The organism is Auritidibacter sp. NML120636, from assembly GCF_003185945.1.
GTDB classification, from domain to species: Bacteria; Actinomycetota; Actinomycetes; order Actinomycetales; family Micrococcaceae; genus Auritidibacter; species Auritidibacter ignavus.
In genome coordinates this window covers 1-56,199 of the sequence record NZ_QHLO01000008.1, presented here as the reverse complement: position 1 = coordinate 56,199, position 56,199 = coordinate 1, and the positions used below count along the sequence as shown (strand labels likewise).

Here is a 56,199-nt window from a genome sequence, read left to right as displayed (position 1 = left end):
CCACCGGCACCGGCCACCAGATCATTCACGACCTGGACCTGGATCTACACCGTGGCGAAATCCTCGCCCTGGTCGGAGAATCCGGCTCCGGTAAGACCACCGTGGGGCTTGCCTGTCTGAACCACTTCCGCACCGGGCTAGCCCAGACCGGTGGCGAGATCACCCTCTACCCACGCACTGGCGAAACTCCAATCAACGTCATTGAACTCACCGATGACCGCATTCGAGCCCTGCGTGGCGAACGCATCGCCTACATCCCCCAAGACCCGGCGTTGAGCCTTAACCCGGCCATGCGGGTGGGCGACCAAATCCGGGAAGTACTCGACATCCACGGCTACGGCTCCAGCTCCTCCGAGCGCGCCCAGCGAGTCGCCCAGGTCTTAGGCGATGTCGGTTTGCCCGATGATGATTCCTACCAGCGTCGCTGGCCACACCAGCTCTCCGGCGGCCAACAACAACGCATCGGTATTGCCATGGCCTTCTCTATGAACCCCGACGTGCTGGTGCTCGATGAGCCCACCACCGGGCTGGATGTCTCCACCCAAGCCCACGTGCTCGACACCATTCGGGAAATGACCGCCCGCCACGATGTGGCCTCGCTCTACATCACCCACGACCTGGCGGTGGTCGCCGAATTGGCCCACCGCGTGGCGGTCATGCTACGCGGTGACCTGGTGGAAATCGGCGATTGGCGCAAAATCCTGAACGAACCCGACCACCCCTACACCCAACGCCTCCTGCGGGCAGTACCCGATCTAGCCGGAAAGAAAAATCTCACCGAAACCAACCAGGCGCCCGCGATCACCGAGCCTTCCACCGCCGCCCAGGGACAGTCTCAACCGCAGGAGAAATCCGGGCCCAGCCAACACCTGCTGGCTGTGCGGGAGTTGCGGATGTCCTACGGGTCCCATGAGGTGCTCAAGGGAATCAACCTCACCATCGATCCCGGGGAATCGACCTTATTACTCGGCGAATCCGGTTCCGGTAAAACCACCCTGGCCCGATCGATCGCCGGGCTCAACCCGGACTACACCGGCACCATCCAGCTACGGGGCCAGGCACTGGAACACCGGGCCCGCAAGCGTAGCCTCGATGCCCGCCAAGACATCCAGTACATCTTCCAGTCGCCCTTCTCCTCCCTAAACCCGCGCCAATCCATCGGGAAATCCCTGACCGTACCGTTGCGGATGTCCCAGCGGCTACCTTCCTCCCAACACCGGGCTGTGGTGGAAGAAACCCTAGAAGCTGTCCAGCTGGATCCCAGCTTCTACGACCGCCGGCCCGGAGACCTCTCCGGAGGGGAACGCCAACGCGCAGCCACCGCCCGCGCCCTGGTCAACGCACCCTCGATGCTGGTCTGCGATGAAATCACCTCAGCCCTGGACGTCTCCGTGCAAGCCTCCATCCTGGCCCTGTTGAACCAATTGCGCCACCAGCGCGGGCTGGCCCTACTCTTCGTCACACACAACATCGCCCTGGCCCGACACATCGCCACGCAAGTGGCAGCGTTGAACCAGGGCGAAATTGTCGACCACGGGCCGGTCAATGACGTCCTTGACAACCCGTCACATTCCTACACCCGACATCTACTCGACGACCTACCCCAGCTGTAACACTCCAGCTGGGCTGAGCATTACAGGTGGCCACTCCTGGTAGCGACAAATGCGTTCCCACCACACGATATCCCCTTGATGGCGGGACTCTTCACTCGAGGCTCAAGATAAGACTGTGCTCGGCGTTGAGAGAGAATCTCAGGACTTCACGAGTAGGTCATGACACAGTGGCACTAGAGCAACTCGCCTATTCCGCCCACGATGGGAGTGCAATTACCCCTAGTGAAGGAGAGCTCGACGATGCAAGCAGTACGCTTTGTTTCGCTTGTAGTCATGATCATAGCCCTGGTGGTCGCGGTGTTTGTTGTCCTCAATAACGTGATGGATCCCAGTAGCCTTCCGGATCCCATAGCCCCGGCTGTTGAGGTCCTTCCGGAGCAGGGATCCGGTGCAGCTATTGTGCTAACAGTCGTGGTGGTAGGCGTAGGCATCCTGGCCTCGGTAGTCCATAAGAACGCGAAGAAAGCACTGGAAAAACAGGACTCGAAGAAAGACCTCTAAGACAAGTCCGGTTCACGGAGTAAAATTCCCTTGCCGGTCCCCCGAGACGTATGAGTTGGACTTTCCTGCGCACGGCGCCATCGGTGGATAGCGCACCATGCGCAGGGTCGGGGTGAATCGTCGCTCTGTTTTTGCTGTCATGGGACAGGCGCTTCTTGACGGGCCTAGGATTCCCATTCTCATGACACGTTCGGCAGGTTTTCCTCGAAAAACTGACGTTGTCGCTCTTGAAAGCCGGCAATATATCGGTTCTGAAACCCATTTGGTTCATTTCTTGAGAATAGACCAGAATCCAAGAGTCTTTGACCTGCGGACCAACAGCAATTTGCCAGATCCAGTACAGGTACCAGCTGGGCAACGGCCAAAGGAAGCAAGGCAGGAATAGAGAGAACGGGAGCCCACGCGTCGCCACAGGTGGGCGTAACATCACATTCCCACCGGTGACTCTCGGCGTGATACGGAACCGGATGGCGCCGGTCGAAAGCGCCAGGGAGGCTAACACGTGCAATTCAAGCCCGAACGTAATGCACAACGATCGCTTCTTCACACGCACAGTTCTCCGGAGGTACTGGCAGAGGGTGCCGGCACCCTCTCTAATCCGAGTCCTGAGGGAAACGAGATGGTGCCTGTGATCGTTGCTGGTCTCGGTGACTCTCCCTCTGAGCCCAGCCTAGTGCCAGTCCACACAGAAAAACAACGACCGGAGCGAACCACACAAGCCCACCTAGTGAACTGGCAATAGCTTCCACCCACCCTGGTAGCGGGTCTACGGACAGATGCACGAGAAGGGCCGGCACGCATAACAACACGGATACAGCCATCAGGACATAGAGCAAATTTCGAAGAGTAGACATGTTTCCAGTGTTCATCGTCTGACCCCCCCAGCTGTAGTGACACCACGTCACCGAGGATTTTGGTACCGAAGGCCAGGACGAACCTCAGGGTGGAGTACCGAGACTACGGCCCCGGGTCTGATTGTAGGAACGTCACGGTCGGTTGTCAGATGCCCCGCAAAGAGAGGAACTAACACGATGGGGACTAGGGGCTCATATCCAATCAAGATCGCGAGCGAATCGCGCTGCTTCGTGCCGGTTTGTTGCATGTGTTTTGGCTATGGCACTTGAAAGGTAGTTCCGTACGGTGCCTTGAGAGAGAAAAAGTTTAGCCGCGATTTCTGACGCTGAGAATCCTTCTCGGGTTACGCGTAAGACATCTTTCTCACGTTCTGTAAGTGGGCAGTCGTCGCTTACCGCCGATGCTGAGACGTCGGAGCCGATCCAGCGCTTTCCTTGATGAACGGCCTCAATGACGTCAGCGATATGAGAAGGGTCGGCAGATTTACTCTCGAACCCTTTAACTCCCAGCCGAAGAGCCTTGCGTAGCACTCCAGGTTTGGCGTGCCGGGTTAACATGAGCACTGGCTGACGTGGTAGCTGTTGCTGAATTGTCTCTAGCACCTCGAGGCCGTCGATCTCAGGCATCTCAAGATCAAGAACCAATACATCGGGCCGATAAGTCACAGTAGCCTCAACGGCTTCATGCCCGGTCTGGGCTTCTGCAACAACTTCTATTTCTCCTTCATAGGGCAAGATTTGTGCCATTGCGGCGCGCAGGAGGTTTTCGTCGTCTGCAAGCACAACACGAATCATGTTGCCATGCCTTTCTAACGTGTGGGGAATCGAAGTTCAGTGATGAACCGGTTTTCTTCACAGTGCGCCATGAGCGTACCGCCAAACGCTGAGACTCTTTTCTTAAGGGCGTCAAGCCCACTCAGCTCTGACGCTTCAGAAGTGACTCCGTCATTGCTGATTCCCACGATGTTGGAGTTGACCGTTATTTCCACCTGTCTAGCGTCGGAGTGTCGCAAAATGTTCGTTGTCGCCTCCCTGAGCACCAAGCTTGCTGGTTCTTCACGTTCGAGCGGGAGATCGGCATCAGCGTGGTGAACATTGACCGTAGCACCTGTAGCCTCAAGGAGGTTTTTCGCGTTCTCCAACTCGCCCTGCAGGGTTAGACGGCGTTCTCCATAGGCAAGTGACTTGGCTTGCGAGATCGTATCTGTCAGAAGACCACGGACCTCGTCCAATTCCTGCTTGGCAGCGTCAGGAGCGTCGTCCATCTGTCGCTGAGCAAGGGCCGTTTTCATCTTGACTACATGCAATGTGTGCCCCTGAATATCATGTAAATCAGCCGCGAAACGGAATTTCTGCCGATAAAGGGCCAATTGAGTCTGGGCTCGGTGGGCATTGTCGAGCTCCCGCACAACCCGCACTGTCCACCGAGACCCGAAGAAGACGGCCACCCAGAAGAGGCCAAAAACCACAGTAGTCGTCACATAAATAGGCGCCTGATCCGGCTCATGCACTGTCGAGAGGAGCGCCAGCCCTACCGCGACACCTAGGAGACCGGCAGTGGCCACGACTCGCATTCTCGGTAGCGTGGAGAGGTAGGCAGCGCCTGCAATCAACAATCCGCCCGTGGCTAAGGGGCTTACTGCCAACCAGCTGGCTACCCCGGCAGTAAGAACGCCGACTAGCAAAGACCACACCAAGAGGTTTCGACTGAGCTTCGCCCACCGTAGTGCGACGCAAAACGACAGTGTCGCGCTGGGCAAGAGAATCAGCACGTGCCAGAGGGGGTCAAGTGCGGTAAGCAGCCCCGCAGCCCAAAAAACAGCCAGTCCTAGCAACAGTCCCTGGGTCGTATTGGTCCGGACACGCTCTAGAGAATGTCGCTGCCACGTCCCAGAGATTCCAATGGATTCTTCTGTTTCGTTCCTGTTTCTTTTGTTGTCAGCCATGGATTCTCCTCCTGGCAGCACCTACTGCCCTCTCGGGCGGGAAGACTTTGAGCGAGTCGTAACTCACTCTATTTTATCCAGCGAGCCAGTGAAGTTGGGCTTGTTCTAGAAATACGGTTCAAAGATCCACATTTCTGGGGATATTTTCAGCCTTGCAACCGATTAGTGTTGGAAATGTCCGGACAACACCCGGGCACGTAAAGTAGGACATCCCTGAGAGGAGGTTAGATCATGCGAAATGACCTGACACATTTTGCGGACACACTGAATATCGGCGAAGTCGGGCACGCCGTTACTGCGATGCCGACTCTCGCAACTCCCGCGACCACAGCGACTACAGCAACTACCGCTATCTTCGGGTTTACCGATAGCAACCCAGTTACCGTGTCGGCCGAGGTCGCACCCTATGGTTCAGTCAACGAACTGATAAGGGCTCGTGAGAGTGCTCTTCAACCTAACGGCACACAACTCACTCTACAAGGTGGCGGAGGGCCACGCTAAAATGCTCGCGAAGCACCTTCGATTCCTCCTGCACCGATGACAGCCCCGTCGGTGTGACGCCGAGAGCTATGGGACGTGGGTTGTCGATGTCGGCGACGGCGAAGACATGAAAGACGTACGCGTTCCAGTACGCAAGGGCGTTCAAGGAGTACGGAAGCTTGTTACTCAACGACCCCGTCGCCGACATCGGCAGGCAAAGAGATAACTCGGGTATCACCCAGTCTCAGGACGCAACCCGTGCTTCAGGCCGTTGAAAGTCCTTCATCGCTTTTGGGCCACAGGCCGAACGCAGTGTCGAATTTTTCTGGCCACCGAGATGCAGGCCCCGGTAGATCCCGTAGCATACGGGGAGGTGGTGTTTTAGTAGCGCCGATACACCGATATGTTTCTGGGCCAGTTACTACTGGATATCTCTGGAGACAACCGAACGCCACCTCGCTCTTGTAGTTGCGAAGTACGGTTCGAGGCGATTGCGCGGCGCGGCCCTCGCCGTTACTACCCCAATCGCTCCAGCTCGGGCCAGTAAGTGGGGCGGTCGCGGACCCGCATGGTTTTTCTGAGCGGCAACACTCTTGCGAACCGAGGGCCGACGTTACACGAGGAGTTCTTCTGGCCCTGAACCTGACTCACATATCAACGTGATATGAAAGATCGCCCGATCGATACGCAAATACGCACACCTGCATGTCTTAGCAGAGTTTGCTACCACAGTCTCTCAAGTGCTGCTCGAGTTCAACGGGCGCGCCTTCGATAACAACAACCAGTTCATTAATCACGACGTGACCGGCTGGGTAACCGGTATGAAGATCTTCTTCAAGGGGTCGCGACCCTAGAAAGAAAAACCTCGTAGCCGTGACCGGGTCGACTAGTAACTACCACGTGCGCGATACACGTATTCAGGGCTCCACGACAACCCGCTGCGCTGGCGGTTCTCGATCTCCCTTACCGTTCGTGAAAAAACCGGCAAGGTTGATTCGCCCTCCTGAGCACAGTCGTCGCGTGGGCCACAGACTGACTCGGGCGTCCACATTGCATCACGATGACACGAAAACGCCGTCCTGCCGGCCCCTCGAAGCGAATGTGTTCACTCAGCTTCAGGAACGTGGGCTGAACAAACACACCACCAGCCCGAACCTCCCTGACCGCACCCTGAGTGGCCGGTCGCTCAATGACCGACTCACCACAATGCTCAAACCTTCAATAGTGGCCCACAGATCAGCCTGGATGCCACTCCGCCCATCCTCACTCGCGGCGTCAGGCTCCGACCGGTGAACCGACCAGGCCAGCTTGTCTTGCGATCAGTTTCACGTGATGCGTCGGTTAGATTCCGCCCGTAACTTGAGGCGAGAGGCTCCGGGGTGTGTGTCGCAAACGCGGCACACAACCTCTTTTTCGGAAAGCGTCCCTAACTCATGACAGTACGTCACTGGGGCCACTCCGCCAATTTTGCTGGGATGAAGACATGGTTACACGAAAGGTCATTGACGTCCAAGAGCTCACCGTGAGCTATGGAAAGTTCACGGCGGTTGAGGAGCTCTCGTTCGAAGTACAGCAAGGCGAACTCTACGCTCTTCTAGGCACAAACGGCGCAGGGAAGACATCGGCACTGGAGACCATCGAGGGGCACAGGCGTCCAAGTTCCGGTACGATTCGAGTCTTTGACCAAGATCCCCGTGATCGCAGATCGGTTCGACCCCGAATGGGGATTATGTTGCAGGAGAGCGGATTCGCTCCGTCTTTGAGGGTCGGGGAGACCGTTGAACTCTTTGGGGCCGTGAGCGGCCGGCAAGACGATAAAGACCGCGTCCTTCAACGAGTCGGGCTCTCCCATAAGGACACCGTCCAGGTTTCTCAACTCTCTGGGGGAGAAAAACGCCGCCTGGACTTCGCAACAGCAATTTACGGTGACCCCGAGCTTGTCTTCCTGGATGAGCCCACCACCGGCCTTGACATAGAAGCACGCGACGAACTCTGGCAGGTAGTTAGCGAGCTCCGTGACCAAGGCGCCACGCTAGTGCTGACCACCCACTATCTCGAGGAAGCCCAGGAGCATGCCGATCGAATTGGATTGATGCACCGAGGCCGACTCGAGCTTGAAGGCACATTCAACCAGCTGGCAGGATCGTTCCCCACAACGATCAGTTTCAGCACCCCCGAATATCGTGGCGAAGTTCCTGTCCCCGTAGATACCACGGATCGTGGCTGGAAACTACAAACTCAGGACCCTCAGCGCGATCTGTTCAAACTTCTGCAATGGTCAGAGGAGAAGGCCATAAGGATCAGCAACTTATCGGTCCAGCCAGCAAGCCTCGACGATACTTTCCGAACACTGAGCAACTGAGGAGACCAGATGTTACCTATCGCCAAAGCCGAGTTCATCCAGATGCTCAGGGACCCTTTGGTCCTGTTCATGGCAACAGTCATTCCTTTGGGCATTTCCGTGTTCCTTTATTGGAACCGCGACACGATAGGCGGAACCCCTGTGATCGCTTCTCTGGTCATGGCAGTGATCCCTTCTTTCGTGGTCTACGCCAGCACTACCACTACGTTGGCTTCAAGACGCCAGAATTTGTTCCTCAAACGCATGAGGTCGACCTCCCTCAGCGATCCCGCCATCCTTCTCGGCCTCTCGTTGGTACTCATTGTGCTCTCGGCGGCACAGACGCTGGTGATTCTGATGGTCTTAACACTGGTGGACAGCGGTCCAAGCAGTCCAGTGCATGTGGTCGCTGTCTTGTTGCTGACTCACGCCATGTTTTTCGGCCTTGCCCTCGCTACAGCTGGCATAACGAGTTCTCCCGACAGTGCCCAAATCACAGTACTACCGATTACCATGGGTGTGGTTGGAGTGGCCACGTGGGTCGCAGCTACCGGCACAGACGAGATGGCCGGCTTAAAGCTCTCTCTACCAGGAGGAGCGGCTGCCGAACTAATCGTCCAGGCATGGAGCGAGGGGGCCACCGGCGAAATGACGATGCTACTCATCCCAACCCTAGCGTGGGTGGGCCTCGCATTCCTTGCGGCACGGTTCCTCTTTCAATGGGAACCGAGGCGCTGAAGCGCGCTCTCGCTTGGCACACCAGGCACAATACACTCCCTCTAATAGATTCCAAAGCACACGCAACAGGCGCTATAACAGCATGTAGGAGCCAAGATACCGGAAGGAGACCTGTGTTTTCCTCGTCATGCAAGTCAAATCCAGGACAAGCACTAACACGAGGGTCGCGGATAGCAGCGATAGGGAGCTTGGTTGGATCGCTAGAAGAATTGAGCCGACCGGCCGACGTCAAGTCCGATTCCTTACTCGCCTGGCGACTACGGCGCACTTCACTACCGATGTTCCAAGGCCGCCTTGGCCGTCAGTTGGACAAATGCTTCGAACATCCTGGATACCAGTATCTGGTATTCCTTCGGTCGCTGGCAGCTATCGGCACGATCATTGCCCCGGAACGGACAAAAGTCCGCACCCTGTCGATAACCACCCTGACACTACTCCTGTGGGCAAAAAGTTACCGAGGCTGGTACGGGTCCGATGGATCCGACCAGATGTCCTTTATCGTATTCTCATCAGGCGCCCTTGCGGAGCTGATGCCCCGAAACGAATGCAACGCTACCCTTCTCAGTTCCTTTGTCGCGTTCCAGAGCCTACTTTCGTACTTTGCATCTGGGGTCGCCAAAGTCGTCTCTCCGTCGTGGCGAGATGGAAGCGCCCTCAAAGGGATTTTTAGAACACAAACCTACGGCGATGAAAGGTTTTACCGTTTCCTGACCGCGAAAGAGTGGAGGGCGGCCGCCATGAGCCGAACTGTCACAGCATTCGAAGTCCTGTTTCCAGCAGTAGTGCTGATGCCAAAAACCCTCCGCACCATAGGGCTCGGCATCGGAGCCGCGTTCCACATAGCCAACGCCCGGTTCATGGGGCTGAACAGGTTTTTCTGGGCCTTCTGCGGGACCTACCCGTCCATCATTTCCGTCGCGAAGGCCATTCGTTTTTCATGGAAGCACCGCCTCTTACAATAATCCCGTCCTGACGGGAACCGACTATGCCGCCCCTCTTCATTCAGAGCTACTCAGCTCAGGTTCTTGCCCACTCGGAAGTCTACGAGTCAACGGGAGATCTAAATTCTACGTCTTTTCCATTTTTACAATCGAGATAAAATACCGACTCTCAAAGCGCGAGCAGTCCCGCGATACTAGAGCGCCGCAGAACGGTTCCTCGACCGTCTCCGAACCAAAACCGTTGTGATCTTCTCGAACCACTCCTTCCGAGGTGTGTTAGATGCGCACTTCGTAGCCCATATGACACAATGTGTCAGTGGATTGGCGCTGGTTGATTCCTCTAACACCGAAGTGACTCATCCCTCGCCTCGGTAAGAGCAAGCGATTCGCACTCTGCGGAGACATTTACGACGAGCCAAGTGACGCGCTTCCTCTCTAAGAGGTTGAGCCATTAGGCAAGTAATGTGGCCAAAATATCTCGCGAATACGCAGTGGAATTCAGCAAAGAAGATAAAAAGTGCCTGCCGACCTGCGAACTTGGAACTCACATTGACCGGGCTTCTCAAGCGTAGCTGGGAGCTCAAAAAACAGCACTCTATTGATAACCCGCCCTATATGGCTTTTCGTGCCAGCGACAGTTGCATGGAACTTCAGGAAGTACTGCGTTCGATTCCTGAACGCAGCCCACACATCACCATCCATCAAGCCGCGCACCGTGCAAAGTTATGGCTTCGGCTATTCACTGAAAATCGTGAGGGCAATGGCCACGTACTTTTGGCCACATAATCACTCGAAGGAGGGCGCTTAAGTGAATACAACAAGCATCTGCCACCACTTCACCACGTACACACTTGCTGGAACGCTGGGCATCTGGGCCACGGCCACCGTGCTTTCGCAATTTGATATCGGTCGGAAAACGGCCACCAAAATCGACAAGACAGGTCTGATGGTCCCAGATTCGCGGTTCTTTGCTCCTAACCCAGCTTGTCACGAAATTAGGCTCGTGTACCGCAGTCAACTTCCGAACGGGGATGTCACAAATTGGCAGGAACTAACGTACAGTCAAAAGCGTAGGTTTACGCACCTAATTTGGGCGCCACATCGCCGCCTGGAGAAGGGCCTTTTTGACGCGACCGATGAATTGGTGAGAACCCACGAATCCACTCAAGACTTCCAGCGCGTCAAACTGAGCACAGCGTATTTGACATTGTTGAATACCGTTACTCACAAAGATGAACATCCTCAGGATAGTGTACGAACGCAATTTATGCTGATGCGCGCTACATCTTACGAACCACGCGTCGCTCCTGAGCCAGTTCTGGTTTCCGACTTTCATAATTTGGAGGCTGGTATGCCATGAAGCCACCCTACCCCGATGAGTCTATTGAAACGTATGAACTCGTCCACTCCGTCCAGAATGATGTTAACTTGATTTCCGACTTCGTTAGTTCGTTACCCCGCATGCCAGTGACGGTGCTGGAGTTCGCGGCGGGGACTGGGAGGTTAACCCTACCTCTTGCTGAGGCCGGCTTCTCGATAACAGCCTTGGACCTATCACCAACCATGCTCGAGATCCTTCAACGGAGGACCCGGGGGTACGACGTTTCTACAGCCTGTGGTGACTTTAGAAATGAGCTAGTCCACGGAATTTTCGACCTTTGCGTGATAGTGACAAATACTCTATTCATGGTTCCCGGATGGAAAGAACAACAACGAGTTCTCTCTCAAGCAGCTAATTGCACCGCGGACAACGGCTACTTGATTCTAGAGACATATGACCCGCGGATTTATCTCGATCAGCCGGAGACATTCAGCCTTTCGGTGCCTCTAACTGAGCAGCACCTGCTCACCGATACTGCCTTCGTCGATCACGTTGCCGAAAAAGTAACTCTGATCCGCACAGTCACGGGGCCCGAGAACCAATCGTTTTACACCGAGACGAGCCACTGGTTAGCACCTCGCGAGCTTGACATTCTCGCTTCCAGCGTTGGCTTCGAACTTCTCGAACGATATGAGGACCTAGCCAAGAATCCATACGTCACCCAGAGCAAGAACCTGGTATCGGTTTACCAAAAGACTTGCCAAGGAGAAGAACGATGATTACTCTCTCCACCATTTGTGGTACTGGCGAAGCCAGAAGCGTGAGCAACGTTGAGAGCTTGTTGAAAGACTTTAATATTGGCCATAACAGGGTCGTCGGTGTGGCCAAGCTTCCTGAGGGTCCGAATATACTTCTCATCGGAGAGCCTTCGCTTCAACAGGTGATACACGAGCTCAGATGGTACAGCGATGTTGACGCTCTCACCATCCTCCTGGCCACCCCCGACCCCCATGAGGTCATAGCGCTGGGCTCCGTCCGAGTAGTGGTAGTAGGAACCCCGTTAGACACCGCCGAGATTATCAGCGCGGCCGTCTCGGTATCATTACCCGGGGAATACGTCTCGCGGCACCAAGTCGCCCGGAAGTTGAGCCATCATATATTAGAGAACCCTCTCACGGCACGCGAGAAGGAAGTACTCCACCAGATCTCTTTGGGCAAACGAGACGACCAGATCGCGCAGACGCTTTCAGTAAGTACAGCCACGGTCCATACTCATGTGAAGAACCTTCGTAGTCGGCTACAAGCAAGAAGCCGTACTCATGCAGTCACCTTGGGACACAATCTTGGAATACTACCATTGGCCCTCCCCGGCCCCTCTTCCCTGTAAGCCCTAAAGCTTCCCAAAAAGCTCAACCGCCTTTAAACCAGATGATTCGTCTGTGGCGTCAAGGGTCCCAACGGTTGGACCGATACGCGGATACTTGCTGTCGCAGGGTAGGAGGTTCGCGTTGACGTGCATCAACAAGTCAGGTCCCGATAGCCACCTCTCGCAACCACACCTCTTGCGGGTTGACCGATTTGGCCTCGACGGGGGCGCTACGCTTTGAACACTGAACTTTGACGCTGACGGTGACGTGGAATGGTTCGGAATGACCACAGTTGCCGAACCACCAGCATCCATGACCAACCATTCCGCCACGTCTTGATCAAAACGCGCGACAAACTGGGCGATGACTTACGACGTTTTCCTCACCGATGACCCGGGCAAGGCTGTCATGCTGGTCACCCGACAGCCCTCGAGTCTCGAGAGCATTGCACAGGGAACCCAGTAGGCTCAAGCCTTAGCCGCAAGCATCGATACCACGTTTTCCACGGTTCTTCAGGGGAAATCAGGCATTCGGCTACGAAGCTTAGAGTCGTCGAGGACATAGTCATTGTCGAACTGGTACATCATCTCCCGCTGTTCGCGCGCAGCGTCGCTGAAGCTACCAGCGACCGTGAGAACAAGTTTTCCCCACAGTAGCTGGTTTGAACGTGCGACCTACCGCAGAGGATAGTTCTCTGGATAGGTCATTGGCGGAAAACGCGGTGATCGCTGGCATGTGAAGCGTCGGCATGGACCGGAGATCTGGCCTGAGGCATGTTTCAGCTACCCCCTGGGCAACACCGCGAGGCAACACGAACGAATGCCTGTTGTCCGGCTTGCCGAACCACATGAATGAGCACTTTCTTCCTCTGACGACCTTCTCGAGAGAGCTCCACGGCATAACCGTGGTCTCTGCACCCGGATCGAGAAAATCTGCCGCCCGGCACACGACCACGTCGTGACCGTCCAGACGCGCCTGATCAAGAATCTTCGTCCCTTCCAACCTGGCGGTTCCCTTCCCACTGCAGGGTCCCATCGGGTGCGACTCCGTTATCGGTAAGGTGGCGCGACCGTACACATAGAGATTGTCGAGGAAAGCCGGCGGAATCGGGCGGCTTTCGGTCGATGACACCATGGAACGGACCAAACCTGGACACTCCTCGCTTGAGCTCGGCGGTTTCATACGATGAGATCTAACAATGGGAAAGCTCGCCAGTGGAGAGGGCATCGCTTCGTAGGCGCGAGATGGCAACGACTCGAATACCACGTTGGGAAGTGCACGCGCGACGAGACTTCCAATCTGCCCACTTGCACCGATCACGGCAACTCGTCGCTCTCTGGTCACTGATTCTTCTCCTTTGATTCCTCGGTGGCGACGCCGAGGCAGTAGTGCCTCGAACCCACAGTGGCCGGAAAGCCTTTGCATTGCACGGAGCCAGAGGATCGAGACACCGTTTTCGTGCGTGTTGTTCGTGCCGACTCGTTACGCGATCATGTTTAATATTCTTCTTAGTGCAATGAGCTCATCGCTCATAGTGCACCCGATCCTTTGGTTCGATAGGGCCTGTATTCACAATGTAACCTACCCCGTATCTAGTCATCTAGTCGTCGAGACTCATCTGAAAACCGCCCAGGGCGTGAACCAATTGCGCCACCAGCGCGGGCTGGCCCTACTCTTCGTCACACACAACATCGCCCTGGCCCGACACATCGCCATGCAAGTGGCAGTGTTGAACCAGGGCGAAATTGTCGACCACGGGCCGGTCAATGACGTCCTTGACAACCCGTCACATTCCTACACCCGACATCTACTCGACGACCTACCCCAGCTGTAACACTCCAGCTGGGCTGAGCACCGAGAGCTCGGTGGTCTTAGAACCGAGCAGCGGTCTGGATCGGCGGGTTGTACTGCTGGTAGGTCGACAGGTTGTCAATGGTAATACCCGCGCTGGGGTTACGGGCCTGAGCAATCTGGCCATCACCGATGTACATGGCCACGTGGTAAATGCCCGAGGCGGAGCCATTATTGGACCAGAACACCAGGTCACCGGCTTGCAGGTTGTCCAGGGAGACATGCTGGTTGGCTGCCGAGTACTGGGCGGATGAGGTACGTGGCAAGTCCTTGCCCGCACTGGCGTAAGCGGCCTTGACGAAGGCCGAGCAGTCGTAGGCCGAGGGACCATTAGCGCCAAAGCTGTACACAGCACCGGAATTGACGATGTCGATGGCCGCGTTCACGGCCTGGCCCTGCCAGCCACTGGCCGAGCTGGTTGCCGAGACGGTTTGAACGTCCAGGGGTTCATCGGCCGACGCCTCACTGGTTGCTGTCTCAGCATTGGAGGCAGTATTAGAGGCAGTCTGCGCCTGTTCCCCGGTGGACTCCGTTGCGCCCGGAACGGTCAGTTCTTGGCCGGGGTAAATGGTGGTAGAGGCCGAAATACTATTGGCCTCCAGTAACTCATTGAGGCTCACGCCTAACTCGCCGGCGATCTGTGAGAGCGTATCCCCGGCTTCCACGGTGTAGGTATCAGCAGATGTTTCAGCAGAAGCGGTGTTGGCGCTATCGGAGGTGCTATTCGGGCCCACCTGAGCCGCCGTCGAGGAGCCCTCCGCGTCGGCCGGCACATCTTCCAGGGCAGCGGTGGCCGAATTCATTCCGGTGAAGGTAGCACCAGCCACCGCAGCAACACCGACCAGCCCGCTGGTCACATTCTTCCGACGACGGCGGGTGGCAGCCTGCTTCAAGGCCCGCTCAGCGTCAATACGCTCGCGACGAGTTAAATAAGTCATCAATCAGGATTCCTTCTCTATCTCGTGATCTCTACTCGTGATGAGAACATCAATGGACCGCGCCCGAACAGCGCGTTGTTATCTGACTGTTATCCACCGTGACACAATCGTTATCTGTTCGCAACCGACCGTCTGAATTAACTGAGGATTCACCCCGAAGTCATACCCTTTAATCCGCATGCTCGTGCCGATCCCGGGAAAACCTGAGAATATCCTGTTATTCTTTCGTGACTTTATCTACCGGATGGTAGGGCTCCTGACAGCAACCTCACCGACAGGTGACAATAGAGGTAACCCATCCTGTCGAAGAGAAAGCCCATACCGCTGTGACCCTCACCCCGCACCCGGCCACCGTCGACCTCAAGCCACTACCTCTCCCACATCTTGATGACACCTTGGACACGCTCCGCCACGCGCTACGTACCCTGTTGGCCGGGGAGGAATTTGCTCACGCCGAAAAGATCATCGATTCCTTCCGCACTCGCAATGGCCCCATCCTGCAATCTCAGCTGGAACAGCTAGCCTCCCGGGCCGAGGCCACCGGCACCAACTGGATGTCGGATTATTGGTACTCCAGTTATCTCGCGGTCCGCGAGCCACTGATGCTGGCCTCCAATGTGGCTTTCCAGATCGAAATCCCCTCCGAGAAGACCGGATCTGCTCGAGTCGCAGACCTCGTACACCGCCTGCTCCGGTTCCACCTCATCCAGGCCCGTGGCGAGATGCCCGAAGAGATCGATGCCCGTGGCAACCGCATCACGATGAACCAGTGGTTTACCTTCAACGGCGGGATCCGCACCCCGCAGGTCGATGAAGACGTGATCGAGCCGTGCACCCTCGATGCCCGCGAGCGCGAGATTGGCGTGTTCCACCGCGGCCAGCTACACGCGGTCACCGTGACCGATCAGACCGGCACCCTGGCCACCCCCACGCAACTGCGGGTCGCCCTCGACCAGATTCTGGACGAGGCACACACCGCCCAGCAAGCCCAACAAGCCCAGCAACCAAACTTCGCCGCGATCTCCGCACTGGGCTCTGAGTTCTTGGCCGAGCACCTGCCAGAACTGCGGGCTGTAGGAGAGAATGAACAGACCTATCAGCGGTTGAAAAACACGCTCTTCACCGTCGACATCACCGAGGCAGACCTGCCCCGGGCCGCTGAGTTGCGCAACTTTGCCTTCCGCCCCGGGGCAGCCTGGGTCTATAAGCCCATCAGCTACCAGGTCGGGCTCCACCACGACTGGTTGTGCATGGAGGTCGAACACACCGGAGTGGACGGGGCCACCCTGGTCACCGCACTCCAACGGATCCAGGCTCTCGACCCCCAGCCCACCACCATGGATCCACACCAGCCCGAGCTAGCCAGTGAACCGTTGACCTGGGAGTTCACCGATGAGCTACTGGAGCGCTTCACGCCTGAGGTGGAGCACTACCGCGAGCGCGCTCGCCACTATCAGGTGGCGATGGTCGAGGTGGACCGGCTCTTACCCGTGGATAACTATCCGCTCAAGCTCAGCCGAGACGCCTGCGCCCAGCTGATGATGTCGACCGCCCAGTACTTGACCTTCCAGCATATCCGGGCGGTCTACGAGGCCGTGGACATACGCGAATTTCGCGCCGGTCGCACCGAATGCCTCCGGGCTGCCACCCCGGAAGCCGTGCGCTTTGCCACCGCGCTGGCTCAAGGGAAGGCTACCGAAAATCTGCTGATCGATGCGCTGAACCCCCACCGGATCTGGGTCAAGAAATGCAAGGCCGGATCCGGGATGGACCGACACCTGCAACTATTGGAAGCCACCGCGATCGCCGATAACACGCTGATGGCCTCCGACCCGTTCTTCACCGACCCGGCCATCCGGTCGGTCCGCCGGGACTTTTTGTCCACCACCTCGGTTGGTGGCCCCGAGCAGATCATCCGGTATGCCTTCGCCCCCCACGATCTCCGAAGGCTTCGGCATCAGCTACACGCCCAAACCCGCCCACGGAGAATTCTGCGTCAGCTGGCACGACAAAAACTCCCAAGGCCCCGAGACCTTCCTGGCTAACCTCGCCCGCGCCGGCGAGCTATTTTGGGAGTTTATCGACTCACTACCCCGCCCACAGCAGGACAACCCGTAACGCTAGCGAGCCTCGATCTGCTCCACCGCGCTGGGGTCACAGTCATGCAACAGTGTCGTGATCCGCTCCACCTCATCGGATTCCCCGATCGCGGCAGCGGCTCGGCCCAGAGCGTACAGTGCGCGCAAAAATCCGCGATTGGGTTCATGCGAGTACGGGACCGGGCCCTGCCCGCGCCATCCGGCCGCCCGTAGCGCGTCCAGTCCCCGGTGGTATCCCACCCGCGCATAAGCGTACGAGTCCACGGTCCGCCCCTCCTGCCAGGCGTCCTCGGCCAATAACGCCCACACCAGCGAGGACCGCGGGGCCACCGGCACCAGATCCTCCGGCAGGTCACCGGCCTGCAGCCGTTGGTCCACCTCCGGTTCCGCCGCCAACAGAGTGGGCTCGGGTTCCATCAAGTTCTTACCGATCATCGAGGCCACAACAGGCTCCTTTCGCCACCTCAGCGCATAGATTCTGCTTCCACTGTACCCAGCCTGGCGAAGTTCCGAAGATGACACCATGTGACATTCCCGGTGAAATCACGTTCACACCGATACCGCGCTGCGAGTCAGTGTCCCCTATTCTTGAGGTACCTCATTGTCAGCAATGTCAGCACGCGCACGATGCACTGAGCCCACCGGCTCTGCGCATCAGGATCAGGAGATACCCCTGCATGATCACTGTTGAAGGCCTGACCAAGGTCTACCGACAAAACGCCCGTGAGGTTCGGGCGTTAGATGACGTGAACCTTCAGGTTCCCACCGGCTCGATCCACGGCATTATTGGTCGTTCCGGGGCGGGGAAATCCACCCTGGTGCGTTGCCTGACCCTGTTGGATCACCCCACCGAAGGCACCGTCGCGGTCAACGACACGGTGCTGAGCAACTCCTCGGCCAAACAACTGCGTCAGGCCCGCCGTCGGATCGGCGTGGTGTTTCAGAACGCCAACCTGCTGTCCTCGCGCACCGTCGTCGACAACGTGGCCCTGCCGTTGGAGATCTCCTCGGTCTCCAACTCCGAACGCAAACGGCGTGCCGCCGAACTGGTCAATCTCGTCGGCCTCGACGGCTTCCACGAGGCCTACCCTGCCCAGCTGTCGGGCGGACAGCGTCAACGCGTCGGCATCGCCCGCGCCTTGGCTGCCGACCCGGACGTGCTACTGTGCGATGAACCCACCTCCGCCCTCGACCCGGCCACCACCAAAGAGATCCTGGAGCTGATCCGCTCGGTGGCCCACCGACTCAACCTCACCGTGGTGGTGATTACCCACGAAATGCACGTGGTCAAAACCCTGTGCGACGCCGTCTCTCTGCTGGACGCAGGTCGCATCGTCGAATCCGGTCCGCTGGAAGAAGTCGCCGCCCACCTGAACGGTCAGCTCTCCGCCGCGTTGTTGCCACTGGACGAACTCGATGAAGCCCACCGCGACCCCCAAGCCACGCTGATCGAGGTGCTGGGCTCCGGCGAACACCTACCCGCCCCTACCACCGTGCTGGAAGAGGCCCTGCCGGTGAAGGCCATCGTCTCCACCGGCACCATCGAATACCTCGGACCCACTCGGTTCGCCCACCAGCTACTGTCCGTAACCGGCGGGGACCAGCCACCCGCTGCCGAACCAGCCTTACAAGTCCTGCGCGCCGCCGGATTCCAAGCTCGCGCCCTGAAGGCAGGTGATCTGTAATGGATTGGTTCACCGAGAACGTGCTCGAAAACCGCGCCATCACCAATGCCGTGCCCGAAGCCCTGTGGGAGACCATCCAAATGGTGGTGATCTCCTCGATCGCGACCATCATCCTCGGGCTGATCGTCGGCCTGATCATGCACATCACCCGCCCGGGCGGACTTGCACCGGTACGTTGGCTGTACGTGATCATCTCCTCGATCATCGTCAACATCACCCGCTCGATCCCCTACGCGATCTTGATCGTCGCGCTGATCCCCTTCACCCAGTTCTTGGTCGGCACTGCCATCGGCCCCATCGCCGCCACGGTGTCCCTGACCATCGCCACCGCACCGTTCTTCGCCCGCCTGGTCGAAACCGCACTGCGTGAAGTCCCCGCCGGCACCGTGGACGCCGCCCAGGTCATGGGCCTATCGAAGGCCCAGATCGTGTCCAAGATCTATCTGCCCGAAGCCCTCCCCGGACTGGTGGCCGCTTCCACCAATACGATCGTGGTGCTGATCGGCTACTCCGCCATGGCCGGGCTGGTCGGCGGTGGCGGTCTGGGCCGACTCGCCTATAACTACGGCTACCAGCGCTTCGACACCGCCGTGATGCTGGTGACCGTGATCCTGATCGTGGTGCTGGTCCAGATCATCCAGTTCATCGGCGATCAGATCGTCAAGTACGTCGACCACCGTTAAGCTTTCCTCCCCAACGAACCACACACCCACCTTGGAAGGAGAACTCTCTGATGACCTCATTCACCTCACGCCGTCGCATCCGCCACGGACTGGCCCTCGGGGCTACCGCCACCATCACCGCCCTGGTGCTGACCGGTTGCGGTGAAGAAGGCGGTGGCGACAATGGTGGCGACGGAGACGTCACCACCATCACCGTTGGTGCCAACCCGGTTCCGCATGCTCGGATCCTGGAGTACGTCGATGAGAATCTGGCCGAAGATGCCGGTATCGACCTGGAAATCAACGAATACGATGACTACCAGACCCCGAACCGTGTGCTGGACGAAGGCGGCGACGACGCTAACTACTACCAGCACCTGCCCTTCCTGGAACAGCAGGAAGAGGACCTGGGATACGATTTCGATCACGGCGATCCGATCCACCTGGAGCCCTACGCTGGCTTCTCCGAGAAGCACGACTCCATTGACGATCTGCCCGATGGCGCCACCATCGGTATCACCAACGACCCGGCCAACCAGCCCCGCGCACTGCAGCTGCTGGAAGCCGAAGGTCTGCTGGAAGACATCGGTGACGACCAGGGCGCGCTGGATCTGACCGACGAACAGAACCCCAAGGGCCTGGAGTTCGAAGAATCCCAGCCGGAGTTCTTGGCTCAGGTCGTCGATGATGACTCCATCGACCTGGCCATCATCAACGGCAACTACTTCCTGGAGGCCGGACTGAGCGTCGATGACGCCCTGGTCGTGGAATCCGCCGAGGACAGCCCGTGGGGCAACATGCTCGTCTGGCGTGCCGGCGACGATAACGACGCCATTGCCACCCTGGAGGAGCTGTTGCACTCCCAGGAAGTTGCCGACTTCATCACGGAAGAATGGCCCAACGGTGAAATCATCCCCGCCGAAGGCGACAGCTCCGAGTCCTCCGAGGACGCCTCAGACGAGGAAAACGCCGAGGAAGAAGACGCTGAGTAACTCTCACCGAGTCTGACTAAGGGTTTGACTAACGCCTGCCACCGCAGCCAACCACCACAGTTGTGCCATCGGTGGCAGGCTTTTTTAACGCCCTGGGCGCCCCGGTGCCCGGGCACCCATTACTCACGAAAATCCTCCAGGGTCGAGACCGGGATGATGTGATAGGCCGGTTGCTCGTACGGGTGCACCGCGAGTGCGGCTTGCACCGCTGCCCGCGCTTTATCGATCGGGGCCATCATCTCGATCCGGTCTTCAGCCACTTCCTCGGCACGCGCTACCTCTCCAATGGCCGGTGCAGCCCCCGGCAACGGAGTGAACCGCCCGGTGCCCTGAGAGGTGAACGATGCTCCGTAATACTCACCGATCGGGCCCACCGCCTCAGCGAGCGCGTCACGGACTGCTTCGGCGTTCTCGGTCGGTACGTAGATCACAATCACGGCATAGCTCATGGCACATACTCTAAACGACCACCGTGGGCTGGAATACCTCCGCAGAGTTGTTGCCGGTGACTGTTCAGACGTCGCACATGTTCGATTAAGCCGTTCGAGTGCCGGTTGTCCACTGTTCGAAACGCACACTTGACGTCAACCGCAACTCCCGCATGATTAAGCGGTTTGCAGCCATCCACACCCTTCGCGCACACCCTTGTTATGGGAACAGCTGTACGATATTATGGGAGTATAACTCGAACAATCAGATGGTTTATCGAACGCATTGAGGTGGTGAAGAGCATGTCAGTGACGGCGGATCCGCGCAGTCGCGACATGCAGGCTGTCCCGGGCCTCCTCGACGAAGAAGCCCTGCGAGAGGCATCGCCGGGCGAGATGCTCCACGCCGCGTGCCGGGTACTCCAAGCATTAGGGTCGCGCATGGGCTCAGAGAGTGCCTTCGATGACCTCGCCAGGTGGCGCGAAGACGCCTCGGCTACCGACTGGAACTCCACGCTGGCCTCTGATCGTGATTCCGAGCAGGTCGAACTCACCGCACCGGATAACTATCACGACAGCTTGCCCGGTCTCACCCATGCAGCCGAAGAACTCAGCACCGGTCTTGACGGCCTCCAGACGACGCTGATGGGGCTCACCACCCGGGCCTTGACCACGACCGCAGAACAACAAGCAGTTCTGGGAGTTCCCCGCACAATTCGAGGACCGAAAAATGAAAAAAAGTACCTCGAGGAATACCACGGACTGGGTCGCAGAGATATCGCCCAGCGAACGATGCGGGCCCACTATACGGTTCCGCCCCCACCACCGATTTCAGGTGGCCCCGCCCCTGAACTTGAGTTCCCAGACTTTGCGCGTAGCTTCCAGCGCGGTCACATGCGGACCGCTAACGCCGACCGCCTGATCAAGCTCACCGAAGATCTCAAACGCTATGCCCGTAGAACATCCGCGGATCCGGCACGGGTGGACGCGATTCTTCAAGAAATGATGCCAGTGCTGACCCGTCACGCAGAAACCATGAGCGTCGGCGACTTCCATCAAACGTGCCGTGAGTGGTTGCCCAAACTGTGCTACTACATTGATGCCGACGGCCCCGCACCCGAAGATGGCCTTGAACCACAACCAGCTCAAGAACAGTTCTGGGTCGCCTCGCGACAGGATGGTGGTCTGGACTTCGGCGGGACCGTCTTCGGCCTCAATGCCGAGCTGTTGCGAACCATTGAGGCCGCAGCAAACAACTATGCCGTGCTACGTCGTGGTTCTGAGACAACCGGTGTCACTGACAGCCACAACTCAGATGATGAGAGCTCGGCGACCGAGCCGAAGAACCCGGTTATTCAGGCATTGAAAGCAAACTTTCCCGAGATTTCCCCCGATGCACTGGCCAGTATCGATGCAGCGGGAAACCAGCACTCCTTTGACGGGGAGAACCTCTACGATCCCCGTCATCGCGCACACCGTGCAGTGAACGCGCTGTTCGGTGTACTGATTGCCGGCATTGGCGCCGGGAACGCCAAGAACGGGTTGCCAGCAACGCGCGGTCAGTCCACCAAGATGATCATCTCGATGGACTACGAGACCCTGAGCGAACAATTGTCGCGACGACACCAACTCGATGACGATTTGAAGAGACAATCACTCGTGAAGTTCTTCAGTCACCACCGAGAAGGCGATCCAGTCGATGATGATTCTCCGGGCCACCGATTCAGATCTGAAGGTCAATTCTCTGGAACCATTCATCCCAGCAAATTACGATCAGCCGCCTGTGACGCAGGATTGATCCCGCTGGTGTTTGGCAGTGACAGTGAAGTGCTCAATCTTGGCCGAGAAAAACGAATGTTCTCCACCGCGCAATACCGTGCATTGGTGGCTCGAGATCGTGGTTGTGCCACACCGGGGTGTACTATGCCCGCTGCCTATTGCCAGATCCACCACATCACCGAATGGGAAAACGGTGGCGACACCAATATGGGCAATGCGGTCTTGCTCTGCCAGGGCCACCACACCGATGTGCACTTAGGCAAATGGCGCATTCAACGCATCGACGCCAAGGGGGTCTGGTTTGTCCCAGAACCCTGGGTGAGCCCAGATCCAACCCCTCGGCGTAACGCATATTGGCATCACTAAGGGTCGCAGCTTATGTCAGCGCGTGGCCAGCCGATCCCAGCGCCTGGCAGGCCTGAACGATCCGCTCGCTCATAGAGGCTTCGGCTTTCTTGCCCCAGGTACGCGGGTCGTACATTTTCTTGTTGCCGACTTCGCCATCAACTTTGAGCACCCCATCGTAGTTCTCAAACATGTGGGCAGCCACCGGACGCGTGAAGGCGTACTGGGTGTCGGTATCGATGTTCATCTTGATCACACCATAGGACACAGCGTCAGCAATTTCTTGATCTGTCGAGCCCGAACCACCGTGGAAGACCAGGTCGAAGGGGCGCTCCACGCCGACCTTGGCTCCCACCTCACGCTGGATTTCGTCCAACAGCTCGGGACGGAGCTTGACATTGCCCGGCTTGTACACCCCGTGAACGTTACCGAAGGTCAGCGCGGTAATGTAGCGACCCTTCTCGCCGGTTCCCAAAGCCTCAACGGTCTTCATGCCGTCTTCGACCGAAGTGTAGAGCTTGTCATTGATCTCGTTCGCCACTCCGTCTTCTTCACCACCGACAACACCGATCTCCACTTCGAGAATCTGGTGGTTGGCCTGAGTTCGCTCCAGGAGCTGTTCGGCAATGCGCAGGTTGTTTTCCAGAGGCTCTGCCGAACCATCCCACATGTGAGAGTTGAAGATCGGATCACGACCGGCCTTGACTTCTTCGGCGGAGGCGTCCAGGAGCGGGTTAACGAAGCCCTCGAGTTTGTCCTGCGGGCAGTGATCGGTGTGCAGAGCGATGGTGACACCGTAGGAATCAGCAACTACCTTGGCGAAGGCGGCGAAGGCCTTCGCCCCCACGACCATGGATTTCACCGACTGACCAGAGAAATACTCGGCACCACCGGTCGAAACCTGGATGATCCCGTCAGACTCTGCCTCAGCGAAACCGCGGATAGCAGCGTTGAGAGTCTGTGAACTGGTGACGTTCACCGCGGGATAGGCATAGCCACCCTTTTTCGCGGCGTCAATCATCTCAGCGTACTTATCGGGGGATGCGACAGGCATATAAGCTCCTTCATCGATCTGGTTTTGCCCCCAGTCTAACCATCCACCACCCGGCGGTCAGGACCTGCCGGGCGAACCGCATGCTGTCGCACCCATTCATGCATCGCGATACCGGCGGCCACCCCGGCATTGATTGAACGGGTTGAGCCATATTGCGCAATGGCCAACGTTGCCGTGGCAGCCCGATGAATGTCCTCGGAAATCCCCGGTCCCTCTTGCCCAAAGACCATCACGCATTCCCTCGGGAAGCTGAACTCCTCGATCGCCACCGAATCCTCAAAAAGGTCCACGGCCAGAATCGGTAGGTTGTTCTCTTGCGCCCACGCCACAAAGTCGTCAATAGTGGGATGATGCTCAACGTGCAGGTAGCGGTCGGTGACCATCGCACCACGACGATTCCACCGGCGTTTGCCAATGATGTGCACCCCAGCGACGTTAAACGCGTTCGCGGTTCTCACCACGGTTCCGATATTGAAATCGTGCTGCCAATTCTCGATGGCAATGTGCAGACCGTGGCGCGATCGGTCGAGGTCGGCCACAATGGCCTCCACTGTCCAATACCGGTACCGGTCCAACACATTGCGACGATCACCCTCAGCCAGTAGTTGCGGATCGTACTGTTCGCCGGTGGGCCAGGGTCCTTCCCAGGGGCCTACACCGACTTCACGGTGGTAGCCGTTGTCGGTGGGGTGCTGCGCGGAGTCCGTCACGTCGTCGGGCCGTCGACGTGCGGCTCGGTGTGCCGATCATGCACCGCCCAGGCGGCCCCCGAGGCGATGCCGGTGACCGTCAGTACCGATGGCCACGCGCCAATTTTCTTCGATAACCAGTGCGACGCGCCGAAAGCGCCCAGGTATACCGTCGCCAGTCCCACGGCGCGTCCAGCGCCACCTGCTTGCGCCCAGGCTTTTGTGGCGTAGCTACCGGCCACACCCAGTCCGACCGCGCCCAGGGCCCGAATCTTCGTCAACCGAGCCGTGGCGTAGCCACCGATCAGCCCGGCGATCACCGCCGGTGCGGTCTTGCGGTGCTGAATCTCCGTCTTGTGGTCTGCCATAGTGATCCTCCTTCAGGGATGGTTAGAGTCCGAGATCGCTCAAACGGAAGGCGGCCAGATACGGGACGCCGGCCTCGTCTTGGATCCGCTCGGCCGCTCCGGTATCCCGATCGACCAGCACAGCGACGGCTTGGACCTCACCGCCGGCAGCGCGCACACCCTCAACGGCGGTCAAGGCAGATCCGCCGGTGGTCGAGGTATCTTCCAACACCACGACTTTCCGCCCCTCGATCGAGGGTCCTTCCACCTGGCGTCCCATACCGTGTTCTTTGGCCTGTTTACGCACCACGAAAGTATCCAACTCCCGGGCCGGGTTGGCTTGGTGCAACATTGCGGTGCCGACCGGGTCGGCGCCCATGGTCAATCCTCCGGCCGCGGAAAACTCCACGTCGGAGAGTAACTCCAACATGACCCGCCCCACCAGCGGAGCTGCGCGGTGGTGCAAAGTGACTCGCCGCAGGTCGATGTAATAATCGGCCTGTTTGCCCGAGGACAGCGTCACTTTTCCGTGCACCACCGCCAAGTCTTTGACGAGTTCTGCCAGTTCAGCGCGATCCGAAGCATAGGTTCCCATGCAGGCTAGTTTACGCGGTGCATCGCCGGATCAGCCTCGGCGGGTGCACCGCCCACTGTTTATCCTGGTCAACACATCGTGAGTTGGAAATTGGCGTCACGAGCGTTGCCCCTTTAGTAGAGTGTCAACAGCACCGCTTTTTCGGAGATGAGGAACCATGAACCTGAAAAAAACCGTTCTCGGAATCAGTGCCGTGGTCGGGCTGGGTCTCACCCTGACCGGTTGCACTGGCAACGATGAAATCGCCACGACCTGTCAGAAGCTCAACAACGTCACACTCAAGGTCCAAAACGCCCTAGGGGAGTCCGGCGATGACGCCGAACGCGCCACCGGCCAGATGGAATCGGCGTTAAACGAATTTTCTCGGATGGTTCATGACACCTCCGATCAGGAGCTTGCCAACGCTCTGGAAGATATCGAAGGCTCCTACCACAGCGTCTACCAGTCCCTGGAAGACGGAGCCAGCATCGCAGAAGCCCAACAACAGGGTCTCGAGTCACAGGTCGATCCCACATCGGCCGAGGTTCTGGTTGATAAATGCGCCTCCGGCATCTAAGTCTCATTACTCTCGCGACGGGGTTGGCGCTGACCGGGTGTAGCTCCGGTGGCGATGACGCGCTCGAAGACTCGTGCGAGCAATTGCAGGGCCTACCTGAGCCCGCCGATGAGGGATTCATCGAGCAGGCCGAGGAGATCAAAAATAACGCCTCGGATGAGCAACTACGCCACGGCATCGACCAGGTCATCTCCATGGCCGAGATTCTGGAAGACCACCGCACCGGCGATACGTCGGATACCGACGCCTACGCCGAGGTGGTCGAGCTGGCCGATGACGACGAGTTTGTGGACGGGATGACCTATCTGCAAGACCACTGCGAGGTGCAGTTCTAGTCCGCTTTATGGAGTCCACGTGTGGTGGTGTGAAAAACGAGGAGACGTAGCGTGAAATTAGCGACCTGGAATGTGAACTCACTGCGGGCCCGGGCCGACCGGGTGGAGGACTTCCTCGAGCGTAGCGACACCGATGTGTTAGCCATCCAGGAAACCAAGTGCAAAGATGAGAACTTCCCCTGGGAGGTTTTTGAGCGCTTGGGTTATGCGGTCGCACATTTCGGGTTTAACCAGTGGAACGGTGTCGCGATTGCCTCCCGGGTGGGCCTCACCGATGTCCAACGAACCTTCCCGGGCCAGCCGGCCTTCGGCAAAGGCGGTCACGACCCGGTGCAAGAGGCTCGGGCAATCTCGGCGGTCGTAGGAGAAGATCTGCGGGTGTGGTCGTTGTACGTTCCCAACGGTCGGGCGCTCAACGATGAACATATGGCGTATAAGCTCAACTGGCTGGATGCGTTGCGGGAGCACATTGGCGCTGAACTCGACGAGAACCCCCAGCAAAAATTAGCACTGGTCGGCGACTGGAACATTGCACCCTACGATCAGGACGTATGGGATATCGAATTCTTCTATGAGAACGAGATGACCCACGTGTCCGCTCCGGAGCGGGAGCGCTTCCACGCGTTCGAAGAGATTCTGCACGATCCCGTGCGCGACCAGCACGAGCAGGCTTTTACCTACTGGGACTATCAGAAACTGCGTTTCCCGAAGAACGAGGGCATGCGGATCGACTTTGCCTTGGTCTCACCGGCAGTGAGCACCGGGGAAACCATGATCGATCGGGACGAACGCAAGGGTAAGGGCCCCTCGGACCACGTTCCGGTGATCGTGGAGGTTTGCTCATGAGGAAGGTCTCCTGGTGACGTGATCTAATAGATAGCATGGGTGCTATGAGCACGAGCGCACAGCAACAGATCATCAGCGCCCTGAACGTCGCCCCGGAGATCGATCCGGCCACCGAAGTCCAGCGCCGGGTGGAGTTCTTATGTCAGTACCTGCGACAGGCCGGAGCTTCCGGGCTGGTGTTGGGCATTTCCGGTGGGGTGGATTCCACCGTGGCGGGCCGGTTGGCTCAGCTGGCCGTCGAGAAGCTCCAGCAGGACGGTATTGAAGCGCGGTTTACGGCAGTGCGTTTGCCGTATCGGATGCAGGCCGATGAGTCCGATGCCACCGCTGCGGTGGAGTTTATTCGTCCGACCCGGGCAGTGACGTTCCAGATCGGTCCGGCCACCGATGAGTTCGGTGAGACCTTCCGTCAGGCCACCGGCGAGCAGATCAGCGATTTCAATTTCGGCAATGTCAAGGCGCGGATGCGCATGGTGGCGCAGTATGCTCTCGCCGGGATCGATGGCGATCTGGTGGTGGGCACCGATCACGCCGCGGAGGCGGTGACGGGGTTCTACACCAAGTTTGGGGATGGCGCCTTCGATATCGGCCCGCTCCAGGGACTGAATAAGCGACAGGTGCGCAGCATCGCCCGGTATTTGGGTGCACCGGAACATTTGTGGGCCAAAGTCCCCACCGCGGATCTGCTCTCCGATCAGCCCCAGCGCACCGATGAAGATGAGCTGGGACTGACCTATGATCAGATCGATGACTTTCTCGAGGGCAAGATCGTTCCCGAGGACGTGGCTGAGCGGATCATCTCCGCGTACCGGGCCTCAGCGCATAAGCGTGCGCTACCGGCAGGTCCGGTCGCGTCCTAAAGGCTAGGACTGTCCGCGCAACTCGTTCTTGCGGATCTTTCCGGTAGCGGTGCGCGGTAGTTCCGTCAGGATCTCGAAACGGTCGGGCACCTTGAACCCGGCGAGTCGTTCCCGGCAGTGGGCCCGCAGGTCCTCGGGATCGACGTCGCCGACAATGTAGGCCACGGGGCGTGGATCACGCCTTCCACCTCGATCGAGGAGATGTTCTCGCCACCGGAAATGATGATGTCTTTGAGCCGGTCAGTCAGTCGTAGGTAACCGTCGGGGTCGATCACGCCCACATCGCCGGTGTGGTACCAGCCACCGGCGAAGGCAGTGGCGGTGTGGTCGGGATCCTTGAAATATTCGGCCATCACGCCGTTACCGCGGACCACGACCTCGCCGAGGGATTCCCCGTCGTGCGGTAAGAAATTCATCTGCGGATCCACCACGGCCAGCTCGCCGGCGTGGATCATGGGCACGCCCTGCCGGGAGAGCTTGGCGTGGCGGTCCTCCCAGTCGGGTTGGGCCTGAGTAATCGAGAAGGGCCCGTAGGTTTCGGTCAGTCCGTAGACCGGGATCGGCGTGATGCCCAGTTCTTCCAGCCCGGCAATGATCGACGGTGGCGGGGCGGCCCCGGCGGTGGTGACAGCCCACGGGGCGGTCCAGTCGTTGCAGTGGAACATCGGTAGCGTCCACAGGTATCGGGTGGTGGCATCATAGCCGTAGTGGTAGGCAGCCGACAGAGCGGCCAAATAGGCCCCACGGTGGGTGTACACCACACCTTTCGGCGGGCCGGTGGTGCTGCTCATCCAGCGTGATCATTTCGATTCCGAGCTCGGTGCACACCGGTGCCAGACGGTCGGCGACATCCGGGTCCACGAACACGATCCGGGCCTCGGCGTGATCGAGAATGTAGCGGAATTCGGCCGAGGTCAGGCGCGGGTTGAGCGGGTTGAGGACCTCCCCCAGCATCGGCACCGCAAAGTGGGCAACCAACATCTCAGGCAGGTTCGGAGCCACCACCGAGACGGTCTGGCCCGGCGCGACGGTGGCCGACAAGGCCCCGGCGAGTTGGCGCACCTGCTGGTGAAATTCGCGATACGTCCAGCTGGTGCCTTCACATTCTACGGCGGTGTGGTCGGGATAGATGGCGGCGGTACGGTCAAGATACGTGACGGGAGTCAGGTGCGCTACCAAGCTGCGCCACATCCCGTTGTTCACTTTTCAGACCGAAACAGCCCGCTAACCCACTTGACCCCCAGGTAGTTGCGTCGGCCATTCTCGGCTGTTTTCCGGGATTTCTGGCGGTTTCTGCGGCCTTCTGCAAGGCGTGCAATGCATGGGCTGCATGGTTCTGGTCCCGGTTTAGTCCCGGCCAATCCAGTGGCTGCGGGTCCGGGGAATCTCGCCGTCTGGAGTTTTCGTTGGGTTTACGTCGGCTAGGTGTGAAATCTTCTCCGGCCCTCCAAGCTTGCCATGTGGACGGCCCGATCGCGAGGGGCGGCGGCTCGGCGACGGCCAGGGAAGCCGAGCCTCCAGTGGCTATCCGGCGATGCCGAAGGCCTCCTCGAGATGGGCAGCGGTGGAGGGGTCGACGATCTCTTCTCGGGGCAGGTAGTGGATCTGCGTGATGCGGGTGTCGGTGTGCCCGAGGAGGTCGGCGGCGAGGTTGATGCCAGCGGCCTTGTTGATCGCGGTCGCGACCGCGCGCCGGAACCGGTGCGGCGTCACGCCGTCCATCCCGGCACGGACCGTGACGTCGCGGAGCCGCCTGCGGATGTTGTTGGTCGTGTGCGGGGTGCCGCGGTGCAACGAGGAGCATCCGAATATCTTCCTCCGCCGACAGTTCTGGTGTGCCCCGCATGAACCGGAGAAGCCCGGCGTCCACGAGGCGCCCTGGCTGCTGGTCTACGCCGATCTGCTCGCATCGAACGACAGCCGCCAGCGTGAGGCCGCGCAGCAGCTTCGGAGTACCCGGCGATGATCGACCTCACCCGCGTGGACCCGCGCCTGCACGACGACATCACTCTCATTGTCGACGAGCTCCAAGCATCGGTCGGCCTGGATCCGGACAGCGTGCTCGTCGTCGGCGCCGGATGCCGTGACATTCTCCACGCCGCATTCGGCCGTACCTTCCCGCTGCGGGCGACGACCGACACCGATCTGGGCATCGCCGTGCACGGCTGGACGATCTCTGAACGCATCGACGCACGCTTCCGCAGAATCGGCAGCAACGGGATCCGGTACTCGATCGCCGGGATCCCCGTGGACATCATGCCGTTCGGCGAGGTCGAGGACCCCGACGGCATCACCCACCCCGCCGCGCGGAGAGGATCTCGTGGTCTTCGGGTTCCGCGACGTCTACGAGCGTTCCCCCGGCTCACGTTGCCGAACCGCATGTCGGTGCGGTTGCCGCAGCCTGCTGGGTACGCCGCCTTAAAGATGCGGTCATGGATCGACCGCGCCATGTACGGGCATGACAAGGACGCGAAGGACCTTGCCTTGGCCGCGTTCTGGCACCAGGAGGCCCCGGAGATCCAGGAACGCCTCTACGACACCGATGCCGGCTTCGATATCCTCACCACGCTCGATCTGGATATCGATCTCGCCGCCACGAGGCTCCTGTGATGGGAGCCTCGGCCCCGGCGTCGTAGAGCGTGGCAGCGACGCCTGCCGCACCTTCGAGAAGCTCTGCACTGTCTAGCCGCCTATGTCCAGTCGCCTTGCGCCAACCAGCAGGACTGTCGGGAACCCAGTGTTGGAACAACAACGGAGAGTGCGGCGATGTTTGATCTCGGATGATCATGGCGGCGATCTCGTTAGCCGGTTGGAGGAGACGTTCGTCGCCCGTTAGCTGCCACATTCGACTGATGACTTGCAAGGTACCGGAATTGCCGTGACAGAAAGTAGGGCCGTCAAGTTTCCACTCGCGCCAAGGCACGCCGAGATGGCTGATGAGGGTATCTAGTGCTTCGACTTCAAGATCTTTGGCGTCGAGCACTCGGGAGGCTCGAGCTAGTGTGAGCGCGACCCCCGGCGTCCCATAACACCAGGCTGCGCGCGAAAAGAGGCTTGGTGTCCGGTCTGGTTCGCGATCGTATTGCGCCGGCACACGGGCTGGCCAGTAGGAAATCTCGTTCGCTTCCTGCTTCCAACGACGGATCCAGTCCGTGGCGAAGCTGAGGGCCTCGAGTAGGTCATCCGACGGGCCTTCGTTCTCCACTAACGAGACCAAGGCGGCCACGGTACCTGACACGCCATGGGCGAGCCCGAGATTGAGATCGCCGAACGGGTACATCTCCTTATCTTGTGGAGTAGGCTGAAGTGCAGCGGGAACCCACCATCCAGGAAAACCAGTTTCCTGGCGGGAGAGGATTCTTCGGCTGAAGAATCGGCCGGTCCGCAGGACGGCTTCCCTTGTAATTGGCGATTCCTCATCGATCAGCACCCTCAGTGTGCCCGACAGGCCATTGATGAAATCATAAGCATGCCAGGCAACTCCAGGGGATGAAGACCGCTCATATGCGTCAGTATGTTCAATTTGTCTCTGAGCAACCCACTGTCCGAGCTTCTGCCGCAGGGTCCTGTCGTTCTCGCCCTTGCCGGTGACGCCTTGGGCGGCAGCTAGCGCCGCCGCGGGACCTCCCATGAGCCCTGCGTAGGAGTTCCATTGCAGGTCGGCGACCGCGCGGCTCAGGTGCTCGTGGGCAAGGCGCTGGAAGCCTGGATCGGTGGTCGACATGAGAGCGAACATGAGTGCGGTACCCGCCAAGCCGTGGCTAAGGCTTCCCGGAGCCCACATGCTTGATTGATACACCGGCTCGACGTTGTCGGGCCGATTAATGGCGTCGTCGAGTCGAGAGATGTCGTGCATCCGTTCTGCCGCCTCCAGGGCCACCTCACGAACCGCTTTGGCCAATTCGGGCTCAAGTAGGGGGCGCACGCTCTGGGCACTCGCGCCGGCATTGCTGTCATGCATGTCACACCTCCGGCTGGGCACGCCTCGCCTCGGCAAGTTGGAGAAGAACGGACCTGAGCACGCCGAGGAGGCGATTTTCATTATCTGCGTCAGGGCCATTCACCCGATTGAAGGTCATATGGAGCAGGCTCCCGAGGACGCGTTCGGGGCTCGCCGTGGCTGACTGGGTTTGGATTGAGGCGTGGAGAGCGTGGCCGTACCGCTGGAAGGCTGGTCTCGGTTGTTGCGCAGGAGGCATCTCACAGATCGTCGCGTCGTGAAGCGCGAGACGGCTCTGGATTGGACGCCTCCATCTTTCCCGGTCTCGAGTGTAGGTCGGTTCATTTGACCGTGGAATTCCGAGTCTTTCCGTCGCGATGACGGCAATCGCTAGAGGGTCGGCCAAATCCGGCGCGATAGCAGGGCCAAAGCTGATCATCGTGTCAAGCCATGCCCCGAGAACGTAGTTGTCATGGTAGACGTTCTGAGGAGAGATCGGCTCAGACAGCTCGGTTAGCGCCATGAACGAATCCTCGGAGAAAGCTGCATGGAGCACGCCAAGCAGTTCCTCACCACCGTATCGATGCGTTTCTGGAACGTACTCATCGAGAGTGAAGCTCCGTGCCGCGCCTGTAGCGCAGAGCTCTTGCATTACAGCGAGGAGGGGTTCGTTCGCTTGGCTCCCGGTTCGCGACCCGTTGTTTGTCCGCAGCCGAAGATGCGTCCCATTCATGTCCGAGTACCTCAGGAAGAAGGGTGTGACATCTGGGGAGTCCAGAGCGAGTTGCCGGAATGCGGGGGCGATATGGGAGCGGAGCACGGAAGGGATTTCTTCGGGGGTCAAGTAGAGCCTTGCTGAGGTCCAAGGCCCGCCCGGCCTGAAACTCGGAGCCGGTTGCGACTTTCGTTGTATAGCAGACGCCGCTGCCGCCGAGTGCTTTGTGGGCACTTCGTCGGCTTGATTGCGGCTGGATCGCGCAAAGGTAACGACGATTTCATTTCCGAGTGGTTGGCCGTCTCGTTCAAGCCACCCCCACGCGTCGTCTGGCGTTGCCGCGCCACCCGGCAGTTCGTCCAAGACCAATCCAGAATCTCGCCTCAGTTCGTGCCTGAGAAGCTCGACGTGACCGGGGTTGTCAGTGTCGATGAGGAGCCGCATATCACGGCTGCTTGCCAAGCAGTAACGCGGGAGATGATGTCGCGCCTTCCAGGCTGCAAAGTCGTCCTGCGGTGTGGCGCTCAGCCACAGTGAGGCTTGGCGGAGCTCGTTGAGATTCCACGTCGCAGGAGCTAAGGTCACTTTCCCAAATCTGACCGCGGGAGTGAAGGGAACATACTCCAGATGTCCCCACGACCAAGGTTCCCAGAGCCTCTGGTGCTCGTGCATCAGGTCCGATAGGAGACGAACTTCGTTTGGGGCCTGGGTGGGCGGGTAGAGAGCATTATTGGCAGTGATACGAATACGGCGCCCGTCCCTCAAATCGACAACGAATAGGCCAGTCATAGTGGCGGCTATGCCGATCTCGTCTAGGGCAACGTAGTCCTGCCCGCAAAGGGGTGGGGTATTCACGGCGATGATCTTGTCGGCATAGGGCGCGGTGTTGCCGACGTTGGCTGCGCTGTCGGCCCTCGGCGCGTAGGAAAGGACAGCGCTGTATTCACCGCTGTCGCCAGAAGATCCTAGGGGAGCGATGCTGCGCAGGTTGGGCAGGTAGGACAGGAATCGCCCTGCCGTGCTAAGGCCAACATGCGAACCGGGATTGGGGCCGAGTGCCAGTCGGTAGTCGCCGCGTCGGAGGTGCTCCAGATCCGGGGCCACGACCGATAGATAAAGCTCGGCGCTGTCTTGTGCGTCGTCATCATCGAACTCGGAATAGGTCAGTTCGGCAATGTCTTCTTGGGAGAGATGCACTTCGCTGCGGTTGCTCCTGATGGCGTCACTATATAAGCGGGCGAGGCGCCCCTCCCGCCGCTCGCTTCGAGCGTCTTTGTAGTCCGATTCGACCCCAAGCCCTTGCTCCGGCCAGGTGTAGTCGGAGGGGACACCGATGCCGGTGTGCGGGTTCACGACGGTGCGTAGCGGAACAATCCGATCGATGCCGTATCGCTCCAGGAACGTTGAATGATAGGCACGCATGCCCCGCATCCCCTTACGGGGCTGGGACAGTCGTTGTAGAAGACGAAGGGTGGTCTCCGCGTCATCAAGCATCTGAGAAGGAAGCTCAACTGCGAGTCCTGACACTTTCGTGATGTGGAGGTAGTCCGTGCTTGCCTCAATATGCCGCATTCGCCTCGTGGTGTCTACGAGGGCACGAAATGTTGATTCCTCATTGAGCCGAGACGCGGCAAGATCGTTGAGCGCGCCGTGAATGGATTGTAAACCGGGAACGGAGGCGCCCGACGCCTCCAGGTTGCCGATGAGTTCCTCGAGAGGATCTTGACCAAGCAGCTTTGGCCTAAGCGCGGTGTAAATCACACCAAGTTCAATAAGCTTCTGAACATAGCGACGTGCTTGGTCATGGCTACTCTGCGTAGTTTTCTGCAGTTCGGCGTAGAGCGTCGCCGCCGGGCATCCGTCCTTCTTGCAGGCTTCAATGACTGCCGATATGGCCTCGCTGCGCTTAATTGCAACGCGTGACTGTTTCGATGTCTCAGTGCTCGGCCGGTAGAGAACGACCTGATTCTTGTCCACCTTGAGCAGGTCGTTGAGATAAACGGTCTGACGATCGAGAATTGCAGGATCACTTTCCAAGCGCCTTACGAGGGAAAGAAGCCAACGAAAGTCAACGTGAATGCTGATCAGATCTGCACCAAATTCTGGTGCGACAAGTTCCTTGCTCGGAACACATTTTGCCTCAGCGGCCGCGGCGAAGAGTCCGAAGGGGGTCGGACGGGTAGTCATCCGATTGAGAAATTTGGCCGTTGATATCGCAGCGCGGCGGAGCTTGGCAGGCTTCGTGGAGATGTCTCCCGCGAGGACCTTCTCGACAAACTCCCACAGGGGCCACGCGGCGTGGGCGACAGCTGCACGGCAGTAAGGATCGTCGTACACCGACCGAAGGTAGGCGGTCAGTACGTCGGGATCGCTTGAAGCGAGTGCCCGATCCGAGTCAGCGTCGAGTCGCACAGGAAGGGCAGGGTGCCTGATCATCACGGCTTGTGAAGCCTGCAGGGGTTTCGCCGTCTTGGCGTCCATGGTCGCGCTCTACCTTTGCTGTTCGTCCTCGTGCCTCTGGCCGGGCGGTTGTGAGCCAGAACAGGGGTGCAGTGGCAGGTGGGCCACAGTAGGCCGTGCTCACTGCACCCCTGCTTGGTTCAGCAGCACCAGCTGCACTGGCTGCCGCCACCAGGGCTGGTGCAGCCTGCGGTGCAGAGGCTGATGCTGGTGATCTGCGGTCCGACATCGGAGCTGTTGGGCTTCACGTCGACATCCATGTCGAGCGCGATGTCCAGGTCGTCGATCCGATCCAGAACGGGTGCGTCAAGCGTTGCGGTCGTCATCTCGTTCACCTCCTTCCCAGTGGCTTTGGCGAGGGCCAGCTGGGAGTCAGCTCCCACTCTTACTCTGCCACTACCGCCAAAATAACTTGGGCCCCTACTTTAGTTTGGGCCCCTACTTTAGTAAAGTGGGGATCTGAGCAGCTCGTCTGGTCGACGTCGGCAGCATCATCGGCCCGCGGACTTCGCCTAGCTGCAGGAGCCAGCTGCCGAAGCCTGGGTGGGATGGATGCAGCGCCTCCTCATCAGCACCAGAGAAGCGCGTGGAGCACCGGCGGAGAGGGGGGGGTGGATGAGCGACCGAAGGCTAGAGCCCGGCGACCCTTCGGATCTCTGCCTGCTTAGGAGAGTCGGAGCAGGCGACGAGCGTGCCCTCGAGCATCTCTACGATCGCTATGGCCACGTCGTGTTCGGATTCGCGCTCAGCCGCACCACGGACCGGGGGCTTGCCGAGGAAGTGCCTGCGGACGTCTGGCTCGGTTACTGGAGGTCCGCCCACGCTTTTCGTGGTGAGAGCAAGGTTCTCACCTGGCTGCTGGACATCGCGGCCCGTCAGGTTTCGACCCACACGCGAAGGCGACGCCTTCGGCTGGTGCCTCTCGAGGAGGCCGGCGCGCCCGCCGCGCCAGAGTCCAGTGATCCAGCCACTGCCGCGCTCGCTGCGGATGGGGAACGCACGCTTCGCGACGCACTCGAGCAGCTCCCAGAGGATCTCGCCATGGTGGTGAAACTCGCTTGGTTGCACGAGCTCCCTCATAGCCAGATCGCCCTCGTCCTGGAGATACCGACCGACACGGTAAAGAACCGAGTTTCTAGGGCGAGGCAGTTGTTACAGGAATCGGTGAGGAGGCAGGATGCGTGAGGATTCGTACGCGGATGGTGGCGGCGCGGATTTTCGTGAGGTGTTTCGTGCCTGGGAGCGGGAAGCGGTAGGCCCGATACCCGATTTTGAGCATGTACGACGGCACATCTCCCGCTCACCTTCGCTCGACCTCGGAGGGCGGCGGGCGTTCGGGCAGAGCATGCGGCTCACTTTGGACCTGGCCATCGCTCAAGCTCGCGTGGTCCCCTGGGTCGTGGCACCAGTCGCATTGGGGCTCGGCGCCCTCGCTATGGCGGCCGGGCGCCTGCTCGCGGCAAACGGCGGCACCACAATGGCGCTTGCAGGGTTCTCTTCCGTCGTGCTCGCTGGAGTCGTACTCACCGTGACGATGGCCATGGCCTGCCGTAGCACTGATGAGATTACCCTGACAACTCCTCTCAGGCCTCAAGTAGTTGTACTTGCTCGGTTGCTTCTCGTACTCGCGCACCGTCTGCGATGCATAGGCCATCGAATTACCGGTCGGAGCCGAAGCCGTCTCCGATCGACAACCGCCAAGCCGAATAATGAGTTTCCTGAACGGAAGGAGTCTGGAAATGACTCGCAAGATCACACGGAGTCTGATGCTGATTGGTCTGCCACTTGCACTCGCAATGAGCGGATGCGCGGTCCTCGAAGACACAGTCGATGGCGTCATGGGACGCGGTCCCGGTTCCCCCGAGCCGACTCCACTCTCGCCGAGCCTCTCTGTGACCGTGGAGGTAGAAAGTGACTCGCCTGTCAGCGGCGAGCTTTCGATCAGCATCGACGGAGCAACTGATTCCCAAAGCGTCGAAGAAGGCTCTGTTGACCTGCCGTACTCAGCAGTATTTGATGTGCCTAGCGATGCGCCGTTCCCGTACCGCGGTAGTCGGGTAGAGGTGTCCGCGGCTCAGGATGCCAGTTGGATCGAGTGCCGGATCCTCATGGACGAGAAGGTTGTTGCGTCGCATCGCGCCGAAGGTAGCAACGCTCGCGCCGTCTGCGAGCGAAACCTCAGATTGGGGCCATCATGATCGACCTGACAACAGCAGCACAACTCATCGTCCTGGCCTTGGTCGACTCAACGAGCTTCGGTACGCTGCTGATCCCCATTTGGTTGCTTACCGCACCCAGGCGCCTTCGAGTTTCTCGTGTGATGGCATATCTGCTGACCGTCGCCATCGCGTACTTCGGAATCGGGCTGGTTCTAACGCTGTTTGCGGGGGCCGCAGTCACTCGGTTCGAAGGCGTACTGGACTCTTCACCGTTTCTCATTGGACAGCTCGTACTTGGAATATTGCTCATGCTGGTTAGTTGGGCTATGGACACCAAGAAGGCCCGGGCGCGCGCGGCCGTCCGCGCCGAAACTGGCAACGGGAAACTCCTGTCATGGCGCACGCGAATCATGAGCGGCGAAGGGAATACTTCCCTTCCATTGATCGCACTGGCCGCAAGCGCGGTTCTCTTGGAATTGGCGACGATGCTGCCCTACTTGGCAGCTATCGGCATCATTTCGACACAGCCGTCGCACTGGCCGACACCGGCGTTCCTTCTGTTGGGGTACTGCCTCGTTATGATTCTGCTGGCCATGGTTCTTCTCGTTGCGCGACTGGTTGGCCACAGGCGGCTCGTTCCTGTGCTCCAGAGGTGGGACTCTTGGCTGACGAGAAACGCCCAGTCCACGACGGCCTGGATAATCGGAATCGTCGGTTTCCTCTTGGCGGCCAATGCTATTGCCGCCTTGGGTTGGGTGGACATTGGGGCCTGACCGGAGCAAGCGAGTGGGGGCTCGAGAGTCGAGGATCCCGAAGTACAGGAGCATTGTGTTCTCGCTTGAGGAAGACATTCTGCAGGGTGTCCTCGGGGACTGTGACGCTTGCCCTTCGGCTCGGCAGTTGGCCGAGTCATTTGAGGTGAACCCGAGCACCGCGGCGAAAGCCTTGGAGGTGCTTTACCGGCGCGGGGTCTTGTTCAGGCGACCCGGCGCAATTCATGGCGTGAGTATCGGAGCGCAGCAGCGCATCCGGGCTCGTCGTATCGCCGATTTCGGCACCCCGAGCATGAATCGTAACGGCGAGCACAGCTCTCCGCGTTCGGGGACCGTCTCCGGCAACTTCACGAGGTTCCACCGTGATCTCGCCTACACTCCAGGCGTGCGGTCCAGGCGCCTCATTGATTTGACTCGACAAGACAATCCAGTCGAGTATGAAAACGCGATCTTTGGGAGCATGCAGAACTTGATGAACATACGCGAGGCCAGCTTGCCGCTGCGCCTCCAGGAGCTCTGCGAACCTGACGGCGTCTCCGACTGACGGAATCGTGAAGCCAATCTGGAAAGATTGTCCGAGAAGAGTACCTTGGTGCGCAAGCCAGAAGCGGGAAGGGTCTAACTTGTGAGCATCCAGAGTTCCGACATCTAGCGCATCTGGCACCCGCTGAATGGGCAGTGATGGCGCCGGCAGCTGATCATCATTGATCATTGCACCGTTCCTCTCAAGACTGGCCTAGCGAAAAGGCATCTCTTCCTCGTCGGCGGAATGACTTCAGCGCCGCAAATGGATGCGGCGAGCGAGTAGGAGTCACTTGACGTGCGCTTTGCGCGGTGCAAGGGCGATGAGCACGTATGGAGCGAGCCTGTCAGCGCGGACCGGCAGGCTTGCCCAGGAGTCAGCCATCTTCGATAGAGTTTGCGCCCCCACGAAAAGAGAATTGACAAACTCAGCAGCTTCGTCGACGTCAATATCGTCTGTGATTGATCCGTCTTCAATACCATCCTGAATAAGGGTTTTGGTAATGCGGATCCACTCGAAGAACGGCTCGCTTGCCACGTTGACGACGCCAGGGTCCAGTTGGCCGGCGAGGCTGATCCCTCCCTGGACCACAGAGTCAGCGGAAATGAGGACGGCGAGCCGCTGAATGAGGAGAAGAACCTTGTCGATACCAGCGTCTGGGCCTCCAAGGACATCGGTGAGCACCGCAGTCATTCGATCCTGTTGAGCACGGATGACAGCGGCGGCGATGTCGGCCTTATTCCCGAAATGAAAGTAGATGGTGCCCTCGCTCATGCCCGATTCAGCGGCGATGTCTTTCAGACGAGCTTCAGCGTAGTTGAGCTTCGTGAACACCCGGGCCGCCCCCTCAAGAAGAGCCTCTCGAGTTTCGATGGCGCGCTGTTGCTTCGGCTGGTCCCGACCTGCTCGGCTCATGACCGGCCTCCTCTCTAGCGGTTCGAAGCAAGTCTAGCAGAGTCACAAGTTGGGCACCCGTTTTGGTTTGCTACTGCCTCCGAGCAACTGGAGCACGCACCTCGCGTCTAGGCTCGGCAGGTAGGTGGGAGTTTGACCTGGGCGTGCCCGACGATCTTGTGTAGTGGCGGGCTGGGGGCCTTCGGGGAGTGGGATGGGGAATCACTCCGTTAAGTAGTTCGGGGCAGGACCGTGGCGAGTGGGACCGTTCGGTATGCCTCCCGACAGTCACGTCCGGACCTCCGAGGCACCGGCGACGAACGAGGCGTTCGTAGCCGGGAGATGACTCCCGCTGACGCTCGCCATGCTGTGAGCGGCTACACTCGCGGCATGGCGAAGAAGATCGTGCACCAGCTCGTTGACGATATCGATGGCACCTCGCTTCCGCAGGGTGAGGGGGAAACCATCGTCTTTGGTCTGGATGGTCATGTGTTTGAGATCGACCTCTCCGAGAAGAATGCGACTGCGTTCCGCGAAGCGCTGGGGCCGTTCGTGCCTGCGGCACGGAAAGCATCCGCGCAGACGCGGAAGCCGGCGCGACGCAACACTTCGCGTGATCTCGGCGCGGTGCGGGCGTGGGCGCGATCTCAGGGGCATCAGGTTTCGGACAAGGGGCGGGTGCCCTACGAGATCCTCGACGCCTACGACCAGGTCCACTGATGTCTGCTTCGCGAGCGGTCCCGCGACGAGCATGCATCGCACCATCGACGTATGGGAGGAGCGCTACTCCGCCTCGGTCATCAAGCAGAGCATCGCGCCCCTCGTGCGGATCCTCGACGAAGCGGTGCGTGACGAACTCATCGCCGCCACCCCTGCCCGCAATCGGTCACGGCGAAGCCTCGGCAAGAAGGCCGCGGACGTTCTCGAAGGAGAGGTCTCACCGCGCTCCTACGCGCTCAGGGATCTGAAGACGCTCGAGGCGCTCGCTGACGCCTGCGCCGAGGTGCACCAGTGCTATTCCGACTTCGTCATGCTCGCCCCGCTGCTTGCTGCCCGAGGCAGCGAGGTCGCGGGCCTGGGGGTCGGGGATGTCGAGTGGGACACGAGCATCGTCACAATTCGGCGGCAGACCTACCCCGGCAAGGGCGGGCTGGTGACCAAGCAGACCAATGGCCGCGACGTTCGCCCCGTCCCGATCCTCGCACCGCTCAAGCCCGTGCTCGAACGCCTCACGGAGGACCGCGACCCCGACGAGCGATTCCTGGTCGGGCCGCGTGGCGGCGTCCTCACCACTGCGACGGTGCGCGACGCGACTCACTGGGACGACCTCGTCACCCGGCTCGGGCAGCCCGGTCTGGCACGACACGGCCTGCGTCATACGGGAGCGACATGGATGGCCGATGCCGGCATCCCCCTGCACGTGTTTCAGGAGATCCTCGGGCATAAGTCGATCGAGACGACTCGCCGGTATCTCCATCCGGACCACCGCAAGCTCCTGGAGGCAGCCGACCTGGCAGCGGCGTTCTTCGACGCGCAGGCAGCCGAACAAGACACGCCCACACGCCACGAGCCCAAGCCCGGGCGACCCGCCCCCGGTCGGTGACGCGGTCGAATCGCTACCATCACGAGCCGTCTGGTCCCGGTTTGGTCCCGGCTCGTCATATCGGCCCCGCACACCGCTGGCACCGTTCACGGTGACCGTGGACGTCCGGGAGCAGTGAGGGACGCCCGCTCGTCCACAAAAACCGACGAAGCCCAGGTGAAAACATGGTTCTCACCTGGGCTTTCTCGTCGGGCTGACAGGATTTGAACCTACGACCCCATGACCCCCAGTCATGTGCGCTACCAAGCTACGCCACAGCCCGTTATTGAATTTTCGCTATGTCGAAACCGCAAACGCCCTTAACCCCAGTCATAGTGTGGCGCATGTGTTCAGATGAGCAGGTCAGCAGAACTGCCTGTCCGAGTGCGATTAGGCTAGAACTATGTCCAAAACTCCCTGGTGGTCCCATGCTGTCATTTACCAGATCTATCCCCGCTCCTTTGCCGATTCCACGGGGTCGGGGATGGGTGATCTGCCGGGGGTGATCGCCAAGCTCCCGTATCTGGCCGAGCTCGGGGTGGATGCCATCTGGCTCTCGCCCTTTTACGTCTCCCCGCAACAGGACGCCGGCTATGATGTGGCCGATTACCGGGACGTGGACCCGCTGTTTGGCACTCTAGCCGATGCCGACCGGCTGATTACCGCCACCCACGAGCACGGGCTGAAAATCATCGTGGATTTGGTGCCGAACCATACCTCGGATCAGCACCCCTGGTTCCAGCAGGCCTTAGGCGACCCGGCCGCCCGGGATCGGTATATTTTCCGCGACCAGCCCAATAACTGGTTGTCGCATTTCGGAGGAAAGGCCTGGACCCAGATTACCGAACCGGATGGCACCCCGGGCCCGTACTATCTGCACCTGTTTGACACCTCGCAACCGGATTTGAACTGGGAGCACCCCGAGGTGCGCGAAGAGTTCGAGAATATTCTGCGGTTCTGGTTGGACCGCGGGGTCGATGGGTTCCGAGTTGATGTGGCCCACGGGCTGGTCAAACAGGCTGGACTACCCGATCATCCGCACCGGCCGGGAATGATCACCGATGCCGAACTGGATCACAATATCACTGATTCGGACAGCTTCACCCCGGTGCACCCCTTCTACGATCAGGAGGGCGTGCACGAGATTTACCGTAGCTGGCACCGGGTGCTGGAGGAATACCAGGATCGGATGATGGTTGCCGAGGCCTGGATCTCGCCGCTGTTCCGGCTGTTCCGCTACGTGCGCCCCGACGAGATGCAGCAGGCCTTTAACTTCACCTTCCTCACCGCCGGCTACGATGCCCAGGCGCTCCACGAGGCTATTGACATCTCGTTCGCCGAGGCGCACGCGGTGGGGGCGCCGGTGACCTGGGTGCTGTCGAATCACGATACGGTCCGGCACGCCTCCCGCTTCGGACTGCCGGATCCCACCAGCTATCCGGACAGCATCACCGCCGAAGACATCCAGCCGGATGAAGCCCTGGGACGCCGACGCGCGTTGGCGGCGGCGATGATCGAGCTGGCACTGCCGGGCTCGGCCTATATCTATCAGGGCGATGAGCTGGGCCTGCCCGAACACACCACCCTGCCGAACGAGGCACGTCAAGATCCGACCTACCGGCGCACCCGGGGTGCCGAGTACGGTCGCGACGGGGCCCGGGTGCCCATGCCGTGGCGGGCCGGTCAGCCCGACGGGTGGCTTCCGGCCCCGGAGTCCTATCACCGCTTGGCCGTGGATCAACAAGACGGGGTGCCCGGATCATTTTTGGAAACCTACCGGCAGTTGTTGCGCCTGCGGGCTGAATACCGGTTGGGTTCCGGTCAGTTCGCCTGGTCCGCCCACCACGATCCGCACCGCGGGGTGCTGGCCTTTACCGTCACCACTGAAGACCATACGGGGACTCAGCGCGTCGAGGTTATTGCCAATCTGTCGGATCGGCCGGTGACGGTCGCCCCCGGGGAACTACTGATCGGCCCCGGTTACGCCGAGAGCATGGTGGAGCCCGATTCCACCGCGTGGCTCATACGGTAGTGTTAGGTTAACCTCAGTCAAGGAGTGAATGCCACGATGTCCGATCACCACGACCTGGTCGATACACAGGAAATGTATCTGAAGGCCATTACCGAATTGCACGAGGCCCGCCTGCCGGCCCTGCGCGCCCGGTTAGCCGAACGCTTCGAGCAGTCCTCCCCGACCGTCTCGGAGACGGTAAATCGGATGTCGAAGGCCGGGTTGCTGGTGTTGGGCAACGACCGGGTGTTGCACTTTACCGCAGAAGGCGAACAGCAGGCCTTATCGGTGATGCGCAAACACCGAGTGATCGAGCAGTTTTTGCATCAGGTGGTCAAGCTCGACTGGTCGAAAATTCACGCCGAAGCGTGCCGATGGGAGCACGTGGCCAGTGATGAGGCCGTGGAGTTGATGGACGGGCTCTTGGAGCACCCGGAGGTGGATCCTTTCGGCAATAAAGTCCCGCAACTCAATGGTTCCCAGGTGCATTCGGTGGACCAGCCCGCCGATGACAGCATTGTGGACCGGGACCACGGCATCCTGTCGCGGATCGGGGAAATCGCCCAGATTGATCAGGAGTTCTTGGCCGATTGCCTGGCCCAGGGCATCACGCTGGGTACCGACGTCACTGTGGAACAGGTTCCGGACGGGTATGTCTTGATCCACGGCGAGGCTGAGGTGTTTGTGCCCGAGGGCTATGCCCGAGGGGTGTTCCTCAGCTAAGCTTCCCGGGGTTCCGCCCCCATCGCCTGGGCGGCCCAGTACCCGGACATACCGTGCACCCCGGCCCCGGGCGGGGTGGCTGCCGAGCCCATAAAGAGCCGGTCGGTGAGCCGGTAGGGTTCGCGGGTGAGACCGGGACGTAGCACCGCCTAACTGCGGGTCATCGCCCCACCGGCAATATCGCCACCGATGAGGTTCGGGTTCCAGTCCTGCAGATCTTGTGGGGAGACCAGGTGGCGGTCCAGGATTCGGTCGCGGAAGTCCGGGGCGAACCGGGAAATTTGGGCCTCGATCCGCTCGGCTACCAGTCCGCGACGGGGCTCGTGATAATTGGCCGGCACGTGCGCGTAGGTCCACAGGATCGTGCGCGAATCGGTGGTCCGGCTGGGGTCAGCGACTTGTTGCTGACACACCATCACAAAGGGCCGTTCGGGCATGCGTCCGGCGGTGATCTGGGCTTCGGCCAACCGGATCTCAGCGGCTTGACCGCCCACGTGAACGGTCACGGCCTGACCGACGCGGTCATCGCTCCAGGGCACCGGCCCGTCGAGCAGATAGTCGACCTTATACACGCCGGGTCCGTAGCGCCAGCGAGACAGCCGGCCCAGGGTGGTATCGCTCAACCCGGCGGCGGTCTCGCGTCCGGCGAGGGTCATCACCTGGGCCGGGGTCATATTCAGCAGGATTTTCTCGGCATCCAACTCGTGTAGCGAGGTGATCTCCGTATCGGTGTGAATCCGTCCGCCGTGGCTGGTAATCACCGATCCCAGGGCGTCGGAAATGGCCTGGGAGCCCCCCTCGGCCACCGGCCAGCCACGGGTCATGCCCAGAGCGCCGAAGATCGCGCCATAGGCGGAGGTAAACGGGTGACCCAGCGGGGTGATGGCGTGGGCGGCCGAGCCGATAAATAGCGCCCGGGCGGGCTGGTCGCGGAAGGCGGTGCGAGTGAACCACGTCGAGGGTGGGGATCCGAACAGCCCGAATTGGGCCATGCGTACCGGGTGGGCAGGGAACCGCAGCAACGGACCCATGACGTTTTCCAGGTCCTTGTCAATATTGTCGACCAGGGACCGGTGAATCATCCGCCAGGCGGTGCCGTCGCCACCGAGTTCGGCGGCGGTGTCTTCTAGGCTGTGATGTAAGACCACGGCCGAGCCGTCGTCCAACGGGTGGGCCATGGGGTAGCGGCCGTGTCGCCAGCGTAGCCCATGATCGGTCAGTCGCAGTCGGGCGAAGACCGGGCTGGCCACCCCGAAGGGGTGGGCGGCAGCCCCCAGGTCGACCACGGTGCCGGGCCCGAAGATCTCCGCTGAGGAGCTGGCTCCGCCGATGCGGGCATTGCGTTCGTAGACGTCGACCTGCCAGCCGGCCTTCGCTAGCAGGGCGGCGGCGGTGAGCCCGTTGGGGCCGGCGCCGACGATGGCTGCCGTACGGGATGGTGAGCTGGTGGGCACTATCCGAAGTACTCGCTGATCAGGTTCGCACGGGTCCGGTTGATCTCACTGAACATCAGTGGCTCAAGCCCGTTGATGTGCAGGCTGGTGGAGGCGGTCACCGCCCCGATCTGCGCCAGTGGCACGTGGTGCGCTTCGGCCAGTTGCTCCAGGGCGGTCACCTGCACCGGAGGCACCGAGACGATGGCCCGACCCTGAGATTCGGAGAACAACAGGGTCGGCAGGTCAATCCCATCGCGGTCGGCCACGTGGTTCAGCTCGCACTCCGCGCCGACCTGGAACCGCAGGCAGGCTTCGGCCAGCCCGGCAGCTAGTCCCCCACCGGAGAGATCGTGGGCCGCGGAGATCAGCTGGCGTTGTGCGGCGGTCTGCAACAGTTGCGCCAGTGCCTTTTCGGCAGCCAGGTCGACCTGGGGCGGTACGCCGCCGAGGTGCCCGTGCATCCGCGCCAGTTCGGAGCCGTCGAGCTCATCGGCGGTGGTGCCCAGCAGGTAGATCACGTGACCGGCGTGGGCGGACTGCCAGCCAGAAGGTACCCGGTTCTCCACGTTCTGGTGTACGCCCAGCACGGCGACCACCGGGGTGGGGTGGATGGCCTGGGCGCCGGTGGAGTTGTATAGCGAGACGTTGCCACCGGTAACCGGGATGCCCAGTTCCAGGCACCCATCGGCCAACCCGCGCACGGCTTCGGCGAATTGCCACATCACCGCTGGATCTTCCGGGGAGCCGAAGTTCAGGCAGTCGGAGACCGCCACCGGGCGGGCCCCGGAGGTGGCCACATTGCGATAGGCCTCGGCCAGGCTGGCCTGAGCGCCGGTGTAGGGATCCAGGGTGGTGAACCGCGAGTTGCAGTCGGTGGCCACGGCAATGCCGAGCCCGGTGGTTTCGTCCACGCGGATCACCCCGGCGTCATCCGGTTCGGCCATGGCGGTGTTGCCCTGCACGTAGGAGTCGTACTGGGCGGTGATCCAGGAGGTATCGGCCAGATTCGGGGTGGAGAGCAAGTCCAAGATGGTCTGGCGCAGATCGGCCTCGGGGGCCTGGAAATCGAGGGCCTGGAAGTGGTCGGTGGCCAACGCGTCCTGACTGTCCGGACGGTGGTAGGGGCGGTGGTATTCGGGCCCGTCATGAGCCACGGTGCGCGGGTCCACGTCGACGATCACCTCGCCGTCCCACTCAATGATCAGCCGGTTGGTGTCGGTCACCTCGCCCAACACCGAGTACTCGACCTCCCACTTATCCATCACGGCTTCAAAGTCGGCCAGTTTCTCGGGGGTGACGACGGCCATCATCCGTTCCTGGGATTCTGACATCAGAATCTCGCTGGGGGTCAGGCTCGGGTCACGCAACAGCACCTGGGTGAGGTCCACGTGCATCCCGCCCTCACCGTTGGAGGCCAACTCCGAGGTGGCACATGAAATGCCGGCAGCACCCAGGTCTTGGATACCTTCCACCAGTCCGGAGTGGAATAGCTCCAGGCAGGCCTCGATCAGGACCTTTTCGGCGAACGGGTCACCGACTTGCACCGCCGGGCGTTTGGAGGGTTTGGTGTCGTCGAAGGATTCTGAGGCCAGCACGCTGGCGCCACCGATGCCGTCACCGCCGGTGCGGGCACCGAAGAGTACGACCTGATTGCCCGCCCCCGAGGCGTTGGCGGTGCGCAGATCCTCGTGGCGCAGTACGCCGACCGCCAGCGCGTTGACCAACGGGTTACCGCGATAGCACTCGTCAAATTCGGTTTCTCCGCCGATATTGGGTAGCCCCAGCGAGTTACCGTATCCGCCGATTCCGGCCACTACGCCGGGGAGTACCCGTTGGGTGTCGGGGTAGTCGATCGGACCGAAACGTAGCGCGTCCATGACCGCCACCGGGCGGGCACCCATCGAGATAATGTCGCGCACGATCCCACCCACGCCGGTGGCTGCACCCTGGTAGGGCTCGACGAAGGACGGGGAGTTATGGGACTCGATCTTGAAGGTCACCGCCCAGCCGTCACCGATGTCGGTGACCCCGGCGTTCTCACCGATGCCCACCATCAGGTCCTGACGCATCTCGTCGGTGACCTTCTCACCGAATTGGCGCAGGTGGACCTTGGAGGACTTATAGGAGCAGTGCTCGGACCACATCACCGAGTACATCGCCAGCTCGGCGTGGGTGGGCCGGCGCCCCAAGACCTTTTTGATCTCGGCGAACTCGTTGTCCTTCAATCCCAGTTCGGCCCAGGGAAGTTCTTCATCGGGGGTGGCAGTCGCGTGGTCGACGGTGTCGAGGTTGAACATCGTAATCCTTAGGCTCTCGCAAGTGAGGTCAGCACGGACTGGAACACGCCCAGCCCATCGGTTCCCTGGCGCATGGTGGCAGGTGTGGCGGTTCCGGAGGCCAGTGAGGGGCCGAAACCGGCTTCCACCGCGTGTTCGGGGTGGGGCATCAGCCCCACCACAGTGCCTGCCTCATTGGTGATACCGGCAATGTCATTGCGGGAGCCGTTCGGGTTGTGGCCACGGTAGCGGAAGACCACCCGGTTGGACTCCTCCAGCATCGCCAGCGTCTGCTCATCGGCAACGTATTGGCCGTCCTGGTTCTTCAAGGGCACCACAATCTCCTCGCCCTGACGAAACGAGGACGTCCAGGCGGTGGTAGCGTTGTCAATGCGCAAACGTTGATCGGTGCGGATGAACTTCAGGTGATCGTTTTTGATCATCGAGCCCGGCAATAATCCGGCCTCGGTGAGGATCTGAAACCCGTTGCAAATGCCCAGCACCGGCAGGCCGGTCTCAGCTGCGGCCACCACCTGGGTCATCATCGGGGCTTTGGCGGCCATCGCCCCGGCGCGCAGATAGTCGCCGTAGGAGAATCCGCCGGGGATCACCACCGCGTCGCTACCGGCCAGGTCGGTGTCCTTGTACCACAGCTGCACCGGCTCGGCGCCGGCCAACCGCACCGCTCGGGTAGCATCGCGGTCATCGAGTGTTCCAGGAAAGGTGATAATGCCAATACGTGGGCTCATGCCTGCTCCACCGCATCGTCGTCAGCCACAGACACATTCACCACGTCTTCGATCACCGGGTTGGAGAGCAGTTCTTCACCGGCCCGACGTGCTGCCTGCAGGTGGGCCTCGGTGACCTCACCGTCGACGAACAGTTCGAAACGCTTGCCCTGACGGACTGCGGAGAAATCGGAGATCCCGATTCCGGGGAGCTGGTGGGCAATGGCTTTACCCTGCGGATCAAGAATTTCGGGTTTGAGCATCACGTCAACGACGATACGAGGCATCTGCAGTCTCCACCTTCTGACGAAATCGTGTACGTCAAAATCTTAGGCGCTTCAGCCACGCTTTGCCTATTCCGGGGGTTTTCATTGCGGGGTTAACACACCGCACCCGCCAGCACACCTCAAAGAAGCGCTGACGGGTGCGATGAGTATATGGAGTTTTTACTCGTACTTCTCGCCGGCCTTGGCCTTCGCGATCAGCCCTTCGGAGGGCAGGAAGTGGTCACCGTACTTCTCGGCGAGCTCCCGAGCGCGAGCCACGAAGCCCTGCAGGCCGCCGGCGTACTGGTTGACGTACTGCAACACGCCACCGGTCCAGGCCGGGAACCCAATACCGAGGATCGAGCCGATATTAGCATCGGGTACCGAGGTCAGCACGCCTTCTTCCAGGCAGGCAATGGTGTCCAGTGCCTCAGCGAAGAGCATGCGTTCCTGCAGGTCGATCAGCTCCGGCACCGAGGTCCCGGACTTGAAGTGCTCCCGTAGCCCCGGCCACAACAGCTGACGCTTGCCGTTCTCGTCGTAGTCGTAGAACCCGCGACCGGACTTGCGGGAAGGACGATCGGCTTCTTCCACCATCCAGCGCAGTACGTCCTGGGAAGGGTGGTGTGGGGTCTCGATGCCGGCAGCACGGTCTGCTTCTTCGGCCTCAGAACGGATCTTCAGCGGCAGGGTCAGCGTCAGGTCGTCCAGCAGCGACAGCGGGCCGGAGGGGTAACCGGCCTGCATCGCGGCGTGCTCGACGGTGGCCGGCTCCACACCTTCACCCACAGCCGCCAGGGCTTCGCGCATGTATTTATCGATCACCCGGGAAGTGAAGAAACCGCGCGAGTCGGTGACCACGATCGGGGTCTTGCGGATCGCGGCCACGTAGTCGAAGGCGCGTGCCAGTGCCTCATCGGAGGTCTTCTCGCCGCAAATGATCTCCACCAGTGGCATCTTGTCGACCGGGGAGAAGAAGTGAATGCCGATGAAGTCTTCCTGACGGTCCACGCCAGCAGCCAGCGAAGTGATCGGCAAGCTGGAGGTGTTGGAGCCCAGCAGTGCGTCCGGGGTGACAATGTCCTGGATCTCCTGGAACACCTGGTGTTTGAGCTCCACGGATTCGAAGACCGCCTCGATGACGAAGTCCACGCCCTCAAAATCGGAGGCCTCCCCGGTCGGGGTGATGCGGTCCAGCAGAGCCTGGGACTTTTCTTCGGTGGTCTTGCCCCGCTGTAGAGCCTTGGCCTCAAGCTTGCGGGCGTAGTCCTTACCCTTTTCAGCCGCCTCCAGCGAAACGTCCTTGAGCACCACGTCCAGTCCAGCCTTGGCGGACACGTAGGCGATGCCTGCGCCCATCAAACCGGCTCCGAGTACGCCGAGCTTTTTGATCTCCCGCGGGGCAATGCCGTCGGGACGGGAGCCACCGGACTTGATGTGCTGCATGTCGAAGAAGAAGGCCTGGATCATGTTCTTGGCCACCTGAGAGTGGGTCAGGTGAATGAAGTACCGGGTCTCAATCGCCAGTGCGGTGTCGATATCCACCGAGGCGCCCTCTACCGCAGCAGCCATGGCAGCACGCGGTGCCGGGAAGTTCGCGCCCTTCAGCTGGCGACGCAAGAGTGCCGGTAGGGCCGGCAGCTGGCTGGCGACCTTGGGGCTCTTCGGGTCCCCGCCGGGGATTTTGAAGCCCTCTTGGTCCCACGGCTGGACCGGTTCGGGGTTGTTCTTGATCCAGGCCACCGCAGCCTCGCGGAGCTGCTCGGCGGGCACCAGCTCATCGATGAGCCCCAGCGCGTGGGCGTCCTCGGCCTTGAACTGGGTACCGGGAATCACCACTTTCTGCAGGGCGTCCTGGATACCGAGCATGCGCACCAGGCGAGTCACACCGCCACCGCCGGGAAGCAGTCCCAGGGTCACTTCGGGCACACCGTAGCGTGCCTTGGGATTATCGGAGGCGGCCAGTCGGTAGTGCGAGGCCAGGGCGATTTCGAGGCCACCGCCCAGGGCGGCACCGTGCATGGCGGCCACCACGGGTTTACCCAGTTGCTCCAGACGACGCAGTAGCGACTTGATGTGGCTGAGTTCTGCCACCTGGGCGTCGGTGTTCTCGGGGGTCATCTCGCGCAGTTGCTCGAGGTTACCTCCGGCGAACCAGGTCTTTTTCGCCGAGGTGATCACCACGCCGGTGATCTCTTCGGCTTCCAGCCGGTCCACGGTGGCTGAGAAGGCCTGCACGAAGTGGTCGTTCATGGTGTTGACCGAGGCATTGGGGTCGTCCATGGTGATGGTCACGATGCCATCGGCGTCTTGGTCCCACTGGTATCCGGTGTAGTTCTCTGTCGTCATGACTGTTCCCCTTAGACTCGCTCGATAATGGTCGCAATACCCATGCCGCCACCGATGCACAGGGTGGCCAGACCGCGCTGCTGGTCGGTGCGCTCGAGCTCATCGAGCAACGTACCCAAAATCATCGCGCCGGTCGCACCCAATGGATGGCCCATGGCGATGGCACCACCGTTGACGTTGACCTTTTCATCCGGAACGCCCAGCTCCTTCTGCCACTTCATCACCACAGCGGCGAAGGCCTCATTGAGTTCGAACAGGTCAATATCGTCCACGCTCAGACCCGCCTTGGCCAGTGCTTTCTCAGTGGCCGGGGTCGGGCCGGTGAGCATGATGGTCGGTTCCGACCCGGTGACCGCCGTCTGAATAATCTTGGCGCGCGGGGTCAGGCCCAGCTTCTCACCGATCTCGGCAGAACCGAGCAACACCAGGGCGGAGCCGTCAACGATGCCGGAAGAGTTACCGGGACCGTGGACGTGGTTGATCCGCTCCAACCAGTGGTATTTCTGCAAGGCAACGTCATCGAAACCAGCCTGGGCACCGATCTTGGCGAAACTGGCGGGCAGTTCGCCCAGGGATTCCACGGTGGAGCCGGGACGGCGGTGTTCATCGTGGTCGAGCAGCACATGACCGTTGATGTCTTTCACCGGCACGATCGAGCGGTCGAAGCGACCTTCTTGCCACGCGGTCTCAGCCCGCTGCTGGGAACGAGCGGCGTAGGTGTCGACGTCTTCGCGGCTGAAACCTTCCACCGTGGCAATCAAGTCTGCGGAGATACCCTGGGGCACGAAGTAGGAGTCATAGGCGGTGGCGGGGTCCTGAGAGTACGGGCCACCGTCAGCACCCAGTGGCACCCGCGACATGGATTCCACGCCGCCGGCCAGCACGAGATCTTCGAAGCCGGAGCCGATCTTCTGGGCGGCCAGGTTCACAGCTTCGAGGCCGGAGGCGCAGAACCGGTTGACCTGCACACCAGCCGCCGTGTCAGGTAGGGACGAAGCCAGGGCAGCGGCGCGAGCGATATCTCCACCCTGGTCTCCAACCGGGGAGACCACGCCCAGGACAATGTCGTCAATGAGTTGTGGATCTAACGAGGGGTTGCGTTCTTGGATAGCCTCGATCAAGCCCACCACCAGGTCGATGGGTTTCACCGAGTGCAACGACCCGTTCTTATTCTTCCCGCGCGGAGTTCGCACGGCATCATAGATATATGCCTCGGGCATGGACCTTCCTTTTCCTTTTCTGTGAGCTAGGACTCAACCAACAGTATTGAGGATAGCGTCTCATACCTGCAACTCGAGTTACAGGTAGCTGAGCCCGAGACAACGTTTTAGCGGACGTTGTCATGCCGTCCGCTCCCTAGCTGTCGGTGACTACTCCCAAATCTTTAAGGTATTCATAGGCCACGTCACCGTAATCTTCTCCGTCCACGTCCACGCGGGCATTAAGTTCCTGCATCCGGTCATTGTCTAGGTCAGCGACGACCGGCGCAAAGAGGTCTTCAAGCTGGGGATATTGCTCGGCGAGCTCACTGTCAACGACCGGTGCCATGTTGTATTTGGGGAAAAATCCCCGCGGGTCTTCCAGCGCTACCAGGTCCAACGCCTTAATACGACCGTCGGTGAAAAATACCTCACCGAAGGTACAGGTTCCGTTAGCAAGGGCCGCATAGATCGCTCCGGTGTCGATAATCGACACCTGTTCAGAAGGAGGTTCATCCATCCCGTATTCCTCCAGCATCGGGATAAACCCATCATTGCGAGCCTGGAACTCGGCATCCACACAAAATGTTTGTTCTGCCTCGGGGAGCTTCGTCATATCGTCCAGGGATGAGACCCCGTATTCTTCAGCCGTCTCCCTGCGCACAGCCATTGTATACGTGTTGTTCATGTCAGCGGGCTCGTACCACGTTAGCCCGTTGGACTTGTCCGCGTCCCGCACAGCTTCGTATTGTTCCTGGGAATCGGGTATCGGATCAGTGTGCCCCATATATGTGATCCAGGCTGTCCCTGTATATTCCAAGGTGAGGTCAACATCACCTGTCAACTGGGCCTGGCGAACCGAGGTCGAGCCGGGAATATTCGTCAGGTCCTGAACGTCAGCCCCCGCTGACTGCAGTAGCACCACAGCGATCTTGCCCAGAAGGATTTGCTCGGTGAAGTTCTTGGAACCAACGGAAATACTGGCACCGTCAAGGCTAATGTCGGCGACCTCACCGGTCAGCGTCCCCGAGGGAGTGTAACCGCCGGCAGTACCCAAACCACAACCGGACAGGACCAGGCTTCCGATGAGCCCGAGACTACTCACGCCGATAACAGCTCGACGTTTAGCGACCCGAAGCAACATCTTCAACGACATTGACCGTTTCACGCAGTCACCCCCTTCGGAGCCAAGATCGCTTCGCACAGTCTTCCCACCCATTCGATCAGCAGGGCTAGAGTACCAATCAACAGGGCACCCGAAATCAGAATGGGAAACCGGTACAGGCTGATTCCGGTGGTGATGAGTGTCCCGAGGCCACCAGCGTCAATAAAAGTCGCGAAGGCCCCAGCACCCACCAATAGCACGAGTGCTGTGCGCACCCCCACCATGATCACTGGTAGTGCCATCGGTAGCTCGACTCTGAAGAGAACTTGCCACGGAGACATCGAAATCCCCCTGGCAACCTCAATAAGTTCGGGGTCAACGGAGCGCAAGGCTGCAATCGTATTGGCCAGCACGGGCAAGAAAGCGTAGATCCACAGCGATACAACAGCAGTTGTCGCCCCGAATCCCCACCACATAGCCAGTAGCACGATCACACCGATCACCGGTGCTGCCTGTCCCATATTGGCAATGAAGGTCACCGGAGTTGCCAGCCGGCGTAAGCTACCGCGCGTGAGGAGAATTCCGACGGGAATCGCGGTGAGTACTACAACAATGGTGCAGACCAAGACCAGTACAACGTGCTCGCCCGCCATGACCGCCACGTTGGAGAGGTCCAAGGTACGGGCTTCAATATCGTCCAAAGTTGCGGCCGCTTGCCAGACCAGCCAGCCCCCCAGCAAGATGATCACGAGCACCGGGATACCCGCCAGCAAGATTTTGTCTTCGCGAGAAAGCCTTCGCCACATGATCAGTTCACTCCCCGCACATCGTCAGTCAGATTGTCGGATGAACCGGGCTGTTGCTCGTCGTGTACCGGCTGCGCAACCTGTTCATTCAGGGCGCGGACATAATCCGTCACCGTCTCATAAAGCAACACACCCTGGTAGGTGCCACGCTTGACCACCATGGCACCACCGTGGGAGGAGGTGAGCATTGCGTCGAGCGCGTCATTGAGAGTTGACCGGTGGTCGATGACGGTCTGCAAATCCGCCTTGGGATCTGGCACCGTAGCCTGTCGTTGGAGCGTGCGCAGGCTGACCCAGTCACGGGGCTCGTCACGCTCATTAAGGATCACAACAGCACTCGCTCCCTCTACTGTGGCCCGTTGCACTACCTCATCCACAGACTCGCCAATCCGGGCTGTGGGTGGATGCGACAACCCAAGTTCGTCAACCCGCCGTAAGCTGAGCTGTTTTAAAGTGGATCCAGCACCGATGAAATCGTCGACAAAATCGCTGGCCGGTGCGGCGAGAACCTTTTCTGGCGTGTCGTACTGCGCGATCGTGGCTCCTGGTTGGAAAATCACCATCCGGTCACCCAGTTTGATCGCTTCATCTATATCGTGAGTCACGCACACGATAGTCTTCTGCAGTTCAGACTGAATCCGCATAAGTTCATCCTGCAACCGCGAGCGCGTCACCGGGTCAACCGCGCCGAACGGCTCATCCATCAGCACGATCGGGGGATCAGCAGCCAGTCCACGCGCCACACCCACACGCTGTTGCTGTCCGCCGGAGAGTTCCCTCGGATAGCGGTCACGGTAAATCTGCGGGTCAAGCCCCACCATGTCCAGAAGCTCATCTACTCGGGCGCGGATCCGCTTCTTATCCCACTTGAGTAGCCCCGGGACGAGGCCAATATTGGCGCCCACAGTCAGGTGCGGCAACATCCCACCGCCCTGAATCACGTAGCCGATATTGCGACGCAACCTCGTGGGATTGTGGTTGGTCACATCGTCCCCGTCAATCAGAATCGTGCCAGCGCTTGGTTCGATCAGTCGATTGATCATCTTCAACGTGGTGGTTTTCCCACATCCCGATGGCCCAACAAACATCACCATCTCACCGGCAGGAATGACGAGGTCCATCTCCTGGACGGCAGGATTTTTCTGCCCGGGGTACCGTTTGGAAACCTTGCGAAGTTCGATCTCAACGCCGCGGTTGGATTCGTGATGACGCTGTGACTCTGTCATGCTTTTTGTCCCTTCGAAGTGGTGAGCCGGGTCAGACCCATGAGTAAGAGGTCAAGAATGAGCGCCACGATCACGATGCCAAAAGTGCCGACCAAGGCGTAGTACACCGCGTTTGCCCCTCCAATTTGACTGAGGCCCGAGAAAATGTATCCACCCAGTCCAGGTCCTAGGGCATAGGCCGCGATGGCGGCTACACCCATGGACATCTGAGCAGAGACTCGCACGCCGGTCATAATGATCGGCCAGGCCAGTGGCAACCGCACTCGAAACAACACCGCCGCAGGCCCCATCCCTTGACCACGGGCGGACTCGACAACCAGCGGATCTATGGCTTGCAAGCCGACAATGGCATTTCGCATGATCGGCAGGATCGCGTAAAAGGTCACCAAGACCACCGACGGTAAAGTACCGATACCCACGATGGGAATCACCAGCCCAAGCAAGGCCAGTGAGGGCACGGTCAACCCGATAGAGCTCAGAGCGTTCGCAACCGAAGCACCCCACGGCCGTGACGACACCAACATTGCGATCACTAAAGCAATAATCGTGGCTAAGATCAGCGCTTGAACCACTAAGCTGGCGTGTTGGTAGGAGCGAAAAAGAATATCTCCCCACCGCGAAGTTAGAAACTCAAGCACATTCAGGACCGCCTTCCAAGGAATCCATGAGACGTCATGCGTCACCCTCAGGTCGTCGCAGGGCGAGTTTAACGGAGTGATATTTTCTTATTCAACCCCCCGACGTACCTTATTCATATTGAGCGCGTAGCTCAGGTCGTGCCTCACGTATCGTGAGCGCGAAGCCATAGTGTGAACGCATGGATAAGGACATTGTCTCGATGAGTGCTCGGATTGAAGTCACCAAG

General features: G+C 59.9%; 55 protein-coding genes, 1 tRNA gene and 2 pseudogenes (1 of these 58 only partly in view). 28 read left to right on the top strand and 30 right to left on the bottom strand.

Features of this window, described 5'->3' with window-relative positions; all coding sequences use genetic code 11:
* Both DCC25_RS08100 and DCC25_RS08095 read left to right on the top strand, forming a co-directional pair.
* Positions 1 to 1,613, top strand: the 3' portion of a protein-coding gene (locus DCC25_RS08100; RefSeq protein ID WP_110101290.1) for an ABC transporter ATP-binding protein. Its footprint begins 70 nt before the window's first position; only the last 1,613 of its 1,683 coding nucleotides appear in the window; its start codon lies off the left edge, out of view; its stop codon occupies positions 1,611 to 1,613.
* Positions 1,614 to 1,853: 240 nt separating this feature from the next.
* Positions 1,854 to 2,114: a hypothetical protein gene (locus DCC25_RS08095; protein WP_110101289.1), complete on the top strand. Its 261-nt coding sequence runs from the start codon at positions 1,854 to 1,856 to the stop codon at positions 2,112 to 2,114.
* A gap of 1,046 nt (positions 2,115 to 3,160) precedes the next feature.
* On the opposite strand, the gene DCC25_RS08090 is transcribed toward DCC25_RS08095, so the two are convergent.
* Positions 3,161 to 3,763, bottom strand: coding sequence for a DNA-binding response regulator (locus DCC25_RS08090; protein WP_110101288.1), 603 nt, complete (start codon positions 3,761 to 3,763; stop codon positions 3,161 to 3,163).
* Positions 3,764 to 3,777: 14 nt separating this feature from the next.
* Positions 3,778 to 4,533, bottom strand: a complete 756-nt coding sequence (locus DCC25_RS08085; RefSeq protein WP_166769900.1) for a sensor histidine kinase — start codon at positions 4,531 to 4,533, stop codon at positions 3,778 to 3,780.
* Positions 4,534 to 6,877: 2,344 nt separating this feature from the next.
* Between DCC25_RS08085 and DCC25_RS08075 the strand changes: the two genes are divergently transcribed.
* The 7 genes from DCC25_RS08075 to DCC25_RS08035 all read left to right on the top strand — a co-directional run bounded on the left by DCC25_RS08075 (position 6,878) and on the right by DCC25_RS08035 (position 13,936).
* Complete coding sequence (locus DCC25_RS08075) at positions 6,878 to 7,756, top strand: ABC transporter ATP-binding protein (protein ID WP_110101285.1); 879 nt, start codon at positions 6,878 to 6,880, stop codon at positions 7,754 to 7,756.
* Between the two features lie 9 nt (positions 7,757 to 7,765).
* On the top strand, positions 7,766 to 8,473 hold the full coding sequence (locus tag DCC25_RS08070) for an ABC transporter permease (protein ID WP_110101284.1): 708 nt from the start codon (positions 7,766 to 7,768) through the stop codon (positions 8,471 to 8,473).
* 488 nt (positions 8,474 to 8,961) lie between these two features.
* Positions 8,962 to 9,435 carry an HTTM domain-containing protein gene (locus DCC25_RS11345; protein ID WP_158278390.1) on the top strand — a complete coding sequence of 158 codons (474 nt, stop codon included), beginning with the start codon at positions 8,962 to 8,964 and terminating at the stop codon, positions 9,433 to 9,435.
* A gap of 787 nt (positions 9,436 to 10,222) precedes the next feature.
* Positions 10,223 to 10,774, top strand: a complete 552-nt coding sequence (locus DCC25_RS08055; protein WP_110101281.1) for a hypothetical protein — start codon at positions 10,223 to 10,225, stop codon at positions 10,772 to 10,774.
* Positions 10,771 to 11,514, top strand: coding sequence for a bifunctional 2-polyprenyl-6-hydroxyphenol methylase/3-demethylubiquinol 3-O-methyltransferase UbiG (locus DCC25_RS08050; RefSeq protein ID WP_110101280.1), 744 nt, complete (start codon positions 10,771 to 10,773; stop codon positions 11,512 to 11,514). The genes DCC25_RS08055 and DCC25_RS08050 overlap by 4 nt, the downstream gene beginning before the upstream one ends.
* Positions 11,511 to 12,122, top strand: a complete 612-nt coding sequence (locus tag DCC25_RS08045) for a response regulator transcription factor (RefSeq protein ID WP_110101279.1) — start codon at positions 11,511 to 11,513, stop codon at positions 12,120 to 12,122. Before DCC25_RS08050 ends, DCC25_RS08045 begins: the two co-directional genes overlap by 4 nt.
* A gap of 1,616 nt (positions 12,123 to 13,738) precedes the next feature.
* On the top strand, positions 13,739 to 13,936 hold the full coding sequence (locus DCC25_RS08035; protein WP_199445901.1) for a hypothetical protein: 198 nt from the start codon (positions 13,739 to 13,741) through the stop codon (positions 13,934 to 13,936).
* A gap of 37 nt (positions 13,937 to 13,973) precedes the next feature.
* Here the strand turns inward: DCC25_RS08035 and DCC25_RS08030 are convergent, their stop codons facing one another.
* Complete coding sequence (locus tag DCC25_RS08030; protein ID WP_110101277.1) at positions 13,974 to 14,891, bottom strand: C40 family peptidase; 918 nt, start codon at positions 14,889 to 14,891, stop codon at positions 13,974 to 13,976.
* A gap of 278 nt (positions 14,892 to 15,169) precedes the next feature.
* Between DCC25_RS08030 and DCC25_RS08025 the strand changes: the two genes are divergently transcribed.
* Positions 15,170 to 16,936: a choline/carnitine O-acyltransferase gene (locus tag DCC25_RS08025; protein WP_110101276.1), complete on the top strand. Its 1,767-nt coding sequence runs from the start codon at positions 15,170 to 15,172 to the stop codon at positions 16,934 to 16,936.
* 75 nt (positions 16,937 to 17,011) lie between these two features.
* Here DCC25_RS08025 and DCC25_RS08020 read toward each other — a convergent pair whose 3' ends face one another.
* Positions 17,012 to 17,434, bottom strand: coding sequence for a DUF3151 domain-containing protein (locus tag DCC25_RS08020; RefSeq protein ID WP_370443920.1), 423 nt, complete (start codon positions 17,432 to 17,434; stop codon positions 17,012 to 17,014).
* A gap of 233 nt (positions 17,435 to 17,667) precedes the next feature.
* Between DCC25_RS08020 and DCC25_RS08015 the strand changes: the two genes are divergently transcribed.
* The 3 genes from DCC25_RS08015 to DCC25_RS08005 are packed head-to-tail and all read left to right on the top strand — an operon-like array spanning position 17,668 to position 20,329.
* Positions 17,668 to 18,675 (top strand): methionine ABC transporter ATP-binding protein, encoded by a 1,008-nt coding sequence (locus DCC25_RS08015; protein WP_110101275.1) that lies wholly within the window; start codon positions 17,668 to 17,670, stop codon positions 18,673 to 18,675.
* Complete coding sequence (locus DCC25_RS08010) at positions 18,675 to 19,358, top strand: methionine ABC transporter permease (protein WP_110099095.1); 684 nt, start codon at positions 18,675 to 18,677, stop codon at positions 19,356 to 19,358. The genes DCC25_RS08015 and DCC25_RS08010 overlap by 1 nt, the downstream gene beginning before the upstream one ends.
* A 50-nt stretch (positions 19,359 to 19,408) precedes the next feature.
* Complete coding sequence (locus DCC25_RS08005; RefSeq protein ID WP_110101274.1) at positions 19,409 to 20,329, top strand: MetQ/NlpA family ABC transporter substrate-binding protein; 921 nt, start codon at positions 19,409 to 19,411, stop codon at positions 20,327 to 20,329.
* A 119-nt stretch (positions 20,330 to 20,448) separates the two neighbouring features.
* Here the strand turns inward: DCC25_RS08005 and DCC25_RS08000 are convergent, their stop codons facing one another.
* Complete coding sequence (locus DCC25_RS08000) at positions 20,449 to 20,778, bottom strand: hypothetical protein (RefSeq protein ID WP_110101273.1); 330 nt, start codon at positions 20,776 to 20,778, stop codon at positions 20,449 to 20,451.
* 282 nt (positions 20,779 to 21,060) lie between these two features.
* Here DCC25_RS08000 and DCC25_RS07995 point away from each other — a divergent pair, with 282 nt between their 5' ends.
* On the top strand, positions 21,061 to 22,902 hold the full coding sequence (locus DCC25_RS07995; protein WP_158524759.1) for an HNH endonuclease signature motif containing protein: 1,842 nt from the start codon (positions 21,061 to 21,063) through the stop codon (positions 22,900 to 22,902).
* 10 nt (positions 22,903 to 22,912) lie between these two features.
* Here the strand turns inward: DCC25_RS07995 and fbaA are convergent, their stop codons facing one another.
* The 4 genes from fbaA to pyrE are packed head-to-tail and all read right to left on the bottom strand — an operon-like array spanning position 22,913 to position 25,566.
* Complete coding sequence (gene fbaA / locus DCC25_RS07990) at positions 22,913 to 23,935, bottom strand: class II fructose-bisphosphate aldolase (RefSeq protein WP_110101271.1); 1,023 nt, start codon at positions 23,933 to 23,935, stop codon at positions 22,913 to 22,915.
* A gap of 35 nt (positions 23,936 to 23,970) precedes the next feature.
* On the bottom strand, positions 23,971 to 24,645 hold the full coding sequence (locus tag DCC25_RS07985; protein WP_110101270.1) for an RNA methyltransferase: 675 nt from the start codon (positions 24,643 to 24,645) through the stop codon (positions 23,971 to 23,973).
* A complete protein-coding gene (locus DCC25_RS07980) occupies positions 24,642 to 24,992 on the bottom strand; it encodes a hypothetical protein (protein WP_110101269.1) in 351 nt (116 codons plus the stop codon). The genes DCC25_RS07985 and DCC25_RS07980 overlap by 4 nt, the downstream gene beginning before the upstream one ends.
* A gap of 22 nt (positions 24,993 to 25,014) precedes the next feature.
* Complete coding sequence (pyrE, locus tag DCC25_RS07975; protein WP_110099088.1) at positions 25,015 to 25,566, bottom strand: orotate phosphoribosyltransferase; 552 nt, start codon at positions 25,564 to 25,566, stop codon at positions 25,015 to 25,017.
* Positions 25,567 to 25,723: 157 nt separating this feature from the next.
* Between pyrE and DCC25_RS07970 the strand changes: the two genes are divergently transcribed.
* The 4 genes from DCC25_RS07970 to nadE are packed head-to-tail and all read left to right on the top strand — an operon-like array spanning position 25,724 to position 28,163.
* Positions 25,724 to 26,122 carry a hypothetical protein gene (locus tag DCC25_RS07970; protein ID WP_110099087.1) on the top strand — a complete coding sequence of 133 codons (399 nt, stop codon included), beginning with the start codon at positions 25,724 to 25,726 and terminating at the stop codon, positions 26,120 to 26,122.
* Entirely contained in the window at positions 26,104 to 26,457 is a 354-nt protein-coding gene (locus DCC25_RS07965) for a hypothetical protein (protein WP_110099086.1), read from the top strand. Before DCC25_RS07970 ends, DCC25_RS07965 begins: the two co-directional genes overlap by 19 nt.
* A 51-nt stretch (positions 26,458 to 26,508) precedes the next feature.
* Positions 26,509 to 27,303: an exodeoxyribonuclease III gene (locus DCC25_RS07960; RefSeq protein ID WP_110101268.1), complete on the top strand. Its 795-nt coding sequence runs from the start codon at positions 26,509 to 26,511 to the stop codon at positions 27,301 to 27,303.
* Between the two features lie 44 nt (positions 27,304 to 27,347).
* Positions 27,348 to 28,163 (top strand): ammonia-dependent NAD(+) synthetase, encoded by an 816-nt coding sequence (gene nadE / locus DCC25_RS07955; RefSeq protein WP_110101345.1) that lies wholly within the window; start codon positions 27,348 to 27,350, stop codon positions 28,161 to 28,163.
* A 3-nt stretch (positions 28,164 to 28,166) separates the two neighbouring features.
* On the opposite strand, the gene DCC25_RS11630 is transcribed toward nadE, so the two are convergent.
* From DCC25_RS11630 to DCC25_RS07945, 4 genes and pseudogenes are all read right to left on the bottom strand, one after another.
* A complete protein-coding gene (locus DCC25_RS11630) occupies positions 28,167 to 28,328 on the bottom strand; it encodes a hypothetical protein (protein ID WP_233487981.1) in 162 nt (53 codons plus the stop codon).
* Between the two features lie 233 nt (positions 28,329 to 28,561).
* Positions 28,562 to 28,954, bottom strand: a pseudogene (locus DCC25_RS11800) (AMP-binding protein); the annotation flags it as partial.
* A complete protein-coding gene (locus DCC25_RS11795) occupies positions 28,860 to 29,354 on the bottom strand; it encodes an AMP-binding protein (protein WP_255410769.1) in 495 nt (164 codons plus the stop codon). The pseudogene DCC25_RS11800 and the gene DCC25_RS11795, both read right to left, overlap by 95 nt.
* Before the next feature lie 333 nt (positions 29,355 to 29,687).
* Complete coding sequence (locus DCC25_RS07945) at positions 29,688 to 29,957, bottom strand: tyrosine-type recombinase/integrase (RefSeq protein WP_233487979.1); 270 nt, start codon at positions 29,955 to 29,957, stop codon at positions 29,688 to 29,690.
* On the opposite strand from DCC25_RS07945, the gene DCC25_RS11950 reads away from it, so the two are divergent.
* Together DCC25_RS11950 and DCC25_RS07935 are read left to right on the top strand one after the other, a co-directional pair.
* The gene (locus DCC25_RS11950; protein WP_110101344.1) at positions 29,923 to 30,129 is read left to right on the top strand and encodes a type IV toxin-antitoxin system AbiEi family antitoxin; all 207 of its coding nucleotides are present in this window, start codon (positions 29,923 to 29,925) and stop codon (positions 30,127 to 30,129) included. The two genes, DCC25_RS07945 and DCC25_RS11950, sit on opposite strands and share 35 nt — an antisense overlap.
* Positions 30,126 to 30,773: a hypothetical protein gene (locus DCC25_RS07935; RefSeq protein WP_110101266.1), complete on the top strand. Its 648-nt coding sequence runs from the start codon at positions 30,126 to 30,128 to the stop codon at positions 30,771 to 30,773. The genes DCC25_RS11950 and DCC25_RS07935 overlap by 4 nt, the downstream gene beginning before the upstream one ends.
* Here the strand turns inward: DCC25_RS07935 and DCC25_RS07930 are convergent.
* From DCC25_RS07930 to DCC25_RS07920, 3 genes are all read right to left on the bottom strand, one after another.
* Positions 30,724 to 32,124, bottom strand: a complete 1,401-nt coding sequence (locus DCC25_RS07930) for a lanthionine synthetase C family protein (protein WP_158524758.1) — start codon at positions 32,122 to 32,124, stop codon at positions 30,724 to 30,726. The genes DCC25_RS07935 and DCC25_RS07930 overlap by 50 nt on opposite strands.
* Position 32,125: 1 nt before the next feature.
* Positions 32,126 to 35,299 carry a lantibiotic dehydratase gene (locus DCC25_RS07925; protein WP_110101264.1) on the bottom strand — a complete coding sequence of 1,058 codons (3,174 nt, stop codon included), beginning with the start codon at positions 35,297 to 35,299 and terminating at the stop codon, positions 32,126 to 32,128.
* 119 nt (positions 35,300 to 35,418) lie between these two features.
* A complete protein-coding gene (locus DCC25_RS07920; protein ID WP_110101343.1) occupies positions 35,419 to 35,604 on the bottom strand; it encodes a gallidermin/nisin family lantibiotic in 186 nt (61 codons plus the stop codon).
* Positions 35,605 to 35,893: 289 nt separating this feature from the next.
* Between DCC25_RS07920 and DCC25_RS07915 the strand changes: the two genes are divergently transcribed.
* From DCC25_RS07915 to DCC25_RS11945, 4 genes and pseudogenes are all read left to right on the top strand, one after another.
* Positions 35,894 to 36,463 (top strand): RNA polymerase sigma factor, encoded by a 570-nt coding sequence (locus DCC25_RS07915; RefSeq protein WP_110101342.1) that lies wholly within the window; start codon positions 35,894 to 35,896, stop codon positions 36,461 to 36,463.
* Positions 36,464 to 37,017: 554 nt separating this feature from the next.
* Positions 37,018 to 37,476, top strand: a complete 459-nt coding sequence (locus DCC25_RS07910) for a hypothetical protein (protein ID WP_110101263.1) — start codon at positions 37,018 to 37,020, stop codon at positions 37,474 to 37,476.
* Positions 37,473 to 38,210 carry a GAP family protein gene (locus DCC25_RS07905; RefSeq protein WP_110101262.1) on the top strand — a complete coding sequence of 246 codons (738 nt, stop codon included), beginning with the start codon at positions 37,473 to 37,475 and terminating at the stop codon, positions 38,208 to 38,210. The genes DCC25_RS07910 and DCC25_RS07905 overlap by 4 nt, the downstream gene beginning before the upstream one ends.
* A pseudogene (locus tag DCC25_RS11945) lies at positions 38,170 to 38,415 on the top strand (GntR family transcriptional regulator); the annotation flags it as partial. The gene DCC25_RS07905 and the pseudogene DCC25_RS11945, both read left to right, overlap by 41 nt.
* Here DCC25_RS11945 and DCC25_RS11940 read toward each other — a convergent pair.
* Entirely contained in the window at positions 38,347 to 38,922 is a 576-nt protein-coding gene (locus DCC25_RS11940) for an AfsA-related hotdog domain-containing protein (RefSeq protein ID WP_110101341.1), read from the bottom strand. The pseudogene DCC25_RS11945 and the gene DCC25_RS11940 overlap by 69 nt on opposite strands.
* 99 nt (positions 38,923 to 39,021) lie before the next feature.
* Positions 39,022 to 39,648, bottom strand: coding sequence for a TetR/AcrR family transcriptional regulator (locus DCC25_RS07890; protein WP_110101260.1), 627 nt, complete (start codon positions 39,646 to 39,648; stop codon positions 39,022 to 39,024).
* A 369-nt stretch (positions 39,649 to 40,017) separates the two neighbouring features.
* On the opposite strand from DCC25_RS07890, the gene DCC25_RS07885 reads away from it, so the two are divergent.
* Together DCC25_RS07885 and DCC25_RS07880 are read left to right on the top strand one after the other, a co-directional pair.
* Positions 40,018 to 40,347, top strand: coding sequence for an Lsr2 family protein (locus tag DCC25_RS07885; protein WP_110101340.1), 330 nt, complete (start codon positions 40,018 to 40,020; stop codon positions 40,345 to 40,347).
* A gap of 31 nt (positions 40,348 to 40,378) precedes the next feature.
* Complete coding sequence (locus tag DCC25_RS07880; RefSeq protein WP_110101259.1) at positions 40,379 to 41,230, top strand: site-specific integrase; 852 nt, start codon at positions 40,379 to 40,381, stop codon at positions 41,228 to 41,230.
* Positions 41,231 to 41,418: 188 nt separating this feature from the next.
* Here DCC25_RS07880 and DCC25_RS07875 read toward each other — a convergent pair.
* A tRNA-Pro gene (locus tag DCC25_RS07875) sits at positions 41,419 to 41,492 on the bottom strand.
* Positions 41,493 to 41,612: 120 nt separating this feature from the next.
* Here DCC25_RS07875 and DCC25_RS07870 point away from each other — a divergent pair.
* Both DCC25_RS07870 and DCC25_RS07865 read left to right on the top strand, forming a co-directional pair.
* Positions 41,613 to 43,241, top strand: coding sequence for a glycoside hydrolase family 13 protein (locus tag DCC25_RS07870; protein WP_110101258.1), 1,629 nt, complete (start codon positions 41,613 to 41,615; stop codon positions 43,239 to 43,241).
* A 36-nt stretch (positions 43,242 to 43,277) separates the two neighbouring features.
* A complete protein-coding gene (locus DCC25_RS07865) occupies positions 43,278 to 43,943 on the top strand; it encodes a metal-dependent transcriptional regulator (RefSeq protein ID WP_110101257.1) in 666 nt (221 codons plus the stop codon).
* On the opposite strand, the gene DCC25_RS11935 is transcribed toward DCC25_RS07865, so the two are convergent.
* From DCC25_RS11935 to DCC25_RS07815, 11 genes are all read right to left on the bottom strand, one after another.
* Positions 43,940 to 44,089, bottom strand: a complete 150-nt coding sequence (locus DCC25_RS11935; protein WP_370443919.1) for a hypothetical protein — start codon at positions 44,087 to 44,089, stop codon at positions 43,940 to 43,942. The two genes, DCC25_RS07865 and DCC25_RS11935, sit on opposite strands and share 4 nt — an antisense overlap.
* A gap of 3 nt (positions 44,090 to 44,092) precedes the next feature.
* On the bottom strand, positions 44,093 to 45,397 hold the full coding sequence (locus tag DCC25_RS07860) for a phytoene desaturase family protein (protein WP_370443918.1): 1,305 nt from the start codon (positions 45,395 to 45,397) through the stop codon (positions 44,093 to 44,095).
* A complete protein-coding gene (gene purL, locus DCC25_RS07855) occupies positions 45,397 to 47,676 on the bottom strand; it encodes a phosphoribosylformylglycinamidine synthase subunit PurL (RefSeq protein WP_110101256.1) in 2,280 nt (759 codons plus the stop codon). Before purL ends, DCC25_RS07860 begins: the two co-directional genes overlap by 1 nt.
* A gap of 8 nt (positions 47,677 to 47,684) precedes the next feature.
* Entirely contained in the window at positions 47,685 to 48,404 is a 720-nt protein-coding gene (gene purQ, locus DCC25_RS07850; RefSeq protein ID WP_110101255.1) for a phosphoribosylformylglycinamidine synthase subunit PurQ, read from the bottom strand.
* The gene (purS, locus tag DCC25_RS07845; RefSeq protein WP_110101254.1) at positions 48,401 to 48,670 is read right to left on the bottom strand and encodes a phosphoribosylformylglycinamidine synthase subunit PurS; all 270 of its coding nucleotides are present in this window, start codon (positions 48,668 to 48,670) and stop codon (positions 48,401 to 48,403) included. The genes purQ and purS overlap by 4 nt, the downstream gene beginning before the upstream one ends.
* Before the next feature lie 159 nt (positions 48,671 to 48,829).
* Entirely contained in the window at positions 48,830 to 50,998 is a 2,169-nt protein-coding gene (locus tag DCC25_RS07840; RefSeq protein WP_110101253.1) for a 3-hydroxyacyl-CoA dehydrogenase NAD-binding domain-containing protein, read from the bottom strand.
* 11 nt (positions 50,999 to 51,009) lie between these two features.
* Positions 51,010 to 52,218: an acetyl-CoA C-acetyltransferase gene (locus DCC25_RS07835; RefSeq protein WP_110101252.1), complete on the bottom strand. Its 1,209-nt coding sequence runs from the start codon at positions 52,216 to 52,218 to the stop codon at positions 51,010 to 51,012.
* Positions 52,219 to 52,354: 136 nt separating this feature from the next.
* Positions 52,355 to 53,365 carry a glycine betaine ABC transporter substrate-binding protein gene (locus DCC25_RS07830; protein ID WP_233487975.1) on the bottom strand — a complete coding sequence of 337 codons (1,011 nt, stop codon included), beginning with the start codon at positions 53,363 to 53,365 and terminating at the stop codon, positions 52,355 to 52,357.
* Positions 53,362 to 54,108, bottom strand: a complete 747-nt coding sequence (locus tag DCC25_RS07825) for an ABC transporter permease (RefSeq protein WP_110101251.1) — start codon at positions 54,106 to 54,108, stop codon at positions 53,362 to 53,364. The genes DCC25_RS07830 and DCC25_RS07825 overlap by 4 nt, the downstream gene beginning before the upstream one ends.
* A gap of 2 nt (positions 54,109 to 54,110) precedes the next feature.
* Complete coding sequence (locus DCC25_RS07820; protein ID WP_110101250.1) at positions 54,111 to 55,334, bottom strand: ATP-binding cassette domain-containing protein; 1,224 nt, start codon at positions 55,332 to 55,334, stop codon at positions 54,111 to 54,113.
* Positions 55,331 to 55,972 (bottom strand): ABC transporter permease, encoded by a 642-nt coding sequence (locus DCC25_RS07815; protein WP_110099074.1) that lies wholly within the window; start codon positions 55,970 to 55,972, stop codon positions 55,331 to 55,333. Before DCC25_RS07815 ends, DCC25_RS07820 begins: the two co-directional genes overlap by 4 nt.
* Positions 55,973 to 56,199: the final 227 nt, after the last annotated feature.

Excerpts from the sequence above, each read along its gene's own strand:
- DCC25_RS07885 (WP_110101340.1), top strand. The coding sequence starts at position 40,018 with ATGGCGAAGAAGATCGTGCACCAGCTCGTTGACGATATCGATGGCACC.
- DCC25_RS07890 (WP_110101260.1), bottom strand. The coding sequence starts at position 39,648 with ATGAGCCGAGCAGGTCGGGACCAGCCGAAGCAACAGCGCGCCATCGAA.
- DCC25_RS07915 (WP_110101342.1), top strand. The coding sequence starts at position 35,894 with ATGAGCGACCGAAGGCTAGAGCCCGGCGACCCTTCGGATCTCTGCCTG.
- fbaA (WP_110101271.1), bottom strand. The coding sequence starts at position 23,935 with ATGCCTGTCGCATCCCCCGATAAGTACGCTGAGATGATTGACGCCGCG.
- DCC25_RS08000 (WP_110101273.1), bottom strand. The coding sequence starts at position 20,778 with ATGAGCTATGCCGTGATTGTGATCTACGTACCGACCGAGAACGCCGAA.
- DCC25_RS08045 (WP_110101279.1), top strand. The coding sequence starts at position 11,511 with ATGATTACTCTCTCCACCATTTGTGGTACTGGCGAAGCCAGAAGCGTG.
- DCC25_RS11795 (WP_255410769.1), bottom strand. The coding sequence starts at position 29,354 with ATGTGGCGCAGCTTGGTAGCGCACCTGACTCCCGTCACGTATCTTGAC.
- DCC25_RS07865 (WP_110101257.1), top strand. The coding sequence starts at position 43,278 with ATGTCCGATCACCACGACCTGGTCGATACACAGGAAATGTATCTGAAG.
- DCC25_RS08090 (WP_110101288.1), bottom strand. The coding sequence starts at position 3,763 with ATGATTCGTGTTGTGCTTGCAGACGACGAAAACCTCCTGCGCGCCGCA.
- nadE (WP_110101345.1), top strand. The coding sequence starts at position 27,348 with ATGAGCACGAGCGCACAGCAACAGATCATCAGCGCCCTGAACGTCGCC.
- DCC25_RS08030 (WP_110101277.1), bottom strand. The coding sequence starts at position 14,891 with ATGACTTATTTAACTCGTCGCGAGCGTATTGACGCTGAGCGGGCCTTG.
- DCC25_RS11950 (WP_110101344.1), top strand. The coding sequence starts at position 29,923 with ATGTTGTTGGTCGTGTGCGGGGTGCCGCGGTGCAACGAGGAGCATCCG.
- DCC25_RS08015 (WP_110101275.1), top strand. The coding sequence starts at position 17,668 with ATGATCACTGTTGAAGGCCTGACCAAGGTCTACCGACAAAACGCCCGT.
- DCC25_RS08070 (WP_110101284.1), top strand. The coding sequence starts at position 7,766 with ATGTTACCTATCGCCAAAGCCGAGTTCATCCAGATGCTCAGGGACCCT.
- DCC25_RS07930 (WP_158524758.1), bottom strand. The coding sequence starts at position 32,124 with ATGCATGACAGCAATGCCGGCGCGAGTGCCCAGAGCGTGCGCCCCCTA.
- DCC25_RS07935 (WP_110101266.1), top strand. The coding sequence starts at position 30,126 with ATGATCGACCTCACCCGCGTGGACCCGCGCCTGCACGACGACATCACT.
- DCC25_RS07980 (WP_110101269.1), bottom strand. The coding sequence starts at position 24,992 with ATGGCAGACCACAAGACGGAGATTCAGCACCGCAAGACCGCACCGGCG.
- DCC25_RS07905 (WP_110101262.1), top strand. The coding sequence starts at position 37,473 with ATGATCGACCTGACAACAGCAGCACAACTCATCGTCCTGGCCTTGGTC.
- DCC25_RS07825 (WP_110101251.1), bottom strand. The coding sequence starts at position 54,108 with ATGTGGCGAAGGCTTTCTCGCGAAGACAAAATCTTGCTGGCGGGTATC.
- DCC25_RS07910 (WP_110101263.1), top strand. The coding sequence starts at position 37,018 with ATGACTCGCAAGATCACACGGAGTCTGATGCTGATTGGTCTGCCACTT.
- DCC25_RS08005 (WP_110101274.1), top strand. The coding sequence starts at position 19,409 with ATGACCTCATTCACCTCACGCCGTCGCATCCGCCACGGACTGGCCCTC.
- DCC25_RS08075 (WP_110101285.1), top strand. The coding sequence starts at position 6,878 with ATGGTTACACGAAAGGTCATTGACGTCCAAGAGCTCACCGTGAGCTAT.
- DCC25_RS08095 (WP_110101289.1), top strand. The coding sequence starts at position 1,854 with ATGCAAGCAGTACGCTTTGTTTCGCTTGTAGTCATGATCATAGCCCTG.
- purQ (WP_110101255.1), bottom strand. The coding sequence starts at position 48,404 with ATGAGCCCACGTATTGGCATTATCACCTTTCCTGGAACACTCGATGAC.
- DCC25_RS07995 (WP_158524759.1), top strand. The coding sequence starts at position 21,061 with ATGTCAGTGACGGCGGATCCGCGCAGTCGCGACATGCAGGCTGTCCCG.
- DCC25_RS07820 (WP_110101250.1), bottom strand. The coding sequence starts at position 55,334 with ATGACAGAGTCACAGCGTCATCACGAATCCAACCGCGGCGTTGAGATC.
- DCC25_RS07840 (WP_110101253.1), bottom strand. The coding sequence starts at position 50,998 with ATGACGACAGAGAACTACACCGGATACCAGTGGGACCAAGACGCCGAT.
- purS (WP_110101254.1), bottom strand. The coding sequence starts at position 48,670 with ATGCCTCGTATCGTCGTTGACGTGATGCTCAAACCCGAAATTCTTGAT.
- purL (WP_110101256.1), bottom strand. The coding sequence starts at position 47,676 with ATGTTCAACCTCGACACCGTCGACCACGCGACTGCCACCCCCGATGAA.
- DCC25_RS08050 (WP_110101280.1), top strand. The coding sequence starts at position 10,771 with ATGAAGCCACCCTACCCCGATGAGTCTATTGAAACGTATGAACTCGTC.
- DCC25_RS07970 (WP_110099087.1), top strand. The coding sequence starts at position 25,724 with ATGAACCTGAAAAAAACCGTTCTCGGAATCAGTGCCGTGGTCGGGCTG.
- DCC25_RS07925 (WP_110101264.1), bottom strand. The coding sequence starts at position 35,299 with ATGGACGCCAAGACGGCGAAACCCCTGCAGGCTTCACAAGCCGTGATG.
- DCC25_RS08010 (WP_110099095.1), top strand. The coding sequence starts at position 18,675 with ATGGATTGGTTCACCGAGAACGTGCTCGAAAACCGCGCCATCACCAAT.
- DCC25_RS07870 (WP_110101258.1), top strand. The coding sequence starts at position 41,613 with ATGTCCAAAACTCCCTGGTGGTCCCATGCTGTCATTTACCAGATCTAT.
- DCC25_RS07965 (WP_110099086.1), top strand. The coding sequence starts at position 26,104 with ATGCGCCTCCGGCATCTAAGTCTCATTACTCTCGCGACGGGGTTGGCG.
- pyrE (WP_110099088.1), bottom strand. The coding sequence starts at position 25,566 with ATGGGAACCTATGCTTCGGATCGCGCTGAACTGGCAGAACTCGTCAAA.
- DCC25_RS07835 (WP_110101252.1), bottom strand. The coding sequence starts at position 52,218 with ATGCCCGAGGCATATATCTATGATGCCGTGCGAACTCCGCGCGGGAAG.
- DCC25_RS11940 (WP_110101341.1), bottom strand. The coding sequence starts at position 38,922 with ATGATCAATGATGATCAGCTGCCGGCGCCATCACTGCCCATTCAGCGG.
- DCC25_RS07920 (WP_110101343.1), bottom strand. The coding sequence starts at position 35,604 with ATGACGACCGCAACGCTTGACGCACCCGTTCTGGATCGGATCGACGAC.
- DCC25_RS11345 (WP_158278390.1), top strand. The coding sequence starts at position 8,962 with ATGTCCTTTATCGTATTCTCATCAGGCGCCCTTGCGGAGCTGATGCCC.
- DCC25_RS07880 (WP_110101259.1), top strand. The coding sequence starts at position 40,379 with ATGCATCGCACCATCGACGTATGGGAGGAGCGCTACTCCGCCTCGGTC.